Raw genomic sequence first — 56,921 nt, 5'->3', positions numbered from 1 at the left:
TGCAGGCTCGGCCAGAGCGCCACGCTGAGGAAGAACGCAGCCGGCAACAGCCCCGCCGTCGTCGCCAGCACCCTCCACGCCCCGGGAACGACCCGGGAGACCAGCGCGCCCGCCACGGCACCGAGGGCAGGCAACGTCACGAAGTGTCCCGCCACAGGCACAGCGAAACTGAGAACCGCCCCGGCTATCGTCACCACGCCGAGGCCGCCGTAGGCCAACGCGGTAGCCCCCATTCGTCGACCCAGGTGATACCAGCCCGTCAGGGCCGCCAGCGCGCCAGCAATGACGGCGCCGTAGTAGAACCATGGCCGGTAGGCGTCCGTGAGTGCCGCGTAGCCCGGACGAACCTGGTTCACTGCCCACCACATCACGAGCACGACCCCCGCACCGGCAACGATCGCGGCGAAAGTCGACAACCCTCCGAGCACCACCCGACGCAGGGGCACGGCCCGGCGCGACGAGAACAGCAGCGCCCCCAATCCGGCGAGCGAGACAAGGGCGAGGACCGTCGCCAGCCACGTCGGATACGTGATGAGCGCCCCGCCGGGGACGCTGAAGTACACGAGATCCTCGCGGGGCTCGCTGGCCCGGAGGTCCGCGCCGCCGAGCACGCGGGCCATGGCGAGGGTGTTGTCACCAAACTGCTGGACGGTCGAGGGGTCGACGTGAGCCGGTGTGTCGACGACGTTGTGGTAGTACGCACCCCCGCCGATATAGGCCAAGTCCAGAATGGTGAACCCGGCGACGTCGAGAGCGGAGAAATCCGTGTCGTTGGGCAGCGCGGCCGCGAACGCCGACGTCGCGGAATCCGCGATGAGGTGCGGGGCCGCCCCGGCGACGTCCCGGATGAGCGTGTCGTTCGGGCTCGTTGTCCGGAACAGCAACACCGGCCCGCGCGCCCCTCGGGCCTCATGGTTGATGACCACGCGGGGCGGATCATCGTCGGAGAAGCCGCGAGCATACGCTTCCGCGCCGATCAGCCCTAGCTCTTCTGCGTCGGTGATCAGCACCACGAGATCATTGCGCAGCGGAGCGTCCCCAGCGACGAGCGCCCTGACAGTCTCGAGGACCACCGCCACCCCGGCCCCATCGTCATTGGCTCCTGGGCCGGAAGCCACCGAGTCGTAGTGAGCAGCAAGGTACACCGACCCTGTGGGATCGGTGCCGGGCAGCCGGGCGACGATGTTCTGCGCACGCGCGAGGTCGACCAGGTCCGGATCGTCAAGATGCTCGGGGGTGCGGCCTACCGCCTCCTCGACGCTCGCCAACAAACCCATGCCTTCGAGCTCGCCGACAATGTAGTCGCGGACCCGCGCATGCTCGGCCGTTCCTGCAGGATGCGGCGCCTGGGCAACCTTCCCCACCACTTCGAGGGCACGCCCCGCGCTGAACTGCCCGCTCTCCGCGTCCGCGGGCAGCGGATCGGGCATCCGCAGCATGGCTGCGGAGAACATCGCGACGAGCAGCAGAATAACTAGCCCCAGCAAGCCCGCGCGGCGAGAGAATCCCATCGCAACGCCCCTGTCGATTCTGGATCTGGCTGGAAACCCATCCAATGCGAACAGTAGGCCACCGGCAAGCTCGAGGGGTGCTGAACACTGAAGACGCTGATACCTGCGGTTTCGTGGGACAAGGCGTCCCGGCGTGTGCTCTGGCACACCGGCCCGGTAGCGGCATAGTCTCGGTGGACAGGCCTATCAACGCATCGATCCGAGACCAAGGCAGGTACCGTGCCCTCCCCCGATCTTCTGCTGGACCCGCACAGCTACGACCCCGCGCACTTCGACACCGAGACCCGCGAGCTGCTCGCCGCGACGATCGACTGGTTCGAGTCCCGCGGCCTGGGCAAGCTCACCGAGGACTATCACGATCATGTCTTCTACCAGCAGTTTCTTGACTTCGTCGCGGAGAAGCAGCTCTTCGCGAAGTTCCTCACTCCAGAGGGCCAGGAGGGTGCCGCGCCCGGAGCCCGCTGGGACACCGCCCGCGTCGCCGCGCTCTCGGAGATCCTTGGGTTCTACGGACTGAACTACTGGTACCCGTGGCAGGTCACCGCGCTCGGTCTCGGCCCGGTCTGGCAGAGCAACAACGCTTCGGCCCGCCAGATCACCGCCGAATCCCTCGCCAGCGGCGAGGTCGCGGCGTTCGGCCTGTCCGACAAGGACCACGGCGCTGACGTCTACTCCACGGACATGCGGCTCACCGCCACCGAGGACGGCTATCGCGCCAACGGCGGCAAGTACTACATCGGCAACGGCAACTGCGCCCGCACCGTGTCGGTGTTCGGCCGGATCGACCAGGCCGACGGCGGGCACGAGTACGTCTTCTTCCGCGCCGATTCCAGCCATCCGGCGTTCGAGCTGATCAAGAACATCGTGCCCTCGCAGATGTATGTGGCCGCGTTCCAGCTCAACGACTACCCCGTGCGGGAGGAGGACATCCTCCACCGTGGCGACGACGCCTTCTCCGCCGCGATGAACACCGTCAACGTCGGCAAGTTCAATCTGTGCTTCGGTGGCGTCGGCATGGCTACCCATGCTCTCTACGAGGCCATCACCCACGCGTCCAACCGCGTCCTCTACGGCGCCGCAGTGACCACCATGCCGCATGTGCGTGCCGCGTTCATCGAGGCATACGCCCGCCTGATCGGTGGCCGCCTGTTCTCGGACCGGGCGATCGACTACTTCCGCGAGGCCAGCGCCGATGACCGCCGCTACCTGCTCTACAACGCCGTCACCAAGATGAAGGTGACCACGGAGTCGGAGAAGGTCATCGGCCTGCTCGGGGACATCGTGGCGGCGAAGAGCTTCGAGAAGGACAACTACATCACCATCGCCGCCAACGACGTGCGCGGCCTGCCCAAGCTCGAGGGCACCGTCGCGGTGAACCTCGCGCTGATCAACAAGTTCATGGCGGCGTACCTCTTCCAGCCCGCCGAGCTGCCCGAGGTGCCCACGCGCCGCGACGCCGCCAACGACGGCTTCCTGTTCAACCAGGGCCCCGCCCGGGGTTTGTCGAAGGTGCGGTTCCATGACTGGAACAGCGAGTTCGAGGCCGCTTCGCGCATCCCGAACGTGGCGGTGTTCCGCGAGCAGATCACCGAGTTCCTCGCGCTGCTCACCGAGGCCACCCCCTCGGCCGAGCAGATCAAGGACATGAACTTCATGCTCGAGGTCGGCCAGTTGTTCACCCAGATCGTCTACGGCCACCTCATCCTCGAGCAGGCCCGCATCGTTGGCATCGATGATGCACTGATCGATCAGATCTTCACCACGATCGTCCGGGACTTCTCCAGCTACGCGGTGGCCCTGTACTCCAAGCCGCTCGCCACCGACGAGCAGCAGAAGCGCATGATCGCTGCGATCCGTCGTCCCGCGGACAGCGACGACAGCTCCACCTGGGACGCCGTTTCCAGCCTGTCGGGCCGGTACACGATGAACCCGTAGCTACACGATCCACCGCGGGAACGTTGGAGCGGGAGGGAAGCCGCAAGGCATCCCTCCCGCTCCTGCTTGTTCTAGGCCCGAACTGCGACCCCCGCCATCCACGCGCCGGACTCCTTACCGAAAACCCCCGTTTACCAGCAATTAAACGGGTTTCGGAAAGGCGACGAACCGGCCAAGGAAGCGTCTCCATCGCCCCGGTAATGCCACCAATGCACCTGCTGCTCAATACAAATAGGGGCAGCGCGCCACTCCCCCAGTCCGGCGCGCGCCCTACGAACCAAGGATGCATCATGCTCGAGCAGATCCTCACCGCACTGATCGGTGATTCCGGCTACTACGCGGACCTCGGCGACTTCCTCGCCGGGCTCGGAGACTTCAACGCAGGCCAGGCCGAGCTCCTCGGCGTGCTCCAGGGCACCCAGGAGATCGGCCAGGAATGGGACGCCGAGGCCGGCGAGTGGGTCAACACCGAGCAGGCCTTCTTCCAGCCGGTCTTCCCCTGGAACCCTGCTGACCGCCCCTGAGACCAATCCGAGAACAGTGGCCCCGTGGATGATCCACGGGGCCACTGGCCTTCTCTGGCCCGGATCAGCGCTGCTTGGGCTCCATCAGCGGCGCGCCGATGACACCCATGGTCTGGGAGGCTCCACCAAGCACCCAGCCTCCATCGGCGGGCAGCACGACGCCCGTCACGTAGTCAGCGAGCGGGGAGGCGAGGAAGCGGCACACATTGGCGACATCGCGCGGGGTTCCATAGCGGCGCAGCGGGACGCTGCTGGTGACAAGCTCGCGGGCCTCATCGGTCGGCGCGAGGCGGGACATGCCCTCGGTGCCGTCGATGGGCCCCGGGATGACCGCGTTGACCCGCACGCCCGACGGTCCCCATTCGAGCGCGAGGGTGCGGGTGAGCATGTCCACCCCGGCCTTGGCCGCGCACACGTGCGCCTGGGTGATGGTGGGCAGCTCCGACTGCGGCGCCGAGATGTTGATGACGCACGCGCCCGGCCGACGCAGGAACTGGAAGCCCGCGCGCAGCACGTTGAACGTGCCGAGCAGATCGATGTCGACCACGGACTTGAACGCGTTGGCCGACATGTTCAGCGCGGAGACGGGAAAGTTCCCGGCGGCCCCCGAGATGAGCACGTCGATGGGGCCGAGCGCGTCGGCGGCGGTCGCGAGGGCCTCCTCGGTGGCGGCGTAGTCACGCACATCGGCGGCCGCCCCGAACGCGGCCACCCCGAACTCCTTCAGGTCCGCGACGGTGGAGTCGACCTTGTCCTGGGAGCGGCTCTGCACCGCGACGTTCGCCCCGGCCCGGGCGAAGTCCTCGGCGATGCCAAGATTGATGCCGCTGGTTCCCCCGGCCACGAAGACGACCTTGCCGCGGAGGTCGAGGGTCTCGATGAATTCACTGCTCATGGGTTTCCTTGGGGTCGCAGGAACGATGGACGCTGGTGGTGGTTCAGGGCGCGAACCGGGGCGCGCGCTTGGTGAGGAACGCCGCGACGCCCTCGCGCCCGTCCGCGCTCCCAGCCGTGCGGGCGATCGCTGCTGCCTCGGCATCGAGGTGCTCGTCGAGGACGCTGGCGGGGCCCGAGCGCAGCAGCCGCAGGATCTCGGTGGTGGCGGTGCGCGAGGCGCCCGCGAGCTTGTCGGCAAGGGCTCGCGCGTGCGGCACGACGTCCTCGTCGGTGCCGGTCACATCGCCGAGCAGCCCGAGCCGCTGCGCCTCGCCGCTATCGAGGAGCTGGTTGCCGAGGATGATGCGCGCGGCCTGGCGCTGCCCCACGATGCGGGGCAGGGTCCAGCTCAGCCCGCCGTCGGTGGAGAATCCGATCGTCGGATAGGCCGGGAGGAACCGGGTGCCGGGACCGCCCACCGCGAGGGTTGCGGCGCAGGCGATGCTCATCCCTCCCCCGGCGGCGAATCCGCGTACTGCTGCGATGGAGGGCGCATCGATGGCGCGCAATGCCGAGATGAAGCGGTGGAAGGGCGCAGCGATCTCCGCGAGATAGGCGCCGGGATCCTCCGCTGCGGCAAAGGCCTTCACGTCGCCGCCGTTGCAGAATCCCATCCCGTCGGGGCCTTGCAGCAGCACGGCGCGAATGCTGCCGTCCTCGCGCAGAACGGTCGCGGCGTGGTCGAGGCCCGGGATGTCCAGGCTGCAACCACGGTCCGGGTCCGACACGATGACCGTGGCAATGCCACCTTCGACGGTGATGCTCACCCTGTTGCCTCCTTGCTCGTTCCGCGTGGTGATCCTACGGGCTGCGTGTGGCGCGCGGGGCTGCTACCGGAGCCCGAGGGTGCTGAGCAGCTCGCGCGCGGCATCCCGGCCTGCCCGGTTGGCACCGATAGTGCTCGCGGACGGACCGTAGCCCACCAGGTGCACCCGTGGTTGCTCGGCAACCTGGGTCGCTGCGCGGCCTGTCATGACGATGCCACCACCGTGCCCGCGCAGCGCCAGCGGGGCGAGATGATCGAGCGAGGAGCGGAACCCGGTGCACCAGAACAGGATCTCCGCGTGCTGGTAGTCGCCATCGGCCCAGCGCACGCCCTCCGGCTCGATGCGCGCGAACATCGGTCGCCGCACCAGGACGCCCCGCTCGCGCGCCGCCCGGACCGTCGGCGTCACGGGCAGGCCGGTCACCGAGACGACCGAGCCGGGCGGCAGCCCGTGGCGCACCCGGTCCTCGACGAGAGCCACCGCGCGACGCCCCTCGCCCGCGTCGAACGGTCCCTCGCGGAACCGGGGCTCGCTGCGCGTCACCCAGGTGGTGGAGGTGATGCGGGAGACCTCGTCGAGCAGCTGGATCGCGGAGATGCCTCCGCCGACCACCACGGTGTGCTTGCCGCGAAACTCGTCGGCGGTGGTGTAGTCACGGGTGTGGAGCTGCCTGCCCCGGAAGGTATCCGCGCCGGGATAGAACGGGATGAATGGCTTCTCCCAGGTGCCGGTGGCGTTGATGAGGCCGCGTGCCCGCCAGGTTCCCGCGCTGCTCTCCACCTGGAAACGATCATCCTCGTGCGGGCCGCACACCACCCGCACTGCCACCGGTCGGCGCACGTCCAGGCCAAACTTGTCCTCGTAGGCGGCGTAGTAGCGGGGAACCGCCTCGGCGGCGGTGACCTCGCCGCGCGTGGTGTCCACGACATCGGCGAACGGCAGGCCTGGCAGGTCGCTCACTCCGTTGACCGTGGCGAGGGTGAGCGAGGGCCAGCGGTGCTGCCACGCCCCGCCTGGTTGGTGGGCCGAGTCGAGGACGACGAAGTCCTCGCCGGGCCGCAGGCCGAACCGGGCCAGGAAGTGGGCGGCGGACAAGCCTGCCTGCCCGGCACCGATGACGACCACCTCGACGTTGCTGACCTCCGCCATGATCGCCAGCGTATCGGTGCGGCTAGTAGCCCGTGGCACTCCCGATGATGCTGAGGCCCATCAGGAGTACGAAGATGACCGTGAGCGCGGCTCCGATGGCGATGCCAGCGATAGCGAGGCCGTCGCCGTTCTCGCCGGTCTGCTGGATCTGCTTGCGCGCCATCACGCCGAGGATGATGCCGATGAACCCGAAGAACCCGCAGCACAGCAGCGAGGCGATCGAGACGATGAGCGACGCGATCGCGAGGCCGTTGGTGCGCTGCACCATGCCATAGGGCGGGCCGGGAACCCCATAGGGCGAGCCTGGATAGCCGCCCGGGCCGGGTGGCGGGGGGTAGTAGCCCCCGGGTGGCGGATCCGATGCTGGATAGCCCTGCTCCGGTGGCGGGCTGTAGGGATCGTGCCCTTGGCCGGTGCCTCCGTGCGGGCCCTGGGGCGCACCGCCGAGCGGCGGATAGGTGTACCCGCCACCCCACTGGTCGCCGGTCGCTCCCGGTCCACCCGCTCCAGGGTAGGGCGGTGGCCAGCTCGCGCCATCGCCCGGGCGGTCGTCGTCGTGGGGATCCTGCGGTGTGGTCACCACCCGAATGTAGACGATCCCGAGCCCCTTCCACGCTCCGCAGCGACGATCGGCACGGTCTGGTAGAACGGCTGGGTACCTACTCAGGTACGTGTGCGAACGAGCGGGGATGATCGGATGAGGTCTGTGTCACGGCGAATGATCAGCGCGATCGCGTCCTGCGGTGTCCTCGCGGGCATGGCGGTGGCGTGCGGCAGCAACGAGGAGGAGGCACCCGTGGCGGGTCTCGAGGGGCGCGAGTTCATCTCCAGCTCGGTGACGGGCACACCGATTCCTGGTGGCGGTCCGCTGCGGGTCGAGTTCGGCGATGACGGCACGCTCAACGCCACCGCGGGCTGCAACACCGCGTTCGGGGGCGTGGATCTCTCGGATGGCCGGGTGCGGACCGAGCAGCTCGCGATGACACTGATCGGTTGCTCCGAGGAGACCGCGGGCGCCGACGAATGGCTCAATGGCTTGCTGGCGGAGGAACCCGCGTGGGAGCTCGACGGGGAGGAATTGGTGCTGCGCACCGAGGACACCACCGTGACGCTGGTGGACCGCGAGGTCGCTGAGCCCGACCAGGCGCTCGTGGGAACCACCTGGGAACTGCGGTCCCTGATCTCCGAGGACGCGGTGGCTTCTGGTCCCTCCATCACCGATGCTGGCGCGACGCTGCGCATCGACGAGGAAGGACGCGTGAGCGGCTCGGCCGGGTGCAACAACATCATGGGGTCAGCACGGGTGGATGGCGCGACGGTGGAGTTCAGCCCCCTGGCCACGACGCGGATGAGCTGCTCCGACGAGAAGAACGAGGTGGAGCGCGCGGTGCTCGCCGTGCTGTCGGAGGGAACGGTGCAGGTGACCATCGAGGCGGACCGGCTGACGGTGATGGGCGAGTCCGGGAATGGCCTCGAGTACGTCGCGCAGTCGTAGCGCGGCGGTTTTCGAGCAGCCGTAGCCTTGCGCCTATCGAGCGGCCCCAGCCCTGTTCGGCCCTAGCCCTGTGCGCATGACGGATGCTGGCCCCCGCTGAGGCGGGGGCCAGCATCATGTCCAGGGATTCAGCTCGAAGGTGTCACAGTCCGCCGAGGAGAAGGTGGAGAAGATCGCCGACGATGGTGACGAGACCAGCAACAAGACCCATGATGGTGTCCTTTCGTTTGGTTTTCGTGAGGCATCCCCGGAGGGACAGGGATAAAGCTATTCGCACACTGTTGCCAACGATGTTCACTAGCGTTGCCGGTAGGTGACAGATTGGCCGCCTCCTTCCCGCACCCGCAAGATCGCTGTCACACGACCCGGGCGATTCGTCGAGAATGCCCGGCTCCGTGCCCCTTTCGCCCGATGCATGTGAATGCGATGCAACATGCTGCGGCGCTGGGTTGCTAGTCGTCCTGGCCCTCGGGCCAGCTTGCCGACTGCCGGTGCGCGACCTGGTCAGCCTCATGGATCGGGTCCGCGGGATTGGGCGCCCGGGGTCAGGCCGGTGCGCAGTGGAAGCTTTTCCCGCACATGTGAGGAAAGGGTTCCACTCGCGCTCGCCTGGCAGCCACAGCCACGCGCCTGGCGCCTGTTGCGCTCGCAGAAGCACCGGAAATCGCCAAACGCGATAGAAGCCGACCTGGGATCTCCGCGATTTCTATCGCGTTTGCGCCGCGAGCAGCAGCCCCCGCGCCCCCGGGCCACAGCGAGCAGCAGCCTGGGCGCCGCCGCCGCGAGTCGCCAGCTAGAGCCATCCGTTGTGCTGCGCGATGCGGGCCGCCTCGGCACGCGTGGCCGCCCCGGTCTTCCCGATGGCCGCGGAGAGATGGTTGCGTACCGTCCCCTCGGTGAGATGAATTCGGCGAGCGATCACCGACACCACGGCACCATCGAGGGCGTGGCGCAGCACTTCCTGCTCGCGCGCGGAGAGCGGATTGTTGCCCGTGATGAGTGATTCCGCCGCGAGGGCGGGATCGACGACGCGGACACCAGCATGGATGCGCCGCACTGCCTCGGCTAGCTCGCGCGCGGGAGTGCCCGGACCACGAAGCCATGCGCCCCGGCCTCGAGGGCGCGCCGGACGTAGCCACCACGGCCGAAGGTCGTAACGATCAGCACGCGGGAGCGAGGGCACTCGGCGCGGAGCCGCTGGGTGGTGACGATCCCGTCGAGGCCTGGCATCTCGATGTCGAGCAGGCACACGTCGGGCTGGTGGTCCCGCGCGGCCGCGAGGGCATCCTCGCCGTTGGCTGCCTCGGCGATGACGGTGATGTCGGGCTCGAGGTCGAGCAGCGCGGCGAGAGCGCCGCGGACGAGCGCCTGGTCGTCGGCGAGCAGGACTCGGATCATGGGATCTGCACCTCCAGGGTGAACTCTCCACTGCCGGTCGTGCCCGCCGAGACGGTGCCTCCTGCTGCCGCTGCCCGCTCGGCGAGGCCACGCAGTCCGTTGCCGCGCCGGGCGGCGCTTGGTGGTCCGGCAGGTGCGCCGTCGTTGGTGATGCGCACGCGGCCCCGGTCGATGTGGATGCGGCACGCGCGGGCCGTGCTGTGCCGGATGATGTTGGTGGTTCCTTCTCGCACGGCGCTAGCGAATGCTGCTGCGGTGGCGGCGTTGTCGGGGCTGGCGCTGATCTCGGTGCGCAGCGCGATCCCGGCCGTGCCGAGCGCTTGCTTGGCGGCGTCGAGCGCCTCGGGCAGGTTGCGGGTGCGCAGCCCGCTCACCGCTGCGCGGACCTCGGCGAGGGCGGTGCGGGAGAGATCGTGCACGGCTTCGATCTCGACCTGGGCGCGACAGGGGTCCGCGTCGATGAGGCGCGAGGCGAGCTCGGCCTTGACGGCGATGACGGTGAGCCCGTGGCCGAGGATGTCGTGGACCTCGCGGGCGATGCGGTCGCGCTCGCCGAGGCGGGCCACTTCCTGCTCGAGGTGCCGGCGATCGTCCTCGGTGAGCAGCAGGGTGCGCCACATCAGGGAGATCACGACGGCTGGGGCAGTGAACAAGAGGATCTGCCAGTAGGCGCCGAGGGAGGTTCCGTCGATGAGGGTCGGCGCCCCGATGATCGCTGCGGAGGCGACCGCGACGAGGGCGAGGGAGCGGCCCAGGGGCCAGGCGAAGATCACGTAGCAGGTGACGAACGGCAGCATCGCGAGCGCCGCCCCGATCCCGGCGGTGGCCGCCACGGCCACGATGAGCGCGATCAAGGTGGTGACGAGGATGTTGATCCTGGCGCTGTCCTCGGCGATATCACGAAGCAGGAACAGCCCCGCGGTGTAGACGGCGGCGTAGGCAGCGAGCAGCACCAGTGCCGCCGCACGGGTGGCCACCGAGGTCGCGTCCTCGACAATGACCATGACGGGGAACACGAGGAACACCAGCCAGGCCGCGCCGAAGATCCAGCCGTGGTCGCTGGGCTCGTCGCGGCCTGCTTCGATGGTGCTCGTCACTGGCGTTGCCGCCCGCGCCGGGAGAGCAGTGCCGCGGCGGCGCCGAGAATGATCGTCCAGGCGATGATGTTGGCGATGGGGATCCACAGGGGTTCTCCTGCTGAGGTCGCGTAGATGCCCTCCGTCTGCGGGTAGCGGGCTAGCGCCACCATGCCATACATGGGCGTGAGCTTGCCGATGGCAAGCATCGTTCCGCTGAGCGGGATGAACACGTTGCCGAGGAACGCGAGGATGACCAGCGCGCCACCGGCGGCGGAGAGCGCGGCCTCGGTGCGGAACGCGAACCCGACGGCAAGGCCGAAGAGCGCGAAGACGACCGATCCGGCCCAGATGGCGGCGGCTGATAGTAGCCAGGTCCGGGGCGTGGCCTCGGCTCCGGTGAGGGCGCCGGTCGCGTAGACGATTCCGATGGGCAGCAGCGCGATGGCCACGGCGACGACGGCCTTGGTGGCGATGAACCCCTGGGTGCTCATGGGGGTCAGCGCGAGCTGCCTGCCCCAGCCCTGGAACTGCTCGACGGCGACGGACCCGCCGATCGTCATGGTGGCGACCGCGGCGCCGTAGGCGGCCATGGAGGTCATGATGACGGCTGCGACATTGCCATTGCCGGCGGTCTCGGAGCCGTAGTCCTGCATGGCTCCGAAGACGAGGTAGAAGATGCCGGGCAGCAGGGCGATGAAGAAGACGTTGGGAATGTTGCGGACGGTGCGCAGCAGCTCGATGCGGGCATAGGTGGTGCTCATGCGGGTGCCTCCTCGCGGGTCGTGGTGAGCGCGACGAATGCCGCCTCGAGGCTGGCGCTGGTGATCTCGAGGTCGGTGGCTCTGGTGTGGTTGAGCAGCAGCCGGGCGATGTGGTCGGCCTGGGTGGTGGTGATGGTGATCGCGTTGCCCCGGCTGTCGATGCCGCGCACACCGGGCTGGCCAGCCAGCATCTCGACGATGTCGTGCTCGTCCCGGGGATCGATGCGGGCGGTGACGGTGCGTCCCATGGTGGTGGCGCGGATCTGCTCGGTGGGGCCGTCCGCGATGACGCGGCCCTCCGCGATCAGGACGACACGATCGGCGAAGTCGTCGGCCTCCTCGAGGTAGTGGGTGGCGAAGACGATGGTGCGCCCCTGCTCGGCCTCCGCGCGCATCGCGTCCCAGAAGGCGCGGCGCGCGGTGACATCCATGCCGGTGGTGGGCTCATCGAGGACGAGGATGTCGGGATCCGGCAGCAGGGCGAGCGCGAACTTGAGGCGTTGCTGCTGCCCGCCCGAGCATGATCCGACCCGGCGGCGGGCGAGGTCGGCGATGCCTGCCCGCTCGAGCGCCTCGGCCACCGGGAGCGCGCCAGGAGTGACGGAGTGGATGATCGCGGCCGTCTCGGCGACCGTGAGGTCCGCGAGGAGGCCACCGGTCTGGAGCAGCGCGGAAAGCCTTCCCCCTCGTACGGCGTCGCGCGGCGCTGCCCCGAGGATCTCGATGCGGCCGCTGCTCGGCGCCGCGAGCCCGAGGATCATATCGAGGGTGGTGGTCTTGCCGGCCCCGTTGGACCCGAGCAGAGCCACGATCTCGCCGCCGGAGATGCTCAGGTCGATGCCACGGACGGCGTGCACGGCGGGTCCGCCGCGTTGCTGGAACGTCTTGGTCACGCCGGTGAGCTGTATTGCTGCGTTCTGGTCCATGCATCGAGCGTCGCAGTCCGCCCGCGCGCACGCCTCGTCGAGTTGTCAGGGATCGGCGATGACACATGTCATGGCGGGACCTGCTGAGGTGACGTGCACCACTGCGCCAGCGGGTAGCATCACGCGCAAGTTATCCATGCGGGGAGAAGGCTGAGGTCGTGTAGTGGGATCTACCGCTTCGAGGTGGTCATCGCGGAGGGTGGCGCCTGTGCTGCTAGCTTCCGTTGTCGTGCTCGCGGGGTGCGGCGGGGGCGAGGATCCTGGCGATTCCGCTGCGTCTCCAGGTGCTGCGACGAGCACCTCGGCGAGCCCTGGAGCGGCGACGAGCACACCGCCGGCCGATGGTTCTGGACCGCCCCCGATCACGGTGTCCGCGAACGGATCGGAGCAAGTTCTCGAGCCCTGGTCGTATTGCTGGGATGGCACCTGCGTGGATGGAGCGCCGCCGGTGGAGCCGGTCGCGCTGGGCACGACCGAGGATGTCCGGGTCTCCTTCCCGCAAGAGGATGCGACGTTCATCGCGCGGATGCGCGCGGCTGGTGGCGGGGAGTGCGCGCGCACGTTCGAGTCGACCCTGTCGCGCGGTGCTGATGATGCGTTCGTGCTGGAGCCGATGGGCAAGGCTGGCGAGTACGAGGTACTGCTGGCGGTTCGCGGTCGAAGCGGCGATGCCGCAGTGTCGTTCACCTGGACCACGCCGCGCGATGGGGTGATCGCCGTCCCGGAGGCGACGCTCGCGATCGCCTCGCCGTTCATCCCGCTCAGCGAGGCGCGCCCGGACATGTCGGTGTCGGGGCTCGGCGCGGATCCGGGCAATGCGGCGGTGACCATCGAGATCGTCGCTGCCGATGGCTCGTCGCAGTCGATCAGCAGCGATGCCGCCACGATCGGTTGCCCGGAGGGCAGCGTGCGCTTCTTCGGCACGGGCGACGAGGTGTCGTTGACTGAGGCTCCAGGCCCCTATGAGTATCGGGTGACGCTGCAGCTCGATGATGCCGTGCACGAGGCTGTCGCGGAGTGGCCGCAGGCTGAGGGGGATGGCTCGCAGCCGTATGTGCCCCTGGTCTTCGAGCCGCCGCTGCCCGGGCTCGGATAGCGCGTTACCGGGCGCTCGCCGCCTGGTCCGCGGCCGGGAGCACGGGCATGCCTATTCCGAGGAGCGCCATCATGCCCCAGCCGAACGCGCCGCTGCCGAGCGATCCGAGGACGGCCTCATCGGGTGCGTGCCCGGTGACGAGGCGGACGCCGACGATGGCGACGAAGGAGCCCAGCGCATAGGGCGCCGAGCCGATTACTCGGTCGAGGACGGGTTTCACGCCTTCTATGGTGCTGGCCGGGCGAGGATCGCACAATTCGGATGTGGTGATTGTGGCGTGTTCCACCCATCCGCGCAGCGGCCGACCGCGTATTAGTAACGTAGTGTCACGCCGGGTGAAGCACGTCGTGCCGCGATGCTGCCCCCGCTACCCACCGAGCAACAAGGAGCCATCATGAGCCGCTCACCGTCCCGCCCGCTCATCCCCGCTCTCGCCGCCGCTGGCGTCCTCGCGGCCGGCATCCTCACCACGGGCGCGGCCACTGCCGCGGCCTCCCCGGGCTCGATCATGCCCGCTCCCCTGCCGTCCATCGCCTCGCTCGATGTGGAGCGATATGCCGGCACCTGGCAGCAGGTCGCTGCCGTGCCCCAGCCGTTCAACCTCGAGTGCGCCCGCGATACCAGTGCCACTTATGCCGTGGTGGCCCCCGGCACCATCTCGGTCCGCAATGAATGCACCACCTGGTCGGGCGAGCGCTCGGGCATCAATGGGCAAGCGACCGTGACTGATCCCTCTACCAACGCATCCTTGCAGGTCACGTTCTCATCGGTGCCGTTCTCCCCGCCGGAGGGCGTGCCGAACTACGTCGTCACCTATATCGATGAGGACTACGAGACGGCCATCGTCGGCGACCCGGCCCGCACGTCAGGCTTCGTGCTGTCGCGATCGGGCGCGCTGACCGGTGAGCAGTGGCAGAAGGTCCAGGATGTCATCGTTGATCGCGGCTGGAACCCGTGCTTCTTCCTGACCTCCCCCGTCGCCGGTGGGCTGGAGACGATCCAGCCACTGTGCACGTTGTAGAGGGCACCTTGTGAGCTGCTACCCGGGGTAGCCGATGGCGGTCACGGCGAGCACGGGCTCGCGCATCGGGTCGACACCGATGATCTGCTCGACGAGCACGTCGCTGATCGCGGTCGCGGTGACCGATCCGAGCCCCATGGCCGTCGCTGTGAGCAGGACCGTCTGGCTGATGTGCCCGGCCTCGATCAGGATGTCGCGGTAGGCGCGCGTGGTGCTGAATCGCCATCGGCTGCGGCGTAGCACCGAGGTATAGATCAGCAGTGCCGGGGCCTCGGCGAGCCAGGGCTGGTTGCCGAGCGCCCGGGCGAGGAGCTTCGCGCGGGCGGGACGACGGATCCGCTCGAGGCCGCCTCTCGACGCTGAATAGTGGTACACGCCTGGTTGCAGGCCGTGGACCTTGTTGGCGTGCAGGTAGACCTCGATGGAGCTGCGCGCGCCGGCCGAGGGGCTGGTCTTGCGGATGATGGGGCCGGTCTCGGCGTTCTCGATCACGTCGATGGGCCCCGCGGCAATGTCGATGATCGTGCCCAGCGCGTCGAGGGACAGGGCGCGGGTGGTGAATGATCTCGCGGACCGCCGGGCGAAGAGCGCATCAACGAGGCCCGGGCGCGGCCAGTTCGCGGAATCGTCGATGGCCGGCGTGGTCACCGTGATCGGTTGCTGGGGAAAGGTCTTGACCACTTCGGGGGGTGGCTCGGCGCGCGCCTTCGTCGAGAAGGCTTCCATATCGGCGACCGGGTCAAGGTAGTCAACGGTCTCGTCGGTTCGCGAGGCGAAGTGGTGGTACCGCGTCGAGGGTCCCCAGTCGCCCCATTCAGCGAGCAGCTGCTGCTCCTCCTGGTGCTCCTCGGAATCCTCGGCGAGCAGGATCTTCTCCTCGAGGAGCCGCTCGGCGATCGCGCGATGCAGGTCAGTGACGGGCCCGATGGTGGCGATGTCCCGCCAAGAAGAAAACCACCGCAGTATCCCCACGCTCTCGGGCGTGAGGGCGAACTGTCGGTGGTGGAGGTAGTCGTCCCAGATGAGGTTCCCGTTGCGCCAGAACAGCACTGCGTATTCGGCGACCTTCACGCGAGTCAATCTTTGCTCACCCACCCCTTGAGTGTTTCATGCATCGGGCGAGGGCCGCGCTACGGGCTGCCTGGCTGCGGGGGCTCAGCTCAGGGGGCGTGGCTGGTGATCGATGTAGTCGCTCTTGTGGGCGCGGAACGCCGCTGCTTCTACGGAGAAGGCGGAGCTGATCGTGGTGTCGTCGCCAACGACCTCGATGAGGACCTGCGCCGTGGTGTCGGTGTGCATCAATGGACCTTTCTCCCCGTGGTGCCGGGTCGCGCACCGATCGGGTGGCGCGCCGGACGTTCTGCCAGATACATCGCACGGAGAGCCAGGGATTGTTACATGAGCAATCACATTTGTTTCATCGACCCGGTGATTTAGCAGCGCGAAGGGATCCTCGTGTGGCGCAGGTCATGCGGAATGTGCCATGACGACGCTGCGGAACGAGGCGCCCACCATCCGCGCGGTCGCCTCGATCTGGGGCTCGCGCTCCTTGTATTCCTCGAGGAAGCGGTTGGGGCTGATCGATTCCTGCACCGCGGCATCGGTGGCCCAGGCCCGGAACGTACCGAACGATGCCTCGGGGTGGAACTGCACCCCCCAGGCTCGGTCGCCGACGCGGAACGCCTGGTTGCGGTAGAGCTCGGTCGAGCCGAGCAGCGTCGCTCCGGGCGGCAGCGCGCTGACGGCATCGAAGTGCATGGTCGGCACCGGGAGCGGATCGCAGGCAGTGGCGATGCGGCGGAACAACTCATCGCCCGCGGCATCGGCGGACCACTGCACCGCCGCCACGCCGGCCTCGAGCCCCGCCTCCGCGTCCCGGTCGAGGCGTCCGCCACAGGCCAGCGCCAGCAACTGTGCCCCCAGGCAGATGCCGAGGAGGGGAATTGATTCCTCGACGCAGGCGGCCATCAGCGCGCGGACGCGCGGCAGCCAGGGGCAATCGTCGTCGGCCTGCGCGTTCTGGTAGCCGCCGAGCACGATCATCCCGTCGCCGATGTCACTGAGCCCGGGGATCGCATCGCCGTAGTACGGGCGGACGACCTCGAGGTGGCATTGCCGCAATGGCTCCTCGAGCAGGTCCAGCGGACAGTTCGGGTGATTCTCGATGACGGTGATGACGGCTTGTGCCATGGGGCCCCTCGAAGCTCGTCGGGCGGCGGGTGCGGGCGCCCGGGATCGGTGCGGCGTGCTCGTGGCTACCGCGATGGGAGAACTCTAGCCAGCATGCCCCCCGTTTGCACGGCACGGAGCGTTCGTCCTGGTGCTGCGTGCTCGTGCGACGATGGAACCGTGACCTCTCCGCATCACCGCGAACATGCTGGCCGTGACCGTGATATCGATGGCCGCGCGCGCAACCAGCGGCCGCGGGACTGCCTGGGCCGCCCTCTGCCGCACGGTGATGAGCGGGAGTGCGGTCATTCCATTCCTGGTTTCGTCTCGGCAGCCCAGGCGCTGCGCGACGCGGACGCGCTCCTCGCGACGGGTCACCCCTTCCATGCGCACGAGTTGCTCGAGGATGCGTGGAAAGCAGCGCCCGCCAATGAGGCCCAGGCGTGGAGGGCCCTCGCCCAGCTCGCCGTGGGCGTCACCCATGCCGCGCGCGGCAATCCCACCGGCGCCGGGCGGCTGCTGGGGCGGGCCGCTGCCAATCTCGCGGGCAGCCTCGATGCGGCCGGTGGCGTGCCACCGGAGCTCGACCGGGAACGGCTCGCCGCGCTGCGCCGGTGGTGCGGGGAGCGCGCGGTGGAGCTCTCGGCGCGCGAGGCCCTGGAAACGCGGAAAGGCGCGGCACGATGGTTGGTCGTGCCGCGCCTCGCGGGGCCGGGAGCCGAGCTGTAGCGAGCTACTGGAGCAGCTCGGCGATGCGGTCGGGGATCCGCTCGAGCGCGAACGGCAGGCTCAGCACGGTGCTCCACGACATCGCCTGCGCGGCATCGTCAGCGAGGATGATCGCCCGCCCATCCTTGACGACATCGAGCTGCTGGTAGATCTCGGTCTTGTCGAGCTCGGCGCGCAGCTTCGGCTCGAAGTCGGCGCTGGCGTACCAGATGAGGACATCGACATCGAGCAGGGAGAGCTGCTCGGTGGAGATGGGCGAGAAATTGCCGGCGATCTCCTCGGTGGCGGGCGGGTTGACGAAGCCGAGCTCGTTGAAGAATCGCACCTTCGGGTCGGCGGGGCCGTAGATGCCGAACTCGCCCGGCTGGTTGAGCGCGCCCACCGCGATGGTCTTGCCCTCGAACTCCGGATGCGTGGCCTTGACCTCGGCGATCGTGTCGGCGATGCCGTCGATCAGCTCCTCGGCCTTGTCAGGCTCGCCCACGGCTTGCCCGATCATGCGGGTCTGCGCGTCCCACGGGATGCCCCACTCGGGGTGGTCATCAGGCTGCGCGACCGTGGGAGCGATGGAGCTGAGCTGCTCGTACTGTGCTTGCTTGAGCCCGGTGTAGGTGCCGACGATCAGGTCGGGGCCGAGGGCAGCGACGGTCTCGATGTCGATGTCCCCGGCCGGTGAGCCCACGACGGTGGGAACCTGCCCGTCGAGCAACTCCTGGCCCCATGGCCACACGCCGCCCGGATAGTCGCCGTACCAGTCGAAAGCGCCCACCGGGACGACGCCGAGCGCGAGGAGGGTGTCCTGATCGTTGTAGCCGACGCTGACGACGCGCTGCGGGTCCTCGGGCACCTCGGTGCTCCCGAAGGCATGCTCGACGTTGATGCCCGAGCCAGTAGCGGTGGCATTGCTCGCCGCGTCGTCGCTGGCGGAGCAGCCCGCGAGGGAGAGGGCCGCAACGATGCCCGTGGCGATCAATGCGCGATGACGGGGTCGTGGGTGGCGGGGTCCTAGGTGGCGCAGTGCCATGTGTTCGTGCCTTCCCGGATGAGCGTGAGCAAAGTGGTGGCCGCTGCCTGCGCGCAATGACAGCCAGCTAGCAAGGTGAGCCTAACCGATGCTACTCATGAGTGCGTAACCATACCTGCGTGGCCCGCTCCGCCCCGGCTAGCGACAGAGCGCGAGCACCTGCCGCGCGGCGCGCTCGAGCGCGTCCCCGTAGTGCGACCCCTGCCCCGCCGCGTGAACGGCGAGCGGATGGAGCTGGTGCAGCGGTATCCGGTCGCGCCAGCCTTCCCGCAGCGGAGCGATCGTCTCGTAGCCCCGCAGGATCTCGCTGAGCATCGGGCAGCCGAACAGCGCGAGCATCGCGAGATCGGTCTCCGCGTGGCCGCCATGCGCCGCTGGATCGATCGCGACCGCGCCGCATGGAGTCCACATGACATTCCCCGCCCACAGGTCGCCATGGATGCGAGCGGGCGGCGCGCCATCGTCGAAAGTGCCGGCGGCGATCTCCGCGCAGGCCGCTTCCACCGTTCGCGCGGCTGCCGGGGCGAGCATGCCGAGCCCGCGGGCGCGAGGAAGGAACGGCAATACGCGCTGGGCGGCGTAGAACGATCCCCACGAGCCGGGCTCGCTGCCCGGGCCAGCAGGCATCGGCTGGGTGCCGATGTAGAGGCCACCGTCGTGACCGGCGGGCGGCGCGCCGAACGCCGGGGCTCCCGCTGCGTGGCAGCGGGCGAGCGCGGCACCGAACCGCCGGGCCGCCGGAGCGCTCGGGGCCGCGGGCGCGAGCCGCTCGAGAGAGATGTGCCCGCTGCCCACCTCATGCACAGCGACGACCGGCAGGCCAGCCTCGCCCAGCCAGCGCAGCCCGGCGGCCTCCGCGGCGAAGAAGCCGGGACCGTTGCCCGCGTCGTCGGTCTTGGTGAAGCTCATGCCAGCCGGGTGATGAGCCGATCGGCGTCGATCTTGCGGTTGCGCGGCTTGTCATCCCCTGGCTCGATGCCGCCGACGTACAACCATCCGAGCAGGCGCTCGTTGTCCTCCAGGCCATGCATCGCTGCGACCTCGGCCATGTCCACGAAGGGGCCGGTGCGCCACACCACGCCCCATCCCTCGTCGTGCAGCAGCAGCGACAGGTAGTGGCCGACTCCCGCAGCTGTGGCGATCTGCTCCCATTCCGGGACGCTAGGGTGGCGCACGGCGCGGTGCACGAGAGCGATCAGCAGCGGGGCGCGCAAGGACTTGGCGGCGAGCTTGCGCGCGTCCTCGATCTGCTCGGGGTCGGTGAGCGCCGAGGCATCGCCGTGCACGTGCCGGACGATCGCGGCGCCCATGCGCTCGCGGGCAGCGCCGCGCAGGGTGATGACCCGCCAGGGGCGCAGGGCCTTGTGGTCGGCCACGGATGTGCAGGCCTGGACGAGCCTGGTGATGCCGGCATCGCTGGGCGCCTCGTCGGTGAGTGTGAGGAACGAGCGGCGCGCCGAGAGCAGGTCGGCGATCGGCGAGGGTCGGTGTTCGTTGGTGGCCACGGGGTCCACGGTAGCGCGCGTGCCCGGGCCGGCGGGCGGCCCGGGCACGCGGTCCGATCATCCAGTGATCTCGATCTTGCGCGCGTTGTCGCGCTTCTCGGACTTGGGCAGGGTAACAGCAAGGACGCCGTCGTTGAGCTGCGCGCCGATGTTGTCGTGGTCGATCTCGGTGGGCAGGCTCACCTGGTAGCTGAATCGTCCGGTGCGCCGGGTGCGGCGGTGGACGATGCCGTCGCGCTCCTTCTCCTCCACCTCGCCGGAGATGTGCAGGACGCCGTCGCGGTACTCGATCGCGATGTTGTCCTTGCTCACGCCGGGCAGTTCTGCCTCGACCTGGTACGCGGTGCCGGTCTCCTCGATGTCGACGTTGGGCACCCACGCCGAGGGGGCGTCACCGGGCGTGGTGTCGAGCCAGCGGCCGAGGCGATCGTAGATCTCCTCGAAGTCACGGAACGGATCCCAGCGGCCCAGGGCCGGGGTGGCAGCGGCGCGTCGAGCAGGAAGTGCCATCGTTGATCCTCCTTGCATCCAATTGCTTGTTCTGGTGGCCGGGGAGCTTCGCTAGCCCCCGCACCTGACATAACATGGACATAGTTGAGTGTATTCCGCTCAAGGCTGGCATGCCAAGGGGCGCGTCAGGCACAGTTGTCGCATGGACGCGCGCACCCAGAGAACCCTCTTCGCCGATGCCGATCACGCCTGGCTCAGCGCCGACGAGGCCCGCGATCTCGGGCACGCCCTCCGCGAGAAGGTGCCCTTCGAGGCCCACGCCGAACTCACCCTCTCCCCCGCGCGGCCCACCATCGCCGAGCACATCCATCGCACCAACGAGGGACGCGTCGAGGACCTCATCCCCATCCGCATCGGCCGCATGAGCGAGACCCCCTTCACCTTCTATCGCGGCATCGCCGGGCTGATGGCCCACGACCTCCACGACGATCCCGTCACCGGGCTGCACGCCCAGCTGTGCGGAGACGCCCACGCCGCCAACTTCGGATTGTTCGCCGGACGCCTCGGCGGCATCATCATGGACGTCAACGACTTCGATGAGACCGTCCCCGGCCCCTGGGAATGGGACCTCAAGCGCCTCGCCGCCAGCCTCGTCCTCGCCGGGCGCGACAACGGCATCGACCGCGACTCGTACAGCAAGGCCGCCCGCCACGCCTCGCGCGCCTACCGCCGCACCATGCACCGCCTCGCCGACCTGACCTTCCTTGATTCCTGGCGGACCCTCCCCGACGACACAGCCATCAGCGAGATCAAGGCCAAGCACCTCGAGGACGACCTCGAGGACGCACGCGAGAAGGCCCAGCGCAACGCGAGCCGGCGCGTCGCCGACAAATGGACGGTCCAGGACGGCGACCGCTGGCGCTTCACCGACGATCCGCCGATCCGCACCCACGTCACCGACGATGTCGAGGAGCAGGTGATCGAGGCGCTGCGCCACTACATCGAGACCGTGCCCGCCGCCCAGCGCACCCTGCTGCGCCGCTACCGCCCCCATGACGTCGTCCACCGCATCGTCGGCACCGGCAGTGTCGGCCTGCGCAGCTATCTCGTGCTGCTCGAAGGCAACGCCGGGGAAGCACTGATCCTGCAGGTCAAGCAGGCCACGGCCTCCCAGCTCGACCCCTACGTGCACTACACCGCGCCCGAGCACCACGGCCAGCGCGTCATCGAGGGCACCAAGCTCGTCCAGGCCGACCACGACGTCACCCTCGGCTGGACAAGCATCGACGACCAGCACTACTACGTGCGCCAGTTCCGCAACCACAAGGCCGACATCGATCCCGAGACCCTCACCAGCAAGAACCTCGATGACTACGGCCGGCTCACCGGCGCCCTGCTCGCCCGTGCCCATGCCCGGACAGGCGACCCCCGCGCGCTCAGCGCCTACTTGCGCAAGGGCAAGCACTTCGACCGTGCGATCGCCGCCTATGCCAACGCCTACGCCGACCAGGCCGAGCAGGACTACCGCAAGTTCACCAGCCTCATCGACGCGGGCGAGCTGCCGATCCAGCGCGACGTGTGAGCAGCACCAGCGCCGCGGTGAACTCCACGTAACAACGTCGATCAGGAGGAACCGGGCATCGCGGGCGCAACCGCAGATCAGCGCCGGTCCAGCCGTCCCGCGAACCCGGAAAAACGCCTGTAACAGGACGGTGCGGGGATACGCTCAGCGGAGCCAACCGACCATGCCGGGCCGCGTGCTGGGCCACATCCCCTGGGGGTCACCGCCTTGGAAGCCGTCATCGACACGATCACCAGCATCAACGACGTCTACTGGTACTTCGTCGTGGCCGTGCTCGTCCTATCGGGCCTCTACTACACCGTCCGGTCGGGGGTCCTGCAGATCACGATGATCGGCGACATGTTCCGCGCCGTCGCCGAGCCCGCCCTCGTCATGGAGAACGGCAAGAAGGGCCTCTCCGCCTTCCAGTCCTTCACCATCGCCGCGGCAGCCCGCGTCGGCACTGGCAACATCGCCGGCGTGGCCATCGCGATCACCATCGGCGGGCCCGGCGCGATCTTCTGGATGTGGCTCACCGCCATCGTCGGCGCCGCCACCGCCTTCATCGAGTCCACGCTCGCGCAGCTCTACAAGATCAAGGACGTCGACTCCTACCGCGGCGGACCCGCCTACTACATCACCTACGGGCTCCGTAATCGCCACATCGCCATCGCGTTCTCCCTCATCGCGCTGATCACCTATTCGCTGGTGTTCAACACGGTGCAGGCCAACACGATCTCCGACGTCGTGCAGACCTCCACCGGCAACACCTCCGGCATGTTCACCGTCGGCATCGGGGTCATCCTCGCAGCACTCACCGCCATGGTGGTGTTCGGCGGGGTGCGGCGCATCGCCCGGGTCACCGAGGTGCTCGTGCCCGTGATGGCACTGTCCTACGTTGGCCTCGGGCTCGTCGTCGTCGCGCTGAACATCAGCGAGGTACCGGGCATGTTCATGCTCATCCTCGAGAACGCCTTCGGCATCCAGGAGATCGTCGGTGGCGGCATCGCCGCGGTCATCATGAACGGCATCCGCCGTGGCCTCTACTCCAACGAGGCGGGCATGGGCTCCATCCCCAACGTCAGCGCCACCGCAGCCGTCTCGCACCCGGTCAAGCAGGGGCTCGTCCAGTCCCTCGGCGTGTACTTCGACACCCTGCTGATCTGCTCGATGACCGCGTTCATCATCCTGCTCGCCGACCCTTCCTACGGGGTGGGCCGCGAGGGCGCCTCCCTCACCCAGGAGGCTCTCGCCATGCAGTTCGGGGACTGGGCGATCCACTACCTCGCCGTGGTGATCTTCTTCCTCGCGTTCAGCTCCGTGCTCGGCAACTACTACGTCGGCGAGGCCAACATGGCCTTCCTCAACAGCTCCACCCTCGCCATCCAGCTGTTCCGCATGGCCGTGGTGGCGTGCGTGTTCCTCGGCTCGGTGGCATCGCTGGCCCTGGTGTGGTCGCTCGCCGATCTGAGCATGGGCTTCATGGTCACCATCAACCTGCTGGTCATCGCGCCGCTGTCGGTGGTGGTGTTCCGGCTGCTCAAGCACTACCGGGACCAGCGCAAGCAGGGTCTCGATCCGGTGTTCGTGCGCAGCGACATGCCGGACCTCACCGGCGTGGAGTGCTGGGGGTCGCGCACCGAGGCCGCAGGGCTCGAGACCCGGTAGTCACGGCCCCGCGAGTGGCGGGTTGTCTGGCCGCGAGTCGTGGGGCCATCGGGCCGCGAGTGTGCGAAAAACGTCACGCTTGAGCAAGAAAGCTGTCGTTTCTCGCACACTCGCGGACCGTTACCGGTAGTCGGCCACCGAGCCACACTCGCCGCCCATTCGAGGCAACCCCCAGCACTACCCGCGCTTGGGCGGCAGCGGCACGAAGTAGCTGGTGCGCTCCTGGTACTCGCGGAACCCGGGACGATCGGCCATGTGCTGCTCGAGCAGCCGCGCGCCCGTGGCGTAGACGAGGAAGTACGTCATCACGACTGGCGAGAGCACCGTCAGCGCGCCGGGCCACACATCGGCGGCGATGAGGAAGATGCCCCACCACACGCACGCATCACCGAAGTAGTTCGGGTGGCGGGTCCACGACCACAGCCCGCGGTCCATGATCTTGCCGCGATTGGCGCGGTCCGCCTTGAACTCGCGCAGCTGGTGGTCGCCGACTGATTCGAACAGCACGCCGACGATCCACAGCAGGATCCCGGCGAACGCGATCCAGCCGAGCGGCCCGTCGGAGATGGCCGCCACCTGGATGGGCAGGGAGATGAACCAGGCAGCGAGCGCCTGGGTGAGGTAGATGCGAGTGATGGGCACCCACGGCGAGTCGCTGCCGTGCCGCTCGAGCATCGCCGCGTAGCGAGGGTCCTCGCCGTGACCGCGGGTGCGTTGCAGCAGGTGCCAGGAGAGCCGCAGGCCCCAGATGGCCACGAGGAGCGCCACCACGATCCGCCGGGCAGGCTCGCCCGTTCCTACGAGGGCCGCGACGAGCGCGATGACGACGAACGCGAGGCCCCAGGTGACATCGACGACGTTGTGCCTGCCCAGCGTGAAGCCGATGCGCGCGGTGATCGCCATCAGCACGATCACCGCGAGGAGGCTCGCGGCGCTGACGAGGAGGAAGTCACTCATCGCGGTTGTCCTTGCCGACCCATTGCGGGCGCACATCAGGGAAGCCGGACTCGCCGCGGTCACGGGCGCGCACGAGCAGGATCTGGTCGACGCCCATGCGCCCGTCGCGGAACGCCCGGGCACCACCGACGAGGTAGAGGCGCCAGACGCGGGCCATCTCCTCGCCGACCATCGCCACGGCATCGTCCCAGTGGGACTCGAAGGTGTCGAGCCAGGCGTTGACGGTCCATTCATAGTGCTCGCGCAGGGCGTGGACGTCGCGAAGCTCGAGGCCGGGCGCTTCGAGCATGGCGATGGTCTCGCCGACCGGGCGCATGTGCATGTCCGGGGCGATGAAGGACTCGATGAACGGTCCGCCTCCCGGATGGCTGCCGCGCCGCGACATCTGCTGGATAAGCACGCGCCCGCCGGGGCGGACGTTGTCGTAGAGCGCGCGGGCATAGCGCGGATAGTTGCGCTGGCCGACGTGCTCGCCCATCTCCAGAGAGGTGACGGCGTCGAACGGTCCGTCGGGAACCTCCCGGTAGTCCTGCAAGCGGATCTCGACCTTGTCCTGCAGTCCGAGGCTGGCGATGCGGGCATCGACGAAGCGCTTCTGCTCGGCGGAGATGGTGACGCCCACGACGGTGGCACCGTACTCCGCGGCCGCGTGGATGCTCAGCGAGCCCCAGCCGCAGCCGATGTCGAGCAGGCGCATCCCGGGGCGCAGGCCCACTTTGCGGCACACGAGGTCGAGCTTGTCGCGCTGCGCGTCCTCCACGGTGTAGCCGGGGTCGCGGGAGGTCCAGTAGCCGCACGAGTAGGCCATGTGCGGGTCGAGGATCAGGGCGTAGAAGTCGTTGGACAGGTCATAGTGGTGGCTGATGGCCTGGCGGTCCCGGCCCGGGCTATGCAGGCGGCCGCGGACGCGGGCTTGGGTTGCGGGGGGCTGAGGGTCGAGGCCGAGGGCGTCGAGCTGCCGGGCGGCCCTGGCAAGTCGCGCGATCAACCGTGGACCGGGGCGGACCGAGGCGAGCCCACGCTCGCGCACTACGTTCCAGACGTGGTCGAGGGCCTCGCCGAGATCACCGTCTACGTCGATCTCGCCGGTGACGTAGGCCTGCGCGGCACCGAGCTCGCCCGGATGCCACAGGAGCCGCCGCAGCGCGTCGGGGCTGGTGATCCGCACGCGCGGGGCATCCTCGGGGCCAGCGGTGCTGCCGTCCCAGGCGGTGAGGCGCACGGGCAGGGGGCTTCCGGTGATCGGTTCGAGGATCTCGGCGATCAGCCCGGCGGAACCCTGCTGCGCCGAGCGGGCATTGGTGCCTTGCGTCGCGGTGGTCGTCATGCCTCGCCCTTCTCGCTCGCCTCGGCGGCCTCGCTGGGGCGGGTGAACACGATCTGCTCCACATCGAGGTAGCGGGCGGCGAACCCGGCCTCGGAGTAGTTCAGGTAGAACTTCCACATGCGGCGGAACACATCGTCGAAGCCGAGCTCCCGGGCCTCGTCGAACGTCGCGGTGAAGCGGTCCTCCCACAGCCGCAGGGTGCGGGCGTAGTGCAGGCCCATGCCGAGCCGGTCAGCGATGCGCAGGCTCGTGTGCCGCGAGACGGTCTCGTCGATGGCCTGGACGGAGGGGATCAGCCCGCCGGGGAAGATGTACTTGTGGATCCAGGTGTAGGTGTTGCGCGTGGCCATCATGCGCTCGTGAGGCATGGTGATGGCCTGGATGGCGACCTTGCCGCCGGGGGCGAGCAGCTCGTCGATCTTCTGGAAGTAGGTGGTCCAGTACTGGTAGCCGACGGCCTCGATCATCTCGACGGAGACGATGGCGTCGAACTCGCCCTCGACGAAGCGATAGTCGAGCACATCGACGTCGACGAGCTCGTCGAGTCCTTCCTCGGCGACGCGCTGGCGGGCGATCTCGGCCTGGGCGGTGGAGAGGGTGACGGTGCGCACGCGGGCTCCGCGCCGGGCAGCGCGAACAGCGAGCTCGCCCCATCCGGTGCCGATCTCGAGCAGCCGGGTTCCCTCGCCGACGCCTGCTTGGTCGAGCAGGCGATCGATCTTGCGGTGCTGCGCGGTGGCGAGGTCGTCCCAGGCGGCCCCATCGGGATCAGTGAACAGCGCCGAGGAGTACGTCATGGACTCGTCGAGGAAGAGCCGGAAGAAATCGTTGGACAGGTCATAGTGCCGGGAGATGTTGGAGCGCGAGTTCTCGGTGGAGTTGTGCTCGCTGCGCGGCTGCCGGGCGATCAGTGCCGCGCGCAGTCGTTGCAGCGGCGCGGGAACGAGGCTCGTGAGGTTGCGGGCGAACACCTCGAGCACGGCCTCGAGGTCATCGGCGTCCCAGTCCCCGGCCATGTAGGCCTCGCCGAAGCCGATCAGCGCGCCGCAGCCGAGCCGATCGAAGAAGTCCGCGGGCCGGCGCAGGATCATGCGCGGGGCGGGATCGTCGGTCTCGGGGCTTCCCCAGATCGTGCCGTCGGGCAGCTCCACCCGCAGCGGCATGTCCTTGACGGCGCGGCGGAAGAGTCGTCGCGCCACGCGGCCCCGGCCGCGCGCGATGGGGCCTCGGGGTGGTGAGGCCACGCCGGGCCAGGTCTCGGGATCGATCGTGGAGGGTGGTGCCGGCGCGGTGATCGCTTCCGGCGATGTTGTCGCAGCGTCGGTGTTCATCGTGCCTGCCACTTTCTTCCTGGGGATGGGGGTCTCTTGCTGATCATGACGTGCGCGCGCGATGCGCGGGCGCGCTTCGGCCGTGGTTCGCTTCACTACGTGCCCTCCTGCCTGGCATGGGCTGGCCGGGGCTGGATGGGCAGGCGCCGCGCCCACAGCCGGATACCCTGCCAGCGGATCTGCACGATCACCCGCAGCGGCGCCCAGGGGATGCTCACGAACGCCCGGAGCAGGGTGCGGCGGGTGATGGGGCGGCGGGTGCCGGTGACGGATGCGACGAACGGAGGCTGGGCGCTGCGATGGAGCACGATCGCGAGCCCGAGCTTCTCACCGGGCACCGGCAGCCGCAGCTCATAGTCGCCCGAGACGTCGTTGAACGGGGAGACGTAGAACTCCTTGGCCACGCGAGCTCCGCCAGGCTCGGTGGCAGCGTCCACGGGCAGCAGGTAGCAGTGCCGCTCGCCGTAGGTGTTGCGCACCTCGGCGATGACGCAGCGCAGCCCGCCGTCGGCGCCGAAGCACCAGAACACCGATAGCGGATTGAAGTTGACGCCGAGGACCCGCGCGTTGGCGAGCATCAGGATGGTGCCGCCGCGCAGGTCGATCCCGCGGGTGGCGAGGAAAGCGTCGACGTTCTCGCGGATGGACCGCGCGGGATCACCGAGGTGGTCACGGGCCTCGAAGCGGGCGAGCGGGCGCAGCCACCAGGGCAGCACGGGCAGCCGGTCGAGATCGACGAGCCACCAGTAGCTGCGGTAGGTGAACTCGTTGTGCAGGGGTGCCCGGCGCACGTGCCGCACCTCAGTGGGGTACAGCGCGCCCGGATAGGCACGGACCGTCGCGCTGGTCACCAGGCCCCGCCCAGCTGCTCGGCGGCGCGCAGCCCGGATAGTGCGCCATCCTCGTGGAAGCCCCAGCCGTGGTAGGCGCCGGCGAAGGCGATGCGGCTCGTGCTGATGCCCGGCAGCCTGCGCTGGGCAGCGACGGCCTCGGGAGTGTACTGGGGATGCTCGTAGTCCATCGTGTCGATCACCGTGCTCTCCTCGATGAGCTGCTCGCCGCCGAGGGTAACGACGAAGCGGCGCCCGTCGAGCGCGCCGAGCCGTTGCAGCCGCGTCATGTCATAGCTGACGAGCACGTTCTCCGGGTCGGCATCGCAGGCGGGGATGCGGTAGTTCCACGACGCCCGGGCCCGGCGCGCCTTCGGCAGCACGGACTCGTCGGAGTGCAGCTGCGCCTTGTTGGGCGTGTAGTGGATCGCTCCGAGCACCTCGCGCTGCTCGGGCGTCGCCGAGGGCAGCATGGCGAGCGCCTGGTGGGGGTGCGTGGCGATCACCACGGCATCGAACACCGCGCGGTCGCCGCCCTCGCTCACCACGAGCACATGGTCCTTGGCCTCCCGCACCGATACGACCGGGGAGGAGGTATGCACAGCGTCGAGCTGCTTGGCGACCCGCGCCACGTACTCGCGGGACCCTCCCGTGACGGTGCGCCAGGTGGGTGATCCCGTGACGCTGAGCATCCCGTGGTGGTCGAGGAAGGCGAACAGGTAGCGGGCCGGGTACTGCAGGGCAGTGCCGGGGTTGCAGGACCACACCGCGGAGACGAGCGGGGTGACGAAGTGCTGGATGAAGTAGGGCGAGAATCCGCCGGCCTCGAGGAATGCCCCGAGGGTGACGTCCTCGTCCCCGCGATCGTCGTTCTCGCCGGTGTCGAGCACCGTGCGGGCCGCGCGGTGGAAGCGCTTGATCTCGGCGAGCATGCGCAGGTAGCGGCCGCGGCCGAGGGTGCGCACGGTGGGGATGATGCCAGGGGCTTTCTTGCCGCCCGCGTACTCGAGGCCGCAGCCGTCGCAGCGCACCGACATGCTCATGTCGGTCTCCTGGGTCTCTACCCCCAGCTCGGCGAACAGCTTGAGCAAGGTCGGGTAGGTGCGGTCGTTGTGCACGATGAAGCCGGTATCGACGGGCACGGTCGCTCCACCAATGGGCACGTCATGGGTGTCGGCGTGGCCTCCGAGCCGGGCGTCGGCCTCGAATAGCGTCACCTTCGCGCTGCGGTGCAGCACCCACGCCGCGGTGAGCCCCGCGACGCCGCTGCCTATCACCGCTACCCGTCTGTCCTGGTGGGTCGCACGTGCCATGGATTCCCCCTCGTGTTCCTGTAGTCCTTGGGCATTCGGAGCCGCTGCCGGATCGGTTCGGTGGTGCCGCGCGCGCCTAGCGCGGCAGCGCGGCGATCTCTTGCACGCGCTCGACGGTCCAGTCATGCCAGCGGCCTGGATCGCGCAGCATGAAGTGCCCGGCGCCCTCGACGGGATGCCATGATGCTTCCACGCCGGCGGTGCTGGCGCTCAGCGTTTCCCGCCGTGACGCTGCCGGGTCGGTCCACGCGTCCGCGGTGCCGTGCAGCACATGCACGCGCTGTCCCGCCGCGAGCAACGCTCCCTCGTCGCCGGGCCACCACGGCGCGAGCGCCACGACTCCGCGCACGGCCGGGTGCGCCGCGAGGTGCGCCGCCACCCGGCCGCCCATCGAGTGGCCGACGAGCACCACGGCGGCATCAGGATGCACTGCAAGGCGTTGCCGCAGAGCAGTCAGAGCGTCGGCGCGGACTGCCGCGCCGTCGCCGTTCCAGCCACGCTGGCTGTAGCTGACCTGGGTGACATCGAGGCCCGGCACGGCGCGGAGCGCAGCGGTGAACGGGCGCATCCGCACCGCAGCGAGGTGCCAGGGGCGCAGCGGGCGGGCGTTGCGGACCTTGCCGCCGGGGAGCACGAGCACGATTGCGTTCACAGCCAGGATTCGCTCCTGCCGGGGGGGATGGATGGGCCTGGCGGCAGTGAAGTGCCTCACCCTCACCGTGCGCCTAGACCAAGAGTGCGATATCGGACACATTCGGGCACCCTGGTGCAGCATCGCTTTCCCGCGAAGTGAGAAAGTGGTGGAGAGACAACCGCAGGAATTATGGGGATCCCATTCCCGCGGCATGCGCACGTCACTACGCTGGAAAGCCAGCCTTGCAATCAAAGGAGCCTGCCATGGGTAACGAGCCCGCAACCACTCAGCGGCACCAGGTCGTCATCATCGGGTCCGGTTTCGGAGGATTGTTCGCGACCCAAGCGCTGAAGCGGGCCGATGTGGACGTCACGATGATCGCCCGCACCACCCACCACCTTTTCCAGCCCCTGCTGTACCAGGTGGCCACTGGCATCCTGTCGGTCGGCGAGATCGCCGCCCCCACCCGTGTGGTGCTGCGCAAGCAGAAGAACGCGCGCGTGCTGATGGGCGAGGTCATCGACATCGACGTGCAGAACAAGACCATCACCTCCGAGCAGTTCGGCCACATCACCGTCACCTCGTATGACAGCCTGATCGTCGCGGCGGGCGCCGAGCAGTCGTACTTCGGCAACGATCACTTCGCCAAGCACGCGCCCGGCATGAAGACCGTGGACCACGCCCTTGAGCTGCGCGGGAAGATCCTTTCCGCGTTCGAGCTCGCGGAGCTGTCCAACGATCCCGTCGAGCAGGAGAAGCTCCTCACCTTCGTCGTCGTGGGGGCTGGCCCCACCGGCGTCGAGATGGCCGGGCAGATCGCCGAGCTCGCCAAGGACACCCTCGAGGGCGCGTTCCGCAACATCGATCCCGGCCAGGCCCGGGTGATCCTGCTCGACGCCGCCCCGCAAGTGCTGCCGCCGTTCGGCCCGAAGCTCGGGATGAAGGCGCAGAACCGCCTCGAGAAGCTCGGCGTGGAGATCATGCTGAACACGTTCGTCACCGACGTCGACGAGAACGGCATCGTGGTGAAGAACAAGGACGGCGAGGAGCAGCGCATCACGTCGTACTGCAAGCTGTGGGCGGCAGGCGTGGCGGCGAGCCCGCTCGGCAAGATCCTCGCCGACCAGACCGGCACCGGGGTCGATCGCGCCGGCCGCGTCGAGGTCAACCCGGACCTGACGGTCAAGGGGCAGCCGAACATCTTCGTCGTGGGCGACATGATGGCCCTCGATGGGCTGCCCGGCGTCGCGCAGGTCGCCATCCAGGGTGGCCGCTACTCGGCGAAGGCGATCAAGAAGGAGATCAAGGCCGAGGAGAAGGGGCAGCCCGTCCCGGAGCGCAAGCCCTTCTCCTACTTCAACAAGGGCAACATGGCCGCTGTGTCGAAGTACAGCGCCGTCGCCCAGGTCGGCAAGCTCAACATCAGCGGGTTCATCGGCTGGCTGATGTGGCTCGCGGTGCACCTGGTGTACATCGTGGGCTTCAAGAGCCGCGTGGCGACGCTGTTCTCGTGGACGGTGACGTTCCTGACCAACTCGCGCGCGCAGCTCACCGTGACCGAGCAGTGGATGACTGCCCGCACCGCGCTCGATCATCTCGAATCGCTGGAGGCCCAGAAGAAGGCTGAGGCCCAGGCGAAGCAGGACGAGCTCGAGGCAAGCTGAGCCGGCTAGCGCCTAGCACGCGGCGCCGGGAACCACGATGGTTCCCGGCGCCGCTGGCTTTTCCTGGGTTCAGGCCCAGGGTTCAGGCCCAGGCGCCTCTCAGGAGGTGCCGAGCTTGGCGGAGTCGATGATGTTCTGGATGCGGACGTGGCCGCGGGCGACGAGCCGGTGCTGCTCGTCGGTGATGTTGACCAGCCAGAGCTGCTGGAGCCTGCCGCGGTGCATAGGAATGGCGTGGCCGTGGAGGGTTCCCTCGCGGACGGCGCGCAGGAAGTCGGTGTTGTTGTTGACGCCCACGACGTGGCCGCGCTCGCCGAGCCAGGCGGTGCCCGCGACGCTGGCGAGCGATTCGACGACCGCGCAGTAGACGCCGCCGTGGACGAGCCCAGCGGGCTGGTGCATGTCGGGACGGATCGTCCAGTGGGCGCGCACGGAGTCGGGGGTGATCTCGGTGTAGCGGAGACCGAGGTACTTGCCCATCCCGCGGTCGAGCATCTCGGTGAGCTCGTCAGGAATGGCGCCGGGGAAGCCTTCGGTGGAGTCGCTTGTGGTCACGTGTCAATCCTTTTGCGTGGAAAGCAGATGGGCCTCACGCCACTGTATGCGTGAGGCCCATCCTGGCATGGACCGGGTGTCTCTGCAGCCCTCAGGACACCGTCACGGCCCGGCGGTCATTGTTCTTTCCTCCGACCCACCACTTACATTAGGTGAGGCTTGCCTCATTTGCAACCTCTTTGCGGTTGTGATGCTCGTCACACTGCGACCGCTAGGCTCCCCCATCGCAGCCGCACCGCCGAGGAGTGGCTGCGCACCGGGCGGCCCAGCTCCTCGAACGCTCCCAGGAGCGCCCGGGCGCGCCGCAGCGGCACAGCATCGTCCACGCCTGCCCGCGCGGGGGCGTAGGACGCCATTCCCATCACGGCCTCGCCCACCATGGACCACAGCCGCGCGGCATCCACCCCGGAGAAAACCGCGATCTCGTCGAGCAGCGGCCCCAGGGTGGTGTCGCACCGATGCGCGACCCACATCAGCAGCGCCGCCTCGCACGGCAGCGTCCGCACCGCGCGCGATCCCGCGGCGGGATCCCCGGGCAGCACGCGCAGCATCGGGTCGACGACGCCAGTCCAGTCGACCCCGCCATCCGAGTCGTAGTGCAGCCACAGGTTCTCCGTGCCGGGATCCCATGCGCGTCCCTCGAGCACCAGCAGGGCGACCAGCCGCGCCACCACGGCATGGATGACCATCGAGGCGACCTGGCCCGTGGCCACATCCCGCGAGCCAAGCTCGCGCAGTGCCTTGTGATGCATCACTTGCAGGCGCCCCTCGGGGATCGCCGCGCCCAGCGGCCACCACCGGCGCCGCGGCTCGTTGTGCATCCAGGTGATGGCGTAGTTGCGCGGGTAGTCGATGTCGAGCTCCCGCAGCCGCGCCATGCTCTCGCGGAATGGCTGGTCGACACGGGCGGCCAGGCGCCCCTGGACCAGTTCGCCCGTCACGGCGCGCGGTACGTGCGCTGATGTCGCGAAGCCCATTCGTTGCTCGTCCCTCCCGAGCCCCATCGCGGGGCGTTCGACAGTGTTCCCGGCCCACGAGGAGCCGCATTAATTAGTGTAACCTAACCATATTGAGGCAAGGCTAAGCTAGTCGATGGGGAAATCGAGCATTCCGCGCGGTCCGCCGCCTTCGCGGCCCCCCAGCGCCAGCGGAACCGCGCCAGAACGTGACTACGACCACTCGTAGTAGCGGCTGCGAGCGCACTAGCAGTAGAATTGGCGGAATGGCAGGTCTTGGAGAACTCGAGCGGGCAGTCATGGATCACCTCTGGTCCGTGCGCGAGCCCCAGACCGTGCGCCAGGTCCACGAGTCCCTCTCGCAGCATCGCGCGCTGGCCTACACCACGGTCATGACCGTGCTCCAGCGGCTCGCGAAGAAGAACCTCGTCGCCCAGGAGCGCGAGGAGCGCGCGTACCGGTACGCCCCGATCAATGCCCGCGAGGAGCTCGTCGCCGAGCTCATGGTCGATGCGCTCAAGCAGGCCGAGGAGTCCGGTGGCCGCGCCGCCGCCCTCGTCCATTTCGTCGAGCGCGTCGATGCGACCGAGGCTGATGCGCTCCGCCAGGCCCTCACCGCGCTCGAGCAGCGCGACCAGCAGGGCAGCGGGCGGGCCCGCGGGCAGCACAAGCGGAACTAGCCCCGCCGGGCTTTCCCAATCGACCCTGCGCGGGCACACTGGAAGCACAGCAAGCCACTCGCCCGCACCGCCAACGATCGAGGGACAAGCATGATCGGCACGACCGCCATCGCGTTCGCGGTCCTTGCCGTCACTCTCGCCGGACCGATCCCCACCGTGCTGGCACGCGCGCGTTGGCCCCTGCGCGCCCCCCGCGCCGCCCTCGTCCTGTGGCAGTCCATCGCCCTCGCTGCGGTGCTGTCCGCGTTCAGCTCCGGGCTCGCCATCGCGAGCATGCTGCTCGTGCCCGGACCCGATGGGCGACCCACCACCTCCCCCGCGGCGGAGATCGCCGTCCTCGGACTGCCCCTGTGGCTGCTGTCGGTGGCCGTGTTCGCCGTCACCGTGCTGATCGGCGCGCGCCTGGTCTACAGCACGGCCCGCGTCGCGATCCGCACCCGTCGCCGCCGCGCCCACCACCGGATGCTCGTCGACCTGCTCAGCAAGGGCGATCCCCGGCTCGCCCACTACACCACCGCTGACCTGCGCGTCCTCGAGCACGCCGAGCCGCTCGCGTACTGCCTGCCCGGCCTTCACCAGCGGGTAGTGGTCAGCGAGGGCGCCCTCGACTCCCTCTCCCCCATCGAGCTCGAAGCGATACTGGCCCACGAGCGCGCGCACCTGCGGGCCCGCCACGACCTCGTCCTCGAGGCCTTCACCGCGGTGCACGAGGCCTTCCCGCGCATCGTGCGCAGCAAGTCCGCGCTCGGCTCGGTGCGCCTGCTCATCGAGCTGCTCGCCGATGATGCGGCCCTGCACACCACCGGCCGCGCGCCGCTCGCCCGGGCTCTAGTGACCTGCTCCGCCGGCACGGCTCCCGAGGGCGCGATGGCAGCCGGCGGGATCTCCACGCTGCTGCGCGTGCAGCGGCTGGCTGGCGAGACCCATCACCTGCCCACCGCCGTCGCGGCCTACACCACCGCCTCGCTCATCCTCATCGGCCCCACGCTCGCGGTGGCCCTGCCGTGGCTCATCGAGCTGTCCCGGCTGTTCGGGCTGGAGTCCTGAGCGGCTCCACGCGCTCGCGGGCACCGCGGTCTAAGGTGGATCGAGAACCCAGGCCTGAATACCCCAGCCCGGCATTCGCCCAGTCAGGAGTCCGCATCGTGACCTCGTCCTCCCGCACCGCCCCCATCGGCGTCACCGGCCTCGGCGTGATGGGCGCCAACATCGCCCGCAACCTCGCCCGCCATGCCGATGCCGTGGCCGTGCACAATCGCAGCCCGCAGCGCACCGCCGAGCTGGTGAGCGAGCACGGCCGCGACGGCACATTCCTTGCTGCAGGCACGATCGAGGAGTTCGTGGCCAGCCTCGAGAAACCGCGCCGGGCACTCATCATGGTGCAGGCCGGGGCCGCCACCGACGCGGTCATCGAGCAGCTCGCCGGAGCCATGGAGCCCGGCGACATCATCATCGACGGCGGGAACTCCCTCTACACCGACACGCGACGGCGCGAGGCCGAGCTGCGCGAGCGTGGCATTCATTTCGTGGGCTGCGGGATCTCCGGCGGCGAGGAGGGCGCGCTCGAGGGCCCGTCGATCATGCCCGGCGGCTCCGCCGAGGCCTACGCCGCCGTCGGCCCCCTGCTCGAGTCCATCTCCGCGCACGTCGACGGGACTCCCTGCTGCACCCATATCGGCCCCGACGGGGCCGGGCACTACGTGAAGATGGTGCACAACGGCATCGAGTACGCCGACATGCAGCTCATCGGCGAGGCGTTCCAGCTGATGACCGGCGTCCTCGGCTACAGCCCCGCCCGCTGCGCCGAGGTGTTCGCCGAATGGAACCGCGGCGTGCTCGAGAGCTACCTGGTCGAGATCACCGCCGAGGTCCTTGCCCAGGTCGATGCGGCAACCGGGCGGCCGCTCGTCGAGATGATCCTCGACGCCACCGGGCAGAAGGGCACCGGGCGGTGGACCGTCAAGTCCGCCCTCGACCTCGGTGTTCCGGTCACCGGGATCGCTGAGGCCGTCTTCGCGCGCGCGGTCTCCGGTGCCCGCGAGCTGCGTGCGGCAGCGACCGGGCTCGCCGGCGGCAAGCTCGCCACGGCACTGGGCGAAGCGCTGCCGGGCGTGGACGAGCAATCCTTCCTCGACGACATCCATGCGGCGCTGTATGCCTCCAAGGTGGTGGCCTACGCACAGGGCTTCAACCAGCTCACAGCCGGCAGCGACGAGTACGAGTGGGACGTCCGGCCGGGCGATCTCGCGACGATCTGGCGGGGCGGCTGCATCATCCGCGCCCAGTTCCTCGGCCGCATCCGCGAGGCCTACGATGCGGACCCCGCCCTCCCGAGCTTGCTGCTCGATCCCTACTTCCGTGATGCCGTGGAAGGATCAACGGGCAGCTGGCGGCGCGTGGTCGCGGCCGCCGCGATGATGGGCGTGCCCGTGCCTGGATTCGGGTCCGCGCTCGCCTACTACGACAGCGTGCGCGCCGACCGGCTGCCCGCTGCACTGCTGCAGGGCCTGCGCGACTTCTTCGGGGCGCATACCTACGAGCGGATCGACAAGCCGGGCCACTTCCACACCCTGTGGGGCGGCGATCGCAGCGAGGTCCCCGCCGACTAGCTCCCGGGTCGATCCAGCAGCCCCCACGCAGGATGCAGCCACAGGAGGCAGCGATGCGATACCTCGACGGACGGCAACCGACCCACGACCTGACCTATGACGATGTGTTCCTCGTGCCCCGGCGCGGCGACGTCGCCTCCCGGTTCGACGTCGATCTGTCCACCGCCGACGGCTCCGGCACCACTATCCCGCTTGTGGTGTCGAATATGACGGCGGTGGCGGGGCGACGCATGGCCGAGACCGTGGCCAGGCGTGGCGGGCTCGTCGTGCTGCCGCAGGACCTGCCGATGCCCGCGGCCGCGGAGACCATCGAGTTCGTCCACTCCCGCCACCACGTGGCGGACACGCCCATCATCCTCTCGGCCCAGCAGGCGGTCTACGACGGCCTCGCGCTGATCACCCGGCGCGCGCACGGAGCCGCCGTGGTCACCGAGGAAGGCCGCCCCATCGGCCTGCTCACCCCCCGGGCCTGCGAGGGGGTCGACCGCTACACCCGTATCGGCGATGTGATGGCAACCAGCTTCATCACCGCCAGCGAGGACACGCCCGCGCGCGACATATTCGACCAGCTCGCGGCCGCGCACGAGGACATCGCCGTGATCGTTGACGATGCGGGGCTCGTCGTGGGCGTGCTGACCAGGCAGGGAGCACTGCGCGCCGGGCTGTACGAGCCGAACGCCAACGCGCGCGGGGAGCTGCGCATCGCGGCCGCGGTGGGTATCAATGGCGACGTGGTGGCACGGGCCCGGGCCCTCGTGCGCGCGGGGGCGGACCTGCTCGTGGTCGACACCGCGCACGGGCACCAGGAGAAGATGATCAGCGCGGTATCGGCGATCGCCGATGCCGGGCTCGGCGTTCCGCTCGTCGCGGGCAACGTCGTCACCGCGGAAGGCACGGCCGACCTGCTCGAGGCCGGCGCGACCATCATCAAGGCCGGCGTCGGTCCGGGCGCGATGTGCACCACCCGCATGATGACCGGCGTCGGGCGGCCACAGTTCTCGGCGATCGTCGAGTGCGCTGCCGCCGCCCGCGAGGCCGGTGGGCACGTATGGGCCGATGGCGGGATCCGGCACCCGCGCGATGTCGCGCTCGCCCTCGTCGCCGGGGCATCGAACGTGATGATCGGCTCGTGGTTCGCCGGCACCTACGAGGCACCCGGCGACCTGCGCACCGACAGCGATGGCCGTCCCTACAAGGAGAGCTTCGGCATGGCGTCGAAGCGAGCCGTCGCCGCCCGCACCGCCAGCGACTCCCCCTACGATCGCGCGCGCAAGACATTGTTCGAGGAAGGGATCTCCACCTCGCGGATGCACCTCGATCCCGAGCGCCCCGGCGTCGAGGACCTGATCGACCACATCTGCGCGGGGGTGCGCAGCACCTGCACCTATACCGGCGTGCGCACCCTGCCCGCGCTCGCGGAGGAAGCGGTGGTGGGGCTCCAGTCGCCAGCGGGCTTCGCGGAGGGCCGCGCCCGCCCGATCGGCCGGTAGCAACAGTTCTGAGCGATCGATGCGTCGCATTTGTCGTTCGCCACGGCAAGTACCGTTATAGGGTAGGTCCATGAAGGGTTTGCTCGCTGGACTGCTCGCCGCCATCGTCGCGATCGCGATCGGCGCAGTACTGTTCTTCGTCCTCGTCGATAGCTCGGAATCGACAGAAGTGCGGCAGGAGAGCCTCACGTATGCCGTGAACGGCTCGCAGCAGACCTGCGCCGACTTCTACGGCGCCACCTGCGACTTCGACACGCAGCTCGGATTCAACCGCTGGGCGGGCGGTCTCGACGGCTTCGTCGGCGAGCAGCGCATGGGTTCCTTCGCCCGCGATATCGGATTCGTCGATACGAGCAAGATCGCCCTGGAGACGTGCGTCCTGACCGCCAAGAGCGGCAAGACCATCGAGGACCTGCTCGCCTATACCCGGCAGAATCACCCCGATGCCACCACCGCTGAGGTGTTCCCCATCTGGAACGCCGCCCGCTGGCACCTCTGCCCCCTCCCCCGCTAGCTGCTGCACCTCGCTCGCGCACCGTCCGCACGAACTAGCCAGCCTGGCCTCCGCCGGTCCACAATGTTCACCGTGCGCCGCGCCTTCGATGCTCCCCCCGCAGCTACCCGCTACCTCCCCACCGAGGCCTGGCACGCTCGCCAGGGCCGCCACCACGAGCGTGCCGACGCCCTTCTCGCCCCGCACCGGGCCAGGCAGCAGCGCGGCGAGGCACATCCTGTCTGGGACTTCCTCTTCACCTACTACAGCCTGCGTCCCGCGCAGCTGCGCCGCTGGCACCCCGGCATCGGCACAGCCCTCGAGAACGCCCCCGACCACGCCCGCTGGCGCGGCTACCGGACCGACGAGCAGGGCCTGACCGATGTCTCCCCCGAGTTCATCGAGCACCGCGCGTCCACCGTGCGCTTCGTCCTCGACCTGATCGAGCGGACCACGGCGCGCCCCGCTCGCCTTTCCTGCTTCGGCATGCACGAGTGGGCGATGGTGTACCGCACGAGCCCGGAAGAGGTGCGCCATGCCCGGCTGCCGCTGCGGCTCGGCCATGACGGCACCGATGCCGTCGTCGAGTCGATGCCGCTGCGCTGCACCCATGTCGACGCCTACCGGTTCTTCACCGAGGCCGCGCGGCCCCGCAATGACCAAGTGCTCACCCGCGCCGACCAGCTCCGCGCCGAGCAGCCCGGTTGCGTGCACGCCAGCATGGACCTGTACAAATGGTGCTACAAGCTGCTGCCCATCACCTCCTCCAACCTGCTGCTCGACTGCTTCGAGCTCGCCCTGGCCGCGCGCGAGATCGATATGCGCGCGAGCCCCTATGACCTCTCCGGCCACGGTCTCGCCCCCATCGCGGTGGAGTCCCCGGGCGGTCGCGCCGAGTATGTCCGTCTCCAGCAGTGGCTCGCTGGGCGCGCCGCCCCGCTGCGCGAGCGCATCGCAGCGGCGTGCCAGGCATCCCTCGCTGCCCTAGCAGCGGCCGGACCGGCCTGACCTGGCTTCCGCGCAGCCGTGGATGGGCGATAGCGTGGTTGGAGCACTGCCGTGCGGGTAGCCTAAAGTGATTGCCGGGCTGCCGCACCGAGCCGGTGCCCGTATTGCTGTGCGCATGCGTGACACGAATTTCCAAAGAAGCGAGGCGATGAATGACTGAGCGCGTGAACGTCGGCAGCCTGCAGGTTGCCAAGGTTCTGTACGACTTCGTGGTGGAGGAAGCCATTCCCGGGACCGGCGTCGACGTCGACGCGTTCTGGGCCGGCGCCGAATCCGTGATCAACGATCTCGCCCCCACCAACAAGGCCCTGCTCGCCAAGCGCGATGAGCTGCAAGCCACCATCGACACCTGGCACCAGGACAACAAGGACACCTTCGACGCCGCCGCCTACAAGTCGTTCCTCTCCGACATCGGCTACCTGCAGCCCGCTCCGTCCGACTTCACCGTCTCCACCTCCGGCGTGGACGAGGAGATCGCCGAGACCGCAGGCCCGCAGCTCGTCGTTCCCGTCACCAACGCCCGGTTCGCCATCAACGCGGCCAACGCCCGCTGGGGCTCCCTCTACGACGCCCTCTACGGCACCGACGTCATCCCCGAGGACGACGGCGCGGAGAAGGGCAGCGGCTACAACAAGGTCCGCGGCGACAAGGTCATCGCCTACGCGCGCGGCGTCCTCGACCAGGCCGCCCCGCTCGCCGAGGGATCCCACGTCGGCTCCACCAACTACGCCATCGCGGACGGCAAGCTCGCCGTCACCCTCGCCGACGGCTCCACCACCGGGCTCGCCGCGGGCGCTAGCTGCCTCGGCTACACCGGCGATGCCAGCAACCCCTCCTCGCTGCTCATCAAGCACAACGGGCTGCACGCCGAGATCCTCATCGATCCCGCCAGCCCCGTCGGCTCCACCGATGCCGCTGGCGTCAAGGACGTCGTCCTCGAGTCGGCCGTCACCACCATCATGGACTTCGAGGATTCGGTTGCCGCGGTCGATGCGGATGACAAGACCAACGGATACCGCAACTGGCTCGGCCTGATGAAGGGCGACCTCTCCGAGGACGTCAGCAAGGGTGGCAAGACCTTCACCCGCGTGATGAACCCCGATCGCGAGTACACCACCCCGGACGGGCGCACCCTCTCCCTGCCCGGCCGCTCGCTGCTGTTCGTCCGCAACGTCGGTCACCTCATGACCACCAACGCCATCCTCGACGCCGAGGGCAACGAGATCCCCGAGGGCATCCTCGACGGACTCATCACCTCCCTGGCTGGGCTCCACAGCCTGCGCGGCGACTACCCGCTGAAGAACAGCCGCACCGGGTCGCTCTACATCGTCAAGCCCAAGATGCACGGCCCCGAAGAGGTCGGGTTCACCGTCGAGCTGTTCCGCCGCGTCGAGCAGATCCTCGACCTGCCCGAGAACACCCTCAAGGTCGGCATCATGGACGAGGAGCGCCGCACCAGCGTCAACCTGCGGGGCTGCATCGAGGCCGCCCAGGAGCGCGTCGTCTTCATCAACACCGGGTTCCTCGATCGCACCGGCGATGAGATCCACACCTCCATGGAGGCCGGTGTCGTGGTCCCCAAGGCCGACCAGAAGTCGCAGAAGTGGTTCGCCGCCTACGAGGACAACAACGTCGACGCGGGCCTGTCCACCGGCCTCACCGGCCACGCCCAGATCGGCAAGGGCATGTGGGCCATGACTGACCTGATGTCGGCAATGGTCGAGCAGAAGGCCGGGCAGCTCAAGCAGGGCGCCACCACCGCATGGGTTCCCTCGCCCACCGCCGCCACCCTGCACGCCATGCACTACCACCAGGTGGATGTGTTCGCCGAGCACATCGAGCTGAAGAAGCGCGAGCAGGCCAGCATCGATGCCCTGCTCACCATCCCTGTTGCCGCTGATGCCGCCACCTGGGACGCTGCCGTGGTTGCTCGCGAGGTCGACAACAACTGCCAGTCCATCCTCGGCTACGTGGTCCGCTGGATCGACCACGGCGTCGGCGTCTCCAAGGTGCCCGACATCAACGATGTCGCCCTCATGGAGGACCGTGCCACGCTGCGCATCGCCAGCCAGACGCTGGCGAACTGGCTGCGCCACGGCATCATCACCACCGATCAGGTGAATGAGAGCCTGCAGCGCATGGCCGAGGTCGTTGATCGCCAGAACGCCGGCGACAGCAACTACAAGCCGATGGCCCCCGCCTTCGAGGGCAACATCGCCTTCGAGGCGGCCCGCGAGCTCATCCTCGAGGGCACCAAGCAGCCGAGCGGCTACACCGAGCCGATCCTGCACCGCCGCCGCCGCGAGTACAAGGCCGCCAACGCCTGACCGGCGCTAGCGGGCAACGAGCATCGAGGGCGGGCGCTCCCCACACAGGGGGCGCCCGCCCTCGCTCCATCAGGATCGGGTACACGCATGCTGATCTTCCTCGCCGTCACCGCGCTGCTGATCGGCGCGCTCCATCTCTGGCTGCACCACGCCCTGCTCTCGGCAACCAGCCTTGGACCTCGTGCCACACGCCTCGGGCGCATCGCCCTCGCCGCCCTGTGGGCCGCGGCCATCGCTAGCCTCGCCGTTGGCATCCATATACCGATGAGCTGGGGGCGGCCCATCGGCTATGCCGGCGGCATCTGGTTCGCGGTGCTGTTCTATCTCGTTCCCGCGCTCGCCCTCATCGCTGTCGTCGCGCTCCTGGCCCGCGCCACCCGCGTCGATGCCAGGCGCATCCTGGTAGCCCGTCGCGCGGCCACCGCCCTAGCTGTCGTCGGGGTGCTCGCTGTGTGCGGCTGGGGAACCTGGAACGCCCACCAGCTCACGGTGCGCGAGACGCGCATCGCCGTGCCCGGCTTGCCCCCGGGATTCGACGGCACACGCATCGCGCTCGTCGCCGACCTGCATCTCGGGCCCGCCCTCGGTGAAGAGTTCGCCCGGGGGGTCACCGAGCTGGTCAACGAGCAGGAACCCGATCTCATCCTCGTCGGCGGGGACCTCATCGACGGGACCATTGCCAAGGTCGGTCCCGCCACGATTCCACTCTCGGCCCTGCGTGCGTCGCTCGGCGTGCACGTCGTCTCCGGCAACCACGAGTACTACGCCGATGATGCCGACGCCTGGCTTGACCACTTCGCCACGCTGGGCATGAATCCCCTCCGCAACCAGCGCATCGAGCTCGAGCGCGGTGACGACATCCTCGACCTCGCCGGCGTCAACGACTACGACGCCCCCGCGCCCCGCCCCGCTGATCTCGATGCAGCGCTCGCTGGCCGCGACACCGGGCGCACCCTGCTGCTGCTCGCCCACCAGCCCCGCCACATCAACGCTGCCGCCGCCGCAGGGGTGGATGTCCAGTTCTCCGGCCACACCCACGGCGGGCAGCTCTGGCCGTTCGGCTATCTCGTCGCGCTCACCCAGGACGTCGCCATCACCGGGCTCGACCGCCTGGCCAGCGGTGCCGAAGGGAACGGTGATGCGCGAGGCACGCAGATCTACACCACCTCGGGCGCGGGCGCGTGGGGGCCACCAGTGCGTGTCGGCACCACCCCGGAGATCGTGATCATCGAGCTCGTCCGCGAGTAGGCCTGGCGGTGCCGACGTGCGCTGGGGCGCCGGGGCCGCCTTTGCCGCAAACGCGATAGAAACCGCCGGGAATCCCAGGTCGGTTTCTATCGCGTCTGGCTGCTTCTATCGCGTTTGGCACATCCTCACGGACTACCGCCTAGCCCTGGTAGGCCTCCAGCGGCGGGCACGAGCAGACGAGGTTGCGGTCGCCGAACGCGCCATCGATGCGCCGGACAGCAGGCCACACCTTGGGCCGGTTGCCGATCCCGCCCGGGTAGGCGGCGGTCTTGCGGTCGTAGGGGTGCTGCCAGTCCTCGACGAGGCACTCAGCGGTGTGGGGCGCGCCGCGCAGCGGGTTGTCGTCGACCGGCCACTCGCCGGAGCCGACGCGATCGATCTCCTTGCGGATGGCGATCATGGCGTCGCAGAACGCATCGAGCTCGGCGAGGTCCTCGCTCTCGGTGGGCTCCACCATGAGCGTTCCGGGAACGGGGAAGCTCATCGTCGGGGCGTGGAAGCCGTAGTCGGCGAGACGCTTTGCCACATCATCGATGGTGACGCCCGTGTCCTTGCTCAGCGGACGCACGTCGAGGATGCACTCGTGGGCGACCATGCCGCTCTCGCCGGTGTAGAGGACGGGGAAGTATTCGTCGAGGCGCCGGGCGAGATAGTTCGCGGAGGCGATGGCGGTCAGCGTGGCGCGGCGCAGCCCGGCGGTGCCCATCATGCGCATGTACGCCCAGCTGATCGGCAGGATGGACGCTGAGCCGTATGGGGCGGCGGAGATGGTCGGTCCGTCGCCGAGCTCGGGAGCCAGCGGGTGGCCGGGAAGGAATGGCGCGAGGTGCTCGCGGACCGCGACGGGCCCGACGCCCGGGCCGCCTCCGCCGTGGGGGATGCAGAAGGTCTTGTGCAGGTTGAGGTGGCTGACGTCGCCGCCGAACTGGCCGGGGCGCGCCACGCCGACGAGTGCGTTGAGGTTCGCGCCATCGACGTAGACCTGCCCACCGGCATCGTGCACGGCGGCGCAGATGTCGCGGATGTCGTGCTCGAACACCCCGTGCGTCGAGGGGTAGGTGATCATGATCGCCGACAGCGACTCCGCGTGGGCGGCGATCTTCGCGCGCAGGTCGTCGAGGTCGACGTCGCCATTGTCGCGGCACTTGACCACCACCACGCGCATCCCCGCCATGACCGCGGACGCGGCGTTGGTGCCGTGGGCGGACGACGGGATGACGCACACGTCGCGATGGGACTCGCCGCGGGCATGGTGGTAGCCGCGGATGGCGAGGAGGCCAGCGAGCTCGCCCTGGCTGCCGGCGTTGGGCTGGAGGCTGACGCGGTCGTAGCCGGTGACCTCGGCGAGCCAGGTCTCGAGATCACTGATGAGCGCGCGGATGCCTTCGGTGTCCTCGGCGGGGGCGAAGGGGTGCAGGCCGGAGAACTCGGGCCAGGTGACGGCTTCCATCTCGGTGGTGGAGTTGAGCTTCATGGTGCAGGAACCGAGCGGGATCATGCTGCGGTCGAGCGCGATGTCCTTGTCGGCAAGGGCTCGCAGGTAGCGCAGCATCGCGGTCTCGGTGCGGTAGAGGTGGAAGGCGGGATGGGTGAGGTAGTCGCTGGTGCGGGCCAGTCCGGCCGGGATTGCGGCCGCGGCCTGCGTGCCAGAACCGGTGGCACCGAACGCGGCGGCGACGGCGTCGATGTGGGCAGCAGTGGTGGCCTCGTCGCAGGCGATGCCGAGGTGGTCAGCGTCGATCAGCCGGAGAGTGATCCCCTGGGTGCGGGCTGCCTCGTGGATGGCGTGGGCCCGGCCGGGCACGCGGGCGAGGATGGTGTCGAAGAAGTGCTCGTGCACGATCTCCGCGGAACCGGTAGCCGCGAGGCGCCCGGCAAGGGTGGCCGCATGCGATGCCACCCGGCTCGCGATGGCGCGCAGGCCCTCTGGTCCGTGGTAGGAGGCGTAGCTCGCGGCCATCACGGCGAGGAGCACCTGCGCGGTGCAGATGTTGGAGGTGGCCTTCTCGCGGCGGATGTGCTGCTCGCGGGTCTGCAGGGCGAGCCGGTAGGCGAGGTTGCCGTCGGCGTCCTTGGACACTCCTACCAGGCGACCGGGAAGCTGCCGGGCATGGGCCTGGCGGGTGGCGAGGTAGCCGGCGTGGGGGCCGCCGAAGCCCATCGGGACGCCGAAGCGCTGGGTGGTGCCGAACACCGCGTCCGCGCCCATCTCGCCCGGCGGGGTGGCGAGGGTGAGGGCGAGCAGGTCGGCCCCGGCGGCGATGAGCGCGCCACGCTCGTGGGCGGCGGCGAAGACAGGGGTCCAGTCGTGGAGGCGGCCGCTCGCGGCGGGGGCCTGGACGAGGATGCCGAAGAACTCGCCGTCCGCCGGGAGGCCCACGGTGAGGTCGGTGTGCACGAGCTCGATGCCGAGCGGCTCTGCGCGGGTCTCGAGCACCGCACGGGTCTGGGGGAAGATGTCGGTGTCAACGAGGAACCTCGGCGACTTCGAGCGGGACGCGCGGCGCAGCATGGTCATGGCCTCGGCGGCGGCGGTGGCCTCATCGAGCAGCGACGAGTTCGCCATGTCCATGCCGGTCAGGTCGGCGACCATCGTCTGGAAGTTCAGCAGCACCTCGAGGCGGCCCTGGCTGATCTCGGGCTGGTACGGGGTGTACGCGGTGTACCAGGCGGGGTTCTCGAGGATGTTGCGCACCAGCACGGGCGGGGTGAGGGTCGTGTAGTAGCCAAGACCGATCATGGAGGTGGTGAGGGTATTGCGCGCGGCGAGGGCGCGCAGCTCGGCTTGGACCTCGTGCTCGCTGGCCGCATCATGATGGGCACTGGCGAAGGCTTGGTCGAGGATGTCGCCGGGCACTGCCCTGGCGGCGAGCTGGTCGAGGGAGTCCACGCCGATGACGGAAAGAATGTGGTCGAGCGCGTCGGTGCTGATGCCGATGTGGCGGTCGGCGAATCCATTCGGGGTGGAGTCGGTCACGGGTGCTCCTCGGGGGCCGGGCAAGGCTTTGCCTTGGGTGGTCCTCCCCCTCTGTCGCTGCCGGTGAGGGCGCCTGAGAGATTCAGCGCGAGCGCGCCTTTCCCCGTGGGCGGGTGGCATGGCCACCACTTTCCAGAGGCGTCGCAGCTCGTACGGTCCTGGGTGCCTGAGAGATTGACGGAGAGGTGTTGCTCCTTCGGCGCCCCGTGCAGCTTGGAAGCTGCAGCAGGGTCTCTCCCGCACGGCATCGACGCGACCCTAGCTTACTGGGTGCGGACGCCTCGGACGAACTGGTGTGCCTAGCCGATCTTTCGGGCCCGGTTGCGGCGGCGGGACGCGAGCTCGTCCTCGACCGCGACGATGGTCTCGCCGGTCTCCACGACGTCCGCGTGCTCGCCGGGGAACTCGGCGATCTTGCCGGTGAGCTCGCGCATGGCACCACCGACGGCGATTCCGAACACGCCCTGGCCGCCCTGGAGCAGGTCAACGACCTCCTCGGGGGACGAGCACTCGTAGACGGTCGTGCCGTCGGAGAAGAGGGTGACGTTCGCGAGGTCGGCGACACCACGCTTGCGGAGGTGCTCGACGGCGATGCGGATGTTGTGCAGCGAGATGCCCGTGTCGAGCAGGCGCTTGACGATCTTGAGGACCAGCATGTCCTTGAAGGAGTACAGGCGCTGGCTGCCCGAGCCCGCGGCACCGCGGATCGAGGGCTGCACGAGGCCGGTGCGGGCCCAGTAGTCGAGCTGCCGGTAGGTGATCCCGGCGATCTGGCAGGCGGTGGGAACGCGGTAGCCGACGAGCTCGTCGGGAACCGAGTCATCGGGGAACAGTCCCGGCTGAATGGGCTCAGCGGGAAGTGATCGGGGTGTCGCGTGCGCGCTCCGTTGTCCCTTCAGTTCTTCGGCCACGGATATCTCCCTCTCGCCGGATCCGTCACGTTGGGTGCCAAGCAGTACCCGGCGCCACGGATGTGGTGGGACCGCGGTGGCCCCTTCAGGGTGGTCGCTGTGCACACTACCGCCCTGAAGCGCTGCGCGTCTTTGCGCCTCGCCGTTTATAGACTACAACTTTAAGAAAGCCAGCATGAGATGAATCACACAAATGTAAGAAAGAATCAGAATGGTAAACCCTCAACCATGAGTTGAGATTTTTACGTTGCGATTCCGATACGCAATCAGCTATCCGGGGAGTTGAAGTCCTCCGGCGAGACCGAGTCCAGGAACTCCTTGAACTTCTCGACCTCGTCCTCCTTCTCATCCGGAATGACCAGGCCCGCCTCCTCCAGAACGGCCTCCTCCGCGAAGATCGGCACGTCAACGCGCAGCGCGATGGCCACAGCGTCGGAGGGCCGGGCAGAGACGGTCACGTCCTTGTCGAAATGCATCTCCGCATAGAAGGTGCCTTCCTGCAGATCCACGATCCGCACTTCCTTCAAGGAATGCCCCAGGGCTACCAGCACATCGCGGAACAGATCGTGGGTCAGCGGCCGTGCCGGCACCACGCCCTGCTGCTCCAGCGCGATCGACGTCGCCTCGGCCTGCCCGATCCAGATGGGCAGGTAGCGATCGCCATCGACCTCACGGAGCAGCATCACGGGCTGGTTCTGTGGCTGCTCGACGCGAATGCCGATAACGCGAACCTCTCCCATTTCAACCGCCTCTCCTGTGCACGTCCGGCTCTGGAACGGAGCGCTACCACCAAGTCTATGGGAACGTGGTCGCGATGGCCGCACGGGTGCCGCACCGATCCGTCACGATCGCGCGACCCTCGTGCACGTGTGCTCCCCGCTAGTGCAGCGCATCCCGCGCAGCGGACTTCAGGAGCGCGGCATGCGCGGTGACGAGCAGCGAGCACAGCTCCAGCACCATCTCCTCGGCACGGTCGCGGGCACCTTCCTCGCGGCCGCGCGCGATCGGGCTCGCTATCTGCGCCAGCAAGTCCGCCTGGCGCTCGGCTGCCATGCGGAACGACCGCAGGTGCCGCGCATCGATCCCGAACTCAGCCATCGACCGCGCGGCACGGACCAACGTCACCGCATCCGCATCGAAGTAGCCGGCGGTTCCCGCCTTGACGTAGCCGGCGCCGATGATGCCGTCGAGGAACGTCTCGTCGGCGCCAGTACGCCGCAGCAGTTCCGCGCGGCTCACCCTCGAGGACTCCCCCGCGCCCTCGCTCGAGGCGAACGTGCGCGGCAGGCGAACGACGGGCCCCTCGGGAGTGGATCCCCGATCGATGGCATCGAGCTGCTCACGGATCACTTTCAGCGGCAGGTAGTGGTCCCGCTGCGCGGTGAGGATGAAGCGAAGCCGATCGCAGTCCGCCGCGCCGAACCGCCGGTATCCCGACGGCGTGCGCTGCGGACTGATCAAGCCTTCCGACTCCAGGAAGCGAATCTTGGAGATCGTGACGTCAGGGAAATCGGGGCGAAGCTGATCCAGCACCGCCCCGATGGATAGACCTGCGCCCTGCAGGGGATTCCCCGCTGCGGTCACTGGCTGCCCGCTCCTGCAGCGGGCTCCTCCGATCCCGCGGGCTTGGGGCCGGAGAGGAATACGAGCCGGAACTTGCCGATCTGGACCTCGTCACCGTTGGCCAGGACAGCAGCATCCACCGGCTCGCGATTGACATAGGTGCCGTTGAGGCTACCGACATCGACAACCTGGAAGGCACCGTTCTCGCGGCGGAACTCCGCGTGCCGACGGCTCACGGTGACGTCATCGAGGAAGATGTCGCTATCCGGGTGGCGGCCCGCCGAGGTGGTCGCCTCGTCGAGCAGGAAGCGCGAACCGGCGTTTGGTCCACGCTTGACCACGAGCAGCGCCGATCCGGCTGGAAGGCTCTCGATGCCGGAAACCTGCGGCTCAGGAGCATGGCCGGTTGCATCGAGCTCGCGCAGAAAATCCGCACGGAATACCGATGTGGTCTCCGCCGACGCTCCCTCGAAGGCCGGATTGTTCTGGTTGTCGCTCACCGTATCTCCTCTTTCTACTTGCCTTGTGGCACCACGACCGAGTGTCGCGCGGGCCGGGGGTCCAGTCGATCCCCGACCGCTTTCCGCTGTCTCACAGTTCCGCTGCACAATCCCCGGCTGCCGATCCGGCCCGTGGTGTCGCGGGCCCACCGACGCTAGGTTCGACCGTACCTTGTTGGCACAGCCATGCGGAGCGCTTGCGCGAGTTTTCCGCGATCCTCAGCGAAAGTTAATCCGAAATGTACTTGGGGAACTCACTCGTCGCCGCTGATCCCGCGGTACTCGGCCGCGCCGAGCATCCCCGCGAGCTCGTCATCGAGCGCTCCCGCGTCGGCGACGGCGATCTCGACGAGCCAGCCGTCCGAGTAGGGGTCGGTGTTCACTAGCTCCGGGGCGTCGACGAGAGCATCGTTGAGCGCGGAGATAGTACCGGTGAGCGGCGCGAAGATGTCAGAGACGCTCTTGGTCGACTCGACCTCGCCGAACGGCTCCCCCGCGGTCACCTCATCGCCCACCTCGGGAAGCTGCACGAAGACGACATCGTTGAGCTGGCGCTGCGCGTAGTCCGTGATGCCGATACGGACCGTCGATTCCCCGGACTTGCGGACCCACTCGTGCTCGCGGGTATACCGCAGGTCCTCGGGGAGGCTGGCCTCGGTCACTTGCGTCTTCCTTCCATCCACACTGTTTGCGTGCATCCGCCGCGCATCGGCCGCGACGGACAAAGAGGTGCTCGCGCGATCATCGCCGGCTCCCACCGCTCACGGGCCGCCGGGCCGGGCATCGAGTGCCCCGGGCAGCTCCCGCACGATGTCGACCACGACCTCGTCGCGCTTCTCGATGGTCAACCTACCGCCATTGCGGGCCACCGTGTCTATCGCCCCGCCGGGAATGTCGAGCGCGGCTGCGAGCGTATCAGGATCTCCGATCGCGGTGACCACGTAGGGAGCCGCGAGCTCGACGCCCTCCGCCACGATGCGCCCGCCCGGGCCCGTGAACCAGGTGCTCGTGCCCACCCGCACCCCCGTTCCGTCGCTGCTCGCCACCTGGATCGCCTCCGCGCCCGCTGCCCGTAGCTCCTGCACCTGATCGAGCAGGACCTCGGCGCCAACGGCGTTGCGGGGGTCGCGGATGATCAGCACCACGCCGGGGCCCCGGGCAGCGACGATGCCCGCCTGGATGGCAAGCGCGTCGCGCTGGGCCAGCGCCTGCTCGAGAGCGGCCTCGCCATCGCTGCCCGAGGCGATGATCCCCGCGAGGGTCTCCTCGAGCGCCTCGATCTCCGCACGGTTCTCCGCCTCGGTCGCATTGAGCTGATCGAGCAGCTCGAGGAGATCCTGCTGCCGCATCCCGTCGAGGACATCGTCGCTCCCCACGGTGCGCACCTGCGCGGTGATCGCCACGCCCAGGACGACGCAGAACACGACGGCGAGGACGGAGAACACGGCTCTGCGCCCGCGCTTGCGCTTCCGGGCCGCGCGATCAGGCACCGAACACCCCGCGGCGGATCGAGGCCGCATTGCCGAAGATGCGGATACCGAGGACAACAAGGACTGCCGTCGACAACTGCGCGCCCACCCCGAGGAGATCGCCGAGATAGACCAGCAAGGCAGCGATCGTGACATTGAACAGGAAGGACACGACGAAGACCTTGGAATCGAACAGGCCATCGAAATAGGCACGCAGGCCCCCGAAGAGCGCATCGAGCGCGGCCACCACCGCGATCGGCAAGTAGGGCTGTATGCCGGCCGGAACGTCAGGGCTCAAATAGACCCCTAGCACGACGCCGGCGATGAGAGCGATAACACCGATCACGGTGCCTCCTTCTGCTGCGCGACCCGCAGCTCGCGGACCGAGGCGCCCGGCAGCTCGAGATGGTCCGCGTCGCGAACGGCGAACCCGATCCCGTAGAGCTGGCCAAGCCCGGACATCCGCACATACGCGCCACTGGCGATGAATGACGACTGCAGGCTTCGTGGCTCCCCGATCGCGGAGATGACGTAGGGCTCGCTGATGACGTGATTGTCCACCAGGATGGCACGACCAGCCTGGCGTATAGCGGTATGCGCGCCGATGCGCACCCCATCCACTGAGATGGCGTCCGCGCCCGATGCCCACAGCGCGTTCACCACGATCTGCAGGTCCCGATCGAGCAGGGTGTTGCGGCGGGCGGCAAGACGATCCGTGCTCGTGATGGCGTTGGCGCCGTCGGGCTCGGAGAGGTCGATCTCGATGCCGGCCCCCTCCACCGGGGTCGCGGCGACGGCGTGCTCGATGAGAGCCAGCTCATCGATGGCGCGGCCCGCCGGTCCGCCGAGATCCGCGAGCCGGGAACGGGATTCGGCGATCTCCGCGGCGAGCTGGTCACGCTCGCTGGCAAGCGCATCGACCCGGGCGCTGGCCTCGCGCGCCTCCGCTCGCAGGGTGGTGAGCAAGAGCTCGGTGTCGGGCGCCCGCTGCTCGGCCCAGCCTCGCGCGCCGCCGAGCGCGATGCCGATGAGGAACGCGCCGACAACCAGCCATGCCAGGTCCGCCAGGCGATGCCTGCTCCGGCCCTTCCCGTGCTGTGCCCGTGCGCGCGCAGCGGCATAGCCAGGATCGAGGTGGTGGGTGAGCAGGGCACGCAGCAGCGAGGGCTCGGGCGAGCGGGGCGCGGGATCAGGCATCGCTAGTCTCTAGCGCCCTGCCCGGAGCCGTGGATAGGCGCGCACGAGCAACCGCACCTGCACCACATACAGCACCATCGTCCACAGGTACAGGAAGAGTCCCCAGATGAGCATGGCATGCCCGATCGGCTCCATGATCGAGGCGAACGTGCTCGTCCCCTGCGCCGCGAGGATCACCGGGAAGGCATACATGAGGGCAAACGTCGCGGCCTTGCCCAGATACGTCACGGGCAGCGAGTCCACACCGCGGCCCCGGACGAACGGCACCATCGATGCGAGGATGACGTCGCGGCCGACGAGCAGCGCGACCACCCACCAGGGGATGAACTCGCGCCACGCGAACGCGATGGGAATGACGAACATGTAGAGCCGGTCGGCGAGCGGATCGAGGATCGCCCCGAGCTTCGAGGTCTGGTTGAGCAGCCGGGCGAGCTTGCCATCGAGCCAGTCGCTGATCCCGCTGAAGATCAGCACCCACAGCGCCCACGCATCGAGCTGGTAGACGAGCAGCAGCACGAGGAAGACGGGAACGCCCGCGAGCCGCAGCATGCTGAGCGAGTTAGGGATCGTCCAGATGCGATCAGTGGTGATCGGTGGCTCGGCGGCGAGCTCGTCGATCTCGCGGACGTAGTCCTCGGACTTGATCGGCCGCGGGATGCGCTTGGCGTACTCGGCGTAGGTCTCGCCCCGGCGACGCATGGGGGGCCGTGATCCCGGCTCGGGCGTCCTCATGTCTGCCACTCTTGCACACCACGCTTCCGATTCGGCAGGCCAGCCTGCGCGGGGCCGCTCCGGCTGGGGCTCGTGTCGCTATCAACACTAGTTGGCATGGTCGTCAGGCAACGACGTTGGGCGCGGAATCCTCCGGCGCGCCCTTGCCCGCCCGGCTACCCAGCGGCTGCCCGCGCAACCGCTGGGATAGCACGGTGGTGATGCCGTCCCCGCGCATCGTCACGCCATACAGCGCGTCAGCGATCTCCATGGTGGGCTTCTGGTGAGTGATGACGATCAACTGCGAGGTCTCGCGCAGCTGCTCGAAAAGGTTGATCAACCGACGCAGGTTCGTGTCATCGAGCGCGGCCTCCACCTCGTCCATGACGTAGAACGGCGAGGGCCTCGCCCGGAAGATCGCGACGAGCATCGCGACCGCGGTCAGTGATTTCTCGCCGCCCGAGAGCAGGGAGAGGCGCTTGACCTTCTTGCCCGGCGGGCGCGCCTCGACCTCGATGCCGGTGGCCAGCATGTCATCGGGGTCGGTGAGGACCAGGCGTCCCTCGCCGCCGGGGAACAGCGTGGCGAAGACCGTGACGAACTCGCGCTCCACGTCGTTGTAAGCGTCGGTGAACAGTTGCAGGATGCGCTGATCGACATCGTCGACCACATCGAGGAGGTCCTTGCGGGCGGCCTTGACATCCTCGAGCTGGGTGGCGAGGAAGTTGTACCGCTCCTCGAGGGCCGCGAACTCCTCGAGGGCGAGCGGGTTGACCTTGCCGAGGGTGGCGAGGTCCTTCTCCGCTGCTTTCAATCGCCGTTGCTGGCTGGCCCGGTCGTATGGCATGGGCTGCGGCTTGCTGACGGACTCGCCACGCTCGCGGGCGAGCTCGTACTCGCGCATCTCGAGCGCCGAGGGCGGCAACGCGACGTCGGGGCCGTACTCGCCGATGAGGTCGTCGGCGGCGATGCCGAACTGCTCGAGCACCGTCTCCTCGAGCTGCTGGGCGCGCAGCGCGGACTCGGCGCGGGCGATCTCGTCCTTGTGGGCAGCGTCGGTGAGCCTGCCGAGCTCCACGGTCAGCGCGTGCCGCTGTTCCCGCTCGCGGTTCAACGCGGCACTGGCATCATCGCGCTGCCGCGCGAGCTCGGTGCGGTGGCCAGCCGCTGCCTCGACCGCGACGGCGAGCCGAGCCCCGAGCTGCTCGGCGGACTCACCGATGACGCGCGCTACCTCCGCTGCGGCATGGCGGCGCTGGTGGGCCTGCGCGGCGCGGGCGCGGGCCTCCCGCTCGGCGCGCGCGGCCCTGCGGAGGGATTCGGCCTTGCCGCGCAGTGCCCCGGCTCGCTCCTCGGCGGTGCGGGCGGCGAGCCGTGCATCGATCTCGGTGGCGCGCGCGGTGGCGAGCGCATGGGCGGCGATCTCGCGGCGCTCCGCTGTGCCGGTCTCGTCGGGGGTGTCGTCGCTCTCGCCCTGGGCGCGTCGCAGGCGTTCCTCGTGGTCGGTGAGCTCGCCAAGCAGGGCCGCATGCTCGGACTCGGCCCGGATGCGCTGCTGCAGGAGGTGATCCCGCTCGGCGCTGGCAACACGGGCGGCGTGCCCGTGGCGGGCGAGCTCCTCTTGCACCTGCACGATCGCGGAATCGTTTGCAGTGAGCGCCGCGTGGGCCTCGGTGAGGGTAGATCGCCGGTTCTCGAGGTCGTCGACGGCTCCGGCGAGGGTCGCCGCGAGCTCTTCCGCTCGCTGCGCGGCGGATTCGAGCGATTCGGTGGCGGTGTCGATCCCGGCCTGGATCTCGAGGGCGGAGGGCGCCTGGCTGGTTCCTCCCTCGATCCAGGCCGTGCCGCGGGCCTCTCCGCTCATGGTGACGAGGCGGGCGTCGGGGTGATCGGCCAGCAGCTGCGGGATCAGCTCCTCGTCCTGCACCACGAGGGCGCGACCGAGCCTGGAGCGCAGGGCCGGGAGGTACTCGTTGGGCACGGTAGCGAGCTGATGCGCCCACCAGGCACCGGCGGGCAGTGGTGGTTCATCCTCGTTGCCACGAGCATCGTGCGCGTGGAGGATAACAGCGCGGCCGCGGTCGGCGGCGCGCAGCGCGGCGAGCGCGGACTCCGCATCGGCGGGCGTCTCGCAGGTGAGCGCGTCGGCAGCCGTGCCGAGGGCCGCAGCGATGGCAGTCTCGAAGCCTGGTCGCGGCTCGATGATGTCGGTCAGGCGCGGGCCGAGGGCACCGTCATGGTGCTGGACCAGCCAGGCGGGGGCGTCACCACGGCGCAGCGATGCCGCCAGCGTCTCGATGCGTGATCGCAGCGACACGACCTCGTGCCCGGCCTCGCGCTCGGCGGCCCGCAGCCCGGCCACGCGCTCCTCGGCCTTCGCCAGCGATGCCGCGGCGCGCTCGTGCTGCCGGTCGAGGGTGTGCTCGCTGGCCTCGAGCTCCTCGAGCCGGGCGAGCGCGTCCTCCACCTGCTGCTCCGCATCGTGCTGGCGCTGCATGGCGGTATCGATGCGGTCGTCGAAGCGGGCGATCTCCCCGTCGAAGGACTCCGCGCGGGTACGCAGGTTCTCCACCTTGCCAGCGAGCCTGGCGAGACCCTCGCGGCGATCAGCGATGGAGCGCACCGCGCTCAGATGCTCCCGCTCCGCCTCCGCGGCCTCGTCCTCGCAGCGGGCGAGCTCGTCGCGGGCCGTCTCGAGCGCGGCCTCGGCCATCGCGACGGTCTCAGCGAGCTCGAGCTCCTGCTCGGCGGCCTGCTCGGCCTGCTCCTCGAGGATCTCGGGGTCCTGGCCGCGATGCATCGCTCCGCCGGACTCGAGGTGGCGGGCCCGCTCCCGCGCGATCTGCATAGTGGAGCTGACCCGCTCCGACATGGCCGACAGCCGGAACCACGCCTGCGATGCTTCCTCGGCGCGCGGAGTGATCGATTCGACCTGCTCCTCGAGCGTGGTGGTCCGCGCGGCTGTCTCGTCGAGCCGTTCCTTCACCTCTCGGGCGCGATCGCGGGCGCGGTCCTCGTTGCGCTGCTGATCGGCGAGCTCAGCCCGGCGACGCACCACATCATCAGCGGCGATACGCAATCGCGCGTCGCGCAGGTCCGCCTGGATCACCTGGGCCCGCCGCGCGACATCCGCCTGCCGGGCAAGGGGCTTGAGCTGGCGCCGCAGCTCGGCGGTCAGGTCCGTCAGCCGCGCGAGGTTGGCCTGCATCGCGTTGAGCTTGCGCACGGCCTTCTCCTTGCGGCGGCGGTGCTTGAGGACGCCTGCGGCCTCCTCGATGTAGGCGCGCAGGTCCTCGGGCCGGGATTCAAGTATCTGGGAGAGCTGGCCCTGCCCGACGATCACGTGCATCTCGCGGCCGATCCCGGAATCGCTGAGCAGCTCCTGGATGTCCATGAGGCGGCAGCTCGCGCCGTTGATCTCGTACTCGCTGGCACCGTCGCGGAACACCCGCCGCGTGATCGACACCTCCGTGTAGTCGATCGGCAGCGCCCCGTCGGAGTTGTCGATGGTCAGCGTCACCTCGGCGCGACCCAGCGCGCCCCGGCCCGCCGTGCCGGCGAAGATCACGTCCTGCATCTTGCCGCCGCGCAGGGCCTTCGCGCCCTGCTCCCCCATCACCCACGACAGCGCATCGACCACGTTCGACTTGCCCGAGCCGTTCGGGCCGACCACGCACGTGATTCCAGGCTCGAACTGCAGCGTGGTGGCCGATGCGAAGGACTTGAAGCCCCGCAGCGTGAGTGATTTCAGATGCACGGCAGCGCCTACCGCTCCTCGAAGCCCACGAGATCACCGCGAGGCTCGTCCCACGACTCGACGACCACGCTCACCGATCCAGGAGTGGTGCCGGAGCGCAGCAGGCCGAGCAGCGTCTCGCAATCCTGCCGGGGCCCCTCCGCCACGACGAGAACACGGCCGTCGCGCTGGTTGGTGGCATGACCGGTGAGGCCAAGCTCGAGCGCGCGGGCGCGGGTCCACCAACGGAACCCCACGCCCTGCACCCGGCCATGCACCCATGCTGTCAATCGCACCATGCCGCCATTATGGACGCTGGCACCGACAGAACCACAAACCACGCGCCGCCAACAGCCTGCTTGCGCGCTGGTGAACCACCGGTATCGGTGACTTCCCGATCAGCCCCGCAGACGGATCCGCGGGATGCGCGGCGGGAAGATCCGCCCCGGCACCAGCGCGATGCGCGACAGGCCCGCAGGCAGCGCGGGCGGGCGGGAGAAGCTCACGGCAGGAATGCTCAGCGGGCCCAGCCGTCCCAGGCTGCGTACTTCTAGCCATGCGGGGCGGGTCGGGGCACTGGTGGGCGCCTTGGCATTGGTGTCCTGGGACTGGGCCGATTGCGACTGGGGCGCCTGCGACTGGGGCGCGGCGGTCGATCCTGGCCGGGACGGGGCAGCGGATCGCACCGGGGTGACCCCGGTGGTCGAGTGCCCCGCACGCGCGCGGGCACC

At 68.9% G+C, this 56,921-nt stretch carries 55 protein-coding genes, 1 pseudogene and 1 riboswitch (2 of these 57 cut by a window edge); of the genes and pseudogenes, 18 read left to right on the top strand and 38 right to left on the bottom strand.

Annotation, left to right across the window (positions count from 1 at the left end; genetic code table 11):
- Window positions 1-1,511, bottom strand: partial view of a M20/M25/M40 family metallo-hydrolase gene (locus tag FXO18_RS00760; protein WP_149359167.1) — the 5' portion only. The gene continues 739 nt to the left of window position 1, outside the view; 1,511 of the gene's 2,250 nt are visible here — the first part of the coding sequence; the start codon lies at window positions 1,509-1,511; the stop codon falls past the left edge of the window.
- A 219-nt stretch (window positions 1,512-1,730) separates the two neighbouring features.
- On the opposite strand from FXO18_RS00760, the gene FXO18_RS00755 reads away from it, so the two are divergent.
- Complete coding sequence (locus tag FXO18_RS00755; RefSeq protein WP_149359166.1) at window positions 1,731-3,446, top strand: acyl-CoA dehydrogenase family protein; 1,716 nt, start codon at window positions 1,731-1,733, stop codon at window positions 3,444-3,446.
- A 290-nt stretch (window positions 3,447-3,736) separates the two neighbouring features.
- Window positions 3,737-3,970, top strand: a complete 234-nt coding sequence (locus tag FXO18_RS00750; protein WP_149359165.1) for a hypothetical protein — start codon at window positions 3,737-3,739, stop codon at window positions 3,968-3,970.
- A gap of 64 nt (window positions 3,971-4,034) precedes the next feature.
- Here FXO18_RS00750 and FXO18_RS00745 read toward each other — a convergent pair whose 3' ends face one another.
- From FXO18_RS00745 to FXO18_RS16015, 4 genes are all read right to left on the bottom strand, one after another.
- On the bottom strand, window positions 4,035-4,865 hold the full coding sequence (locus tag FXO18_RS00745; RefSeq protein ID WP_149359164.1) for an SDR family oxidoreductase: 831 nt from the start codon (window positions 4,863-4,865) through the stop codon (window positions 4,035-4,037).
- Between the two features lie 43 nt (window positions 4,866-4,908).
- Window positions 4,909-5,673, bottom strand: a complete 765-nt coding sequence (locus tag FXO18_RS00740) for an enoyl-CoA hydratase/isomerase family protein (RefSeq protein WP_187774116.1) — start codon at window positions 5,671-5,673, stop codon at window positions 4,909-4,911.
- 63 nt (window positions 5,674-5,736) lie between these two features.
- Entirely contained in the window at window positions 5,737-6,822 is a 1,086-nt protein-coding gene (locus tag FXO18_RS00735; RefSeq protein ID WP_149359162.1) for an NAD(P)-binding domain-containing protein, read from the bottom strand.
- 22 nt (window positions 6,823-6,844) lie between these two features.
- Window positions 6,845-7,402: a DUF4190 domain-containing protein gene (locus FXO18_RS16015; RefSeq protein ID WP_235900365.1), complete on the bottom strand. Its 558-nt coding sequence runs from the start codon at window positions 7,400-7,402 to the stop codon at window positions 6,845-6,847.
- A gap of 117 nt (window positions 7,403-7,519) precedes the next feature.
- On the opposite strand from FXO18_RS16015, the gene FXO18_RS00725 reads away from it, so the two are divergent.
- Together FXO18_RS00725 and FXO18_RS16130 are read left to right on the top strand one after the other, a co-directional pair.
- Window positions 7,520-8,317 (top strand): META domain-containing protein, encoded by a 798-nt coding sequence (locus FXO18_RS00725; protein WP_235900364.1) that lies wholly within the window; start codon window positions 7,520-7,522, stop codon window positions 8,315-8,317.
- A 139-nt stretch (window positions 8,318-8,456) separates the two neighbouring features.
- Window positions 8,457-8,582: a hypothetical protein gene (locus FXO18_RS16130; protein WP_268884905.1), complete on the top strand. Its 126-nt coding sequence runs from the start codon at window positions 8,457-8,459 to the stop codon at window positions 8,580-8,582.
- 528 nt (window positions 8,583-9,110) lie between these two features.
- Here the strand turns inward: FXO18_RS16130 and FXO18_RS00720 are convergent.
- From FXO18_RS00720 to FXO18_RS00705, 4 genes and pseudogenes are all read right to left on the bottom strand, one after another.
- Window positions 9,111-9,715 (bottom strand): annotated as a pseudogene (locus tag FXO18_RS00720) (response regulator transcription factor).
- Window positions 9,712-10,812, bottom strand: a complete 1,101-nt coding sequence (locus FXO18_RS00715; RefSeq protein WP_149359161.1) for a sensor histidine kinase — start codon at window positions 10,810-10,812, stop codon at window positions 9,712-9,714. The pseudogene FXO18_RS00720 and the gene FXO18_RS00715 overlap by 4 nt, the downstream one beginning before the upstream one ends.
- On the bottom strand, window positions 10,809-11,555 hold the full coding sequence (locus tag FXO18_RS00710) for an ABC transporter permease (protein WP_149359160.1): 747 nt from the start codon (window positions 11,553-11,555) through the stop codon (window positions 10,809-10,811). The genes FXO18_RS00715 and FXO18_RS00710 overlap by 4 nt, the downstream gene beginning before the upstream one ends.
- Entirely contained in the window at window positions 11,552-12,481 is a 930-nt protein-coding gene (locus tag FXO18_RS00705) for an ABC transporter ATP-binding protein (protein ID WP_149359159.1), read from the bottom strand. Before FXO18_RS00705 ends, FXO18_RS00710 begins: the two co-directional genes overlap by 4 nt.
- A 430-nt stretch (window positions 12,482-12,911) precedes the next feature.
- On the opposite strand from FXO18_RS00705, the gene FXO18_RS00700 reads away from it, so the two are divergent.
- Entirely contained in the window at window positions 12,912-13,577 is a 666-nt protein-coding gene (locus tag FXO18_RS00700) for a hypothetical protein (protein ID WP_149359158.1), read from the top strand.
- A 4-nt stretch (window positions 13,578-13,581) separates the two neighbouring features.
- Here FXO18_RS00700 and FXO18_RS00695 read toward each other — a convergent pair whose 3' ends face one another.
- Entirely contained in the window at window positions 13,582-13,797 is a 216-nt protein-coding gene (locus FXO18_RS00695) for a hypothetical protein (RefSeq protein ID WP_149359157.1), read from the bottom strand.
- Window positions 13,798-13,971: 174 nt separating this feature from the next.
- Here FXO18_RS00695 and FXO18_RS00690 point away from each other — a divergent pair, with 174 nt between their 5' ends.
- A complete protein-coding gene (locus FXO18_RS00690) occupies window positions 13,972-14,598 on the top strand; it encodes a lipocalin family protein (protein WP_149359156.1) in 627 nt (208 codons plus the stop codon).
- 18 nt (window positions 14,599-14,616) lie between these two features.
- On the opposite strand, the gene FXO18_RS00685 is transcribed toward FXO18_RS00690, so the two are convergent.
- The 3 genes from FXO18_RS00685 to FXO18_RS00680 form a co-directional block, all read right to left on the bottom strand.
- Window positions 14,617-15,669, bottom strand: a complete 1,053-nt coding sequence (locus FXO18_RS00685; protein WP_235900363.1) for a SagB family peptide dehydrogenase — start codon at window positions 15,667-15,669, stop codon at window positions 14,617-14,619.
- Window positions 15,670-15,753: 84 nt separating this feature from the next.
- On the bottom strand, window positions 15,754-15,897 hold the full coding sequence (locus FXO18_RS15805) for a hypothetical protein (RefSeq protein WP_187774115.1): 144 nt from the start codon (window positions 15,895-15,897) through the stop codon (window positions 15,754-15,756).
- A gap of 168 nt (window positions 15,898-16,065) precedes the next feature.
- A complete protein-coding gene (locus tag FXO18_RS00680; RefSeq protein WP_149359155.1) occupies window positions 16,066-16,788 on the bottom strand; it encodes a type 1 glutamine amidotransferase in 723 nt (240 codons plus the stop codon).
- A gap of 159 nt (window positions 16,789-16,947) precedes the next feature.
- Between FXO18_RS00680 and FXO18_RS00675 the strand changes: the two genes are divergently transcribed.
- Complete coding sequence (locus FXO18_RS00675) at window positions 16,948-17,496, top strand: DUF309 domain-containing protein (RefSeq protein WP_235900362.1); 549 nt, start codon at window positions 16,948-16,950, stop codon at window positions 17,494-17,496.
- Between the two features lie 4 nt (window positions 17,497-17,500).
- Here the strand turns inward: FXO18_RS00675 and FXO18_RS00670 are convergent, their stop codons facing one another.
- From FXO18_RS00670 to FXO18_RS00655, 4 genes are all read right to left on the bottom strand, one after another.
- A complete protein-coding gene (locus FXO18_RS00670; RefSeq protein ID WP_149359153.1) occupies window positions 17,501-18,520 on the bottom strand; it encodes an ABC transporter substrate-binding protein in 1,020 nt (339 codons plus the stop codon).
- A 138-nt stretch (window positions 18,521-18,658) separates the two neighbouring features.
- Window positions 18,659-19,429: a fructosamine kinase family protein gene (locus tag FXO18_RS00665; protein WP_149359152.1), complete on the bottom strand. Its 771-nt coding sequence runs from the start codon at window positions 19,427-19,429 to the stop codon at window positions 18,659-18,661.
- Entirely contained in the window at window positions 19,426-20,025 is a 600-nt protein-coding gene (locus FXO18_RS00660) for a nitroreductase family protein (protein WP_149359151.1), read from the bottom strand. The genes FXO18_RS00665 and FXO18_RS00660 overlap by 4 nt, the downstream gene beginning before the upstream one ends.
- 57 nt (window positions 20,026-20,082) lie before the next feature.
- Complete coding sequence (locus tag FXO18_RS00655) at window positions 20,083-20,535, bottom strand: Hsp20/alpha crystallin family protein (RefSeq protein WP_149359150.1); 453 nt, start codon at window positions 20,533-20,535, stop codon at window positions 20,083-20,085.
- Between the two features lie 142 nt (window positions 20,536-20,677).
- Here FXO18_RS00655 and FXO18_RS00650 point away from each other — a divergent pair, with 142 nt between their 5' ends.
- Both FXO18_RS00650 and FXO18_RS00645 read left to right on the top strand, forming a co-directional pair.
- Window positions 20,678-22,057 carry a DUF2252 domain-containing protein gene (locus FXO18_RS00650; RefSeq protein WP_149359149.1) on the top strand — a complete coding sequence of 460 codons (1,380 nt, stop codon included), beginning with the start codon at window positions 20,678-20,680 and terminating at the stop codon, window positions 22,055-22,057.
- A 207-nt stretch (window positions 22,058-22,264) separates the two neighbouring features.
- Window positions 22,265-23,704, top strand: coding sequence for an alanine/glycine:cation symporter family protein (locus FXO18_RS00645; RefSeq protein ID WP_149359148.1), 1,440 nt, complete (start codon window positions 22,265-22,267; stop codon window positions 23,702-23,704).
- A 177-nt stretch (window positions 23,705-23,881) separates the two neighbouring features.
- Here FXO18_RS00645 and FXO18_RS00640 read toward each other — a convergent pair whose 3' ends face one another.
- The 6 genes from FXO18_RS00640 to FXO18_RS00615 all read right to left on the bottom strand — a co-directional run bounded on the left by FXO18_RS00640 (window position 23,882) and on the right by FXO18_RS00615 (window position 30,114).
- Complete coding sequence (locus FXO18_RS00640) at window positions 23,882-24,661, bottom strand: DUF1295 domain-containing protein (protein ID WP_149359147.1); 780 nt, start codon at window positions 24,659-24,661, stop codon at window positions 23,882-23,884.
- Window positions 24,654-25,988, bottom strand: coding sequence for an SAM-dependent methyltransferase (locus FXO18_RS00635; protein ID WP_149359146.1), 1,335 nt, complete (start codon window positions 25,986-25,988; stop codon window positions 24,654-24,656). Before FXO18_RS00635 ends, FXO18_RS00640 begins: the two co-directional genes overlap by 8 nt.
- Window positions 25,985-27,319: an SAM-dependent methyltransferase gene (locus FXO18_RS00630; RefSeq protein WP_149360022.1), complete on the bottom strand. Its 1,335-nt coding sequence runs from the start codon at window positions 27,317-27,319 to the stop codon at window positions 25,985-25,987. Before FXO18_RS00630 ends, FXO18_RS00635 begins: the two co-directional genes overlap by 4 nt.
- Before the next feature lie 95 nt (window positions 27,320-27,414).
- Window positions 27,415-28,170 (bottom strand): DUF1365 domain-containing protein, encoded by a 756-nt coding sequence (locus FXO18_RS00625; protein WP_149359145.1) that lies wholly within the window; start codon window positions 28,168-28,170, stop codon window positions 27,415-27,417.
- Window positions 28,167-29,462 (bottom strand): NAD(P)/FAD-dependent oxidoreductase, encoded by a 1,296-nt coding sequence (locus FXO18_RS00620; RefSeq protein WP_149359144.1) that lies wholly within the window; start codon window positions 29,460-29,462, stop codon window positions 28,167-28,169. Before FXO18_RS00620 ends, FXO18_RS00625 begins: the two co-directional genes overlap by 4 nt.
- Window positions 29,463-29,538: 76 nt before the next feature.
- Window positions 29,539-30,114, bottom strand: a complete 576-nt coding sequence (locus FXO18_RS00615; protein ID WP_235900360.1) for an alpha/beta hydrolase — start codon at window positions 30,112-30,114, stop codon at window positions 29,539-29,541.
- Window positions 30,115-30,359: 245 nt separating this feature from the next.
- On the opposite strand from FXO18_RS00615, the gene FXO18_RS00610 reads away from it, so the two are divergent.
- Window positions 30,360-31,760 carry an NAD(P)/FAD-dependent oxidoreductase gene (locus FXO18_RS00610; protein WP_149359142.1) on the top strand — a complete coding sequence of 467 codons (1,401 nt, stop codon included), beginning with the start codon at window positions 30,360-30,362 and terminating at the stop codon, window positions 31,758-31,760.
- Between the two features lie 99 nt (window positions 31,761-31,859).
- On the opposite strand, the gene FXO18_RS00605 is transcribed toward FXO18_RS00610, so the two are convergent.
- Window positions 31,860-32,255, bottom strand: coding sequence for a PaaI family thioesterase (locus tag FXO18_RS00605; RefSeq protein WP_149360021.1), 396 nt, complete (start codon window positions 32,253-32,255; stop codon window positions 31,860-31,862).
- A 257-nt stretch (window positions 32,256-32,512) separates the two neighbouring features.
- Window positions 32,513-33,292, bottom strand: a complete 780-nt coding sequence (locus FXO18_RS00600; RefSeq protein ID WP_235900359.1) for a hypothetical protein — start codon at window positions 33,290-33,292, stop codon at window positions 32,513-32,515.
- A gap of 245 nt (window positions 33,293-33,537) precedes the next feature.
- Between FXO18_RS00600 and FXO18_RS00595 the strand changes: the two genes are divergently transcribed.
- The 8 genes from FXO18_RS00595 to FXO18_RS00560 all read left to right on the top strand — a co-directional run bounded on the left by FXO18_RS00595 (window position 33,538) and on the right by FXO18_RS00560 (window position 43,126).
- The gene (locus tag FXO18_RS00595) at window positions 33,538-33,951 is read left to right on the top strand and encodes a BlaI/MecI/CopY family transcriptional regulator (RefSeq protein ID WP_149359141.1); all 414 of its coding nucleotides are present in this window, start codon (window positions 33,538-33,540) and stop codon (window positions 33,949-33,951) included.
- A gap of 90 nt (window positions 33,952-34,041) precedes the next feature.
- Window positions 34,042-34,998 (top strand): M56 family metallopeptidase, encoded by a 957-nt coding sequence (locus FXO18_RS00590; RefSeq protein WP_149359140.1) that lies wholly within the window; start codon window positions 34,042-34,044, stop codon window positions 34,996-34,998.
- Window positions 34,999-35,096: 98 nt separating this feature from the next.
- Window positions 35,097-36,560, top strand: coding sequence for an NADP-dependent phosphogluconate dehydrogenase (gndA, locus tag FXO18_RS00585; protein ID WP_149359139.1), 1,464 nt, complete (start codon window positions 35,097-35,099; stop codon window positions 36,558-36,560).
- Between the two features lie 53 nt (window positions 36,561-36,613).
- Window positions 36,614-38,050, top strand: coding sequence for a GuaB1 family IMP dehydrogenase-related protein (locus tag FXO18_RS00580; protein WP_149359138.1), 1,437 nt, complete (start codon window positions 36,614-36,616; stop codon window positions 38,048-38,050).
- Window positions 38,051-38,120: 70 nt separating this feature from the next.
- Window positions 38,121-38,564 (top strand): hypothetical protein, encoded by a 444-nt coding sequence (locus FXO18_RS00575; protein WP_149359137.1) that lies wholly within the window; start codon window positions 38,121-38,123, stop codon window positions 38,562-38,564.
- Between the two features lie 63 nt (window positions 38,565-38,627).
- Window positions 38,628-39,551 carry a 3-methyladenine DNA glycosylase gene (locus tag FXO18_RS00570; protein ID WP_407936416.1) on the top strand — a complete coding sequence of 308 codons (924 nt, stop codon included), beginning with the start codon at window positions 38,628-38,630 and terminating at the stop codon, window positions 39,549-39,551.
- 152 nt (window positions 39,552-39,703) lie between these two features.
- Complete coding sequence (locus tag FXO18_RS00565) at window positions 39,704-41,878, top strand: malate synthase G (RefSeq protein ID WP_149359135.1); 2,175 nt, start codon at window positions 39,704-39,706, stop codon at window positions 41,876-41,878.
- A gap of 87 nt (window positions 41,879-41,965) precedes the next feature.
- Window positions 41,966-43,126, top strand: coding sequence for a metallophosphoesterase (locus FXO18_RS00560; protein ID WP_149359134.1), 1,161 nt, complete (start codon window positions 41,966-41,968; stop codon window positions 43,124-43,126).
- Window positions 43,127-43,265: 139 nt separating this feature from the next.
- On the opposite strand, the gene gcvP is transcribed toward FXO18_RS00560, so the two are convergent.
- The 13 genes from gcvP to FXO18_RS00495 form a co-directional block, all read right to left on the bottom strand.
- A complete protein-coding gene (gene gcvP / locus FXO18_RS00555; protein WP_149359133.1) occupies window positions 43,266-46,103 on the bottom strand; it encodes an aminomethyl-transferring glycine dehydrogenase in 2,838 nt (945 codons plus the stop codon).
- Between the two features lie 143 nt (window positions 46,104-46,246).
- A riboswitch (glycine riboswitch) is annotated at window positions 46,247-46,353 on the bottom strand.
- 49 nt (window positions 46,354-46,402) lie between these two features.
- Entirely contained in the window at window positions 46,403-47,002 is a 600-nt protein-coding gene (locus tag FXO18_RS00550) for a MerR family transcriptional regulator (protein WP_407936428.1), read from the bottom strand.
- Window positions 47,003-47,280: 278 nt separating this feature from the next.
- On the bottom strand, window positions 47,281-47,754 hold the full coding sequence (locus tag FXO18_RS00545) for a bifunctional nuclease family protein (protein WP_149359132.1): 474 nt from the start codon (window positions 47,752-47,754) through the stop codon (window positions 47,281-47,283).
- A gap of 139 nt (window positions 47,755-47,893) precedes the next feature.
- Entirely contained in the window at window positions 47,894-48,598 is a 705-nt protein-coding gene (gene ftsR / locus FXO18_RS00540) for a transcriptional regulator FtsR (protein ID WP_149359131.1), read from the bottom strand.
- Window positions 48,595-49,077, bottom strand: coding sequence for a glycogen accumulation regulator GarA (garA, locus tag FXO18_RS00535; RefSeq protein ID WP_149359130.1), 483 nt, complete (start codon window positions 49,075-49,077; stop codon window positions 48,595-48,597). Before garA ends, ftsR begins: the two co-directional genes overlap by 4 nt.
- 254 nt (window positions 49,078-49,331) lie before the next feature.
- Window positions 49,332-49,739 (bottom strand): glycine cleavage system protein GcvH, encoded by a 408-nt coding sequence (gcvH, locus tag FXO18_RS00530; RefSeq protein ID WP_149359129.1) that lies wholly within the window; start codon window positions 49,737-49,739, stop codon window positions 49,332-49,334.
- Between the two features lie 99 nt (window positions 49,740-49,838).
- A complete protein-coding gene (locus FXO18_RS00525; RefSeq protein WP_235900358.1) occupies window positions 49,839-50,567 on the bottom strand; it encodes a DUF881 domain-containing protein in 729 nt (242 codons plus the stop codon).
- Window positions 50,560-50,892, bottom strand: a complete 333-nt coding sequence (locus FXO18_RS00520) for a small basic family protein (RefSeq protein ID WP_149359127.1) — start codon at window positions 50,890-50,892, stop codon at window positions 50,560-50,562. The genes FXO18_RS00525 and FXO18_RS00520 overlap by 8 nt, the downstream gene beginning before the upstream one ends.
- Window positions 50,889-51,743: a DUF881 domain-containing protein gene (locus FXO18_RS00515; RefSeq protein WP_149359126.1), complete on the bottom strand. Its 855-nt coding sequence runs from the start codon at window positions 51,741-51,743 to the stop codon at window positions 50,889-50,891. The genes FXO18_RS00520 and FXO18_RS00515 overlap by 4 nt, the downstream gene beginning before the upstream one ends.
- A gap of 9 nt (window positions 51,744-51,752) precedes the next feature.
- On the bottom strand, window positions 51,753-52,361 hold the full coding sequence (locus FXO18_RS00510) for a CDP-alcohol phosphatidyltransferase family protein (protein WP_407936427.1): 609 nt from the start codon (window positions 52,359-52,361) through the stop codon (window positions 51,753-51,755).
- A gap of 217 nt (window positions 52,362-52,578) precedes the next feature.
- Entirely contained in the window at window positions 52,579-56,211 is a 3,633-nt protein-coding gene (smc, locus tag FXO18_RS00505) for a chromosome segregation protein SMC (protein ID WP_149359124.1), read from the bottom strand.
- Between the two features lie 8 nt (window positions 56,212-56,219).
- Window positions 56,220-56,489 carry an acylphosphatase gene (locus FXO18_RS00500; protein ID WP_149359123.1) on the bottom strand — a complete coding sequence of 90 codons (270 nt, stop codon included), beginning with the start codon at window positions 56,487-56,489 and terminating at the stop codon, window positions 56,220-56,222.
- A gap of 99 nt (window positions 56,490-56,588) precedes the next feature.
- Window positions 56,589-56,921, bottom strand: the 3' portion of a protein-coding gene (locus FXO18_RS00495) for a hypothetical protein (RefSeq protein ID WP_149359122.1). The gene runs 108 nt beyond the window's last position; only the last 333 of its 441 coding nucleotides appear in the window; its start codon lies beyond the right edge, outside the window; its stop codon occupies window positions 56,589-56,591.

This window comes from Lolliginicoccus suaedae, from assembly GCF_008312885.1.
GTDB classification, from domain to species: domain Bacteria; phylum Actinomycetota; class Actinomycetes; order Mycobacteriales; family Mycobacteriaceae; genus Lolliginicoccus; species Lolliginicoccus suaedae.
Note: the sequence above shows the minus strand (reverse complement) of the source record. Positions and strands in the feature narration are given on the sequence as shown.

Excerpts from the sequence above, each read along its gene's own strand:
- FXO18_RS00500 (WP_149359123.1), bottom strand. The coding sequence starts at position 56,489 with ATGGTGCGATTGACAGCATGGGTGCATGGCCGGGTGCAGGGCGTGGGG.
- FXO18_RS00545 (WP_149359132.1), bottom strand. The coding sequence starts at position 47,754 with ATGGGAGAGGTTCGCGTTATCGGCATTCGCGTCGAGCAGCCACAGAAC.
- FXO18_RS00735 (WP_149359162.1), bottom strand. The coding sequence starts at position 6,822 with ATGGCGGAGGTCAGCAACGTCGAGGTGGTCGTCATCGGTGCCGGGCAG.
- FXO18_RS00690 (WP_149359156.1), top strand. The coding sequence starts at position 13,972 with ATGAGCCGCTCACCGTCCCGCCCGCTCATCCCCGCTCTCGCCGCCGCT.
- FXO18_RS00635 (WP_149359146.1), bottom strand. The coding sequence starts at position 25,988 with ATGACGACCACCGCGACGCAAGGCACCAATGCCCGCTCGGCGCAGCAG.
- FXO18_RS00515 (WP_149359126.1), bottom strand. The coding sequence starts at position 51,743 with ATGCCTGATCCCGCGCCCCGCTCGCCCGAGCCCTCGCTGCTGCGTGCC.
- FXO18_RS00595 (WP_149359141.1), top strand. The coding sequence starts at position 33,538 with ATGGCAGGTCTTGGAGAACTCGAGCGGGCAGTCATGGATCACCTCTGG.
- FXO18_RS00620 (WP_149359144.1), bottom strand. The coding sequence starts at position 29,462 with ATGGCACGTGCGACCCACCAGGACAGACGGGTAGCGGTGATAGGCAGC.
- FXO18_RS00710 (WP_149359160.1), bottom strand. The coding sequence starts at position 11,555 with ATGAGCACCACCTATGCCCGCATCGAGCTGCTGCGCACCGTCCGCAAC.
- FXO18_RS00650 (WP_149359149.1), top strand. The coding sequence starts at position 20,678 with ATGGACGCGCGCACCCAGAGAACCCTCTTCGCCGATGCCGATCACGCC.
- FXO18_RS00640 (WP_149359147.1), bottom strand. The coding sequence starts at position 24,661 with ATGAGTGACTTCCTCCTCGTCAGCGCCGCGAGCCTCCTCGCGGTGATC.
- FXO18_RS00630 (WP_149360022.1), bottom strand. The coding sequence starts at position 27,319 with ATGAACACCGACGCTGCGACAACATCGCCGGAAGCGATCACCGCGCCG.
- FXO18_RS00665 (WP_149359152.1), bottom strand. The coding sequence starts at position 19,429 with ATGAGCTTCACCAAGACCGACGACGCGGGCAACGGTCCCGGCTTCTTC.
- FXO18_RS00565 (WP_149359135.1), top strand. The coding sequence starts at position 39,704 with ATGACTGAGCGCGTGAACGTCGGCAGCCTGCAGGTTGCCAAGGTTCTG.
- FXO18_RS00670 (WP_149359153.1), bottom strand. The coding sequence starts at position 18,520 with ATGGCACTGCGCCACCTAGGACCCCGCCACCCACGACCCCGTCATCGC.
- FXO18_RS00575 (WP_149359137.1), top strand. The coding sequence starts at position 38,121 with ATGAAGGGTTTGCTCGCTGGACTGCTCGCCGCCATCGTCGCGATCGCG.
- FXO18_RS00560 (WP_149359134.1), top strand. The coding sequence starts at position 41,966 with ATGCTGATCTTCCTCGCCGTCACCGCGCTGCTGATCGGCGCGCTCCAT.
- FXO18_RS00705 (WP_149359159.1), bottom strand. The coding sequence starts at position 12,481 with ATGGACCAGAACGCAGCAATACAGCTCACCGGCGTGACCAAGACGTTC.
- FXO18_RS00725 (WP_235900364.1), top strand. The coding sequence starts at position 7,520 with ATGAGGTCTGTGTCACGGCGAATGATCAGCGCGATCGCGTCCTGCGGT.
- FXO18_RS15805 (WP_187774115.1), bottom strand. The coding sequence starts at position 15,897 with ATGCACACCGACACCACGGCGCAGGTCCTCATCGAGGTCGTTGGCGAC.
- FXO18_RS00600 (WP_235900359.1), bottom strand. The coding sequence starts at position 33,292 with ATGGGCTTCGCGACATCAGCGCACGTACCGCGCGCCGTGACGGGCGAA.
- FXO18_RS00655 (WP_149359150.1), bottom strand. The coding sequence starts at position 20,535 with ATGGCACTTCCTGCTCGACGCGCCGCTGCCACCCCGGCCCTGGGCCGC.
- FXO18_RS00680 (WP_149359155.1), bottom strand. The coding sequence starts at position 16,788 with ATGGCACAAGCCGTCATCACCGTCATCGAGAATCACCCGAACTGTCCG.
- FXO18_RS00580 (WP_149359138.1), top strand. The coding sequence starts at position 36,614 with ATGCGATACCTCGACGGACGGCAACCGACCCACGACCTGACCTATGAC.
- FXO18_RS00605 (WP_149360021.1), bottom strand. The coding sequence starts at position 32,255 with ATGCTCGACCGCGGGATGGGCAAGTACCTCGGTCTCCGCTACACCGAG.
- FXO18_RS00750 (WP_149359165.1), top strand. The coding sequence starts at position 3,737 with ATGCTCGAGCAGATCCTCACCGCACTGATCGGTGATTCCGGCTACTAC.
- FXO18_RS00590 (WP_149359140.1), top strand. The coding sequence starts at position 34,042 with ATGATCGGCACGACCGCCATCGCGTTCGCGGTCCTTGCCGTCACTCTC.
- FXO18_RS00745 (WP_149359164.1), bottom strand. The coding sequence starts at position 4,865 with ATGAGCAGTGAATTCATCGAGACCCTCGACCTCCGCGGCAAGGTCGTC.
- FXO18_RS00610 (WP_149359142.1), top strand. The coding sequence starts at position 30,360 with ATGGGTAACGAGCCCGCAACCACTCAGCGGCACCAGGTCGTCATCATC.
- FXO18_RS00570 (WP_407936416.1), top strand. The coding sequence starts at position 38,628 with ATGTTCACCGTGCGCCGCGCCTTCGATGCTCCCCCCGCAGCTACCCGC.